Below are 57671 nucleotides of genomic sequence, written 5' to 3'. Positions count from 1 at the left end.
CCGCGAAGGCCGCTTCAAGAACATGGAAACGTCCATGCTCTACAGCGGCAATCTGACCGAGGAAACCCGCATTCAGCTGGACGCGCTCAACGCTCGCATCCGTGGATGAATGATGTGCCGCCGGCGTTGGCATCGTCGGCCGGCCTCACCGCGGCCAACCGAGACGCCGTGCTCTATTCCGAAGGCGAATGGGATTGCATCAGATATTCCCAGGTGTTGTTGCGCTGCATCGGAAACCCGATCCAGCGGGCCTGCGGGGCGCGTGCGTATTGTGGACTGGCCGGCGACGGCGACTCGCCCGGGCCGGCCAGGCCGACCAGCTCAGTGAACCAGGTTGCGACATTGGTCAGCTGGTCGGCGGCGGGACGGTCCAGCACGTTGGCCAAACCGGACGCCACATGTGTCTTGAGCACCACACGTCCGGCCTTCGGCGCGTACCAGAGCAGCTCTTGCGTGAAGCCCTTGACAGTGCCGTCGTCGTTTTTTTCGATTCGATCGAACCGGGCGCCTTCGCCGCTGGGACGATCCTTGAACCAGCTGATGCCACGCCTGATGCGCAATGCCTTGAAGGTGCCGGCGCCGACTCGGATCGTCTCGACGGCCGTCACACGGCTGACCACGTGCGTGCGATAACGATACTGCCACCGGGCGCCGTCATCGGCTGGTACGTGGATGACCCGCTCGGTTTCGTACTCCCATCGATCGCCGGGATGCAGCGGAAAACGCAGCATCGGGCCGCCGGCCGCATCCATCGGCTGGTAACGGGCCACGCTCTCCTCGCGCACGCTCTGGCCATCGGCGACGTCGTAACGGGCCACGCCGTTTTTGACCGTCTGCAACCGCAGACGGACCGGATGACGGTCGTTGAACTGGTAAAGCCATGTCGTGCCCGGAGCGGGCAGGGTTCGTCTGACCGTGGCCCATGCATCGGGCAGGCTTGGCTTGCCGTCGGCGTCATGGGTGATCAGGTCGGCCTCGACGTCATAGCGGCTCAGATATTTTCCGGTGTCGTCGTAGCGTGTGAACGTCACCTCGCCGCTTTCTGGGTCCACGTCGAATCCAAGCCCGACCGGATGATCGTTGCGATAACGGATTCGGTGCAGCCAGGTTCCGCCGCGTTTGCCGGTCTCGAGGCCGTGCTTCTTGCCCTGTCGGTAGTGGGATACGCGACGTACGCCGTCGCGGGTCGTAAAGATCTGCTCGCCGTCCTCGACGAAATCGGGCAGGAGACGCCGATCGCGCTTGATCAATCGGCCGTTTTCGTCGAAGCGTTCGGTTATCGACCAGGCCTCGGGCCGACTGAAGGTCTGGCGTTCCACGACATGGCCGTCCGTCAGCGTCTCGGTGAACTGGACGGTCTTGTGGATCTCCTGACGCTCGGTGAGCTCGCCTTGCCTGTCGTAGCGGCGCGCGACTTCCATCGGATCGCCGTTGTCATCCGGCTCGACGTGGGTCTGTCGCATCAGCGAACCGTCTTCGCGATAGCGTTTCTGCCGTTCGGTGCGTACGCCCTTGTCGGGCAGGCTTTCGAGGGCGACGCTGCCGTCGGCGTTAAAAGCCTTGATGAGGCGATAACCCGCAGGCGTGTAACGACGGACGTCCCGGAGACTGCCGTCGTTACGATACGTGCGGGCCTTGCCGATCAGTCGCCCGCCGTCGCCGTACTGGCCGGTCTGTCGGACCTGTCCGTTGTCGTAATAGAAGGTGACCGGCCCACGGCGATTGTCATCCGCCAGCATAGGCCGGGCGTTCGGATCGACGATCCGGCATCGCAAATAAGGCGTGCCATCCGGCCGATCGACGATCGCCTCCCAGCCTGAATCCGTTTTTTTCAGGGGCCAGTGAAGCCGGTAGGCCGGGGTTTCATCGGTGCGTTCGAGGTCCTTGTTCAGGGCGCGCGTCTCGGCGTGGGCCGCTGCGGTCAGCAGGAGACACAGCAGGCTGATCGGCATGGCCAGAGCGGTTTTCATGAATGTCCCCGAATGCGAGGCCCGGCACGGGCCGGTCGCTTGAATCGGCCGATATTATGCCGCAACCATTGCCCGGCCGGTGCCTGTATCGACACGGTCCGATACCGCCAGGCCGACCTCTCGGCAGAGCGGGGCAGGGATACCCGCACGGCGTCCTGGGTTACGGCGTGCGGGGGCGCCGTCTGCAATACGCATCGAGGGGAGTCGGCAGGCGATCTGCCGAGAGCGAAGACAGACACGACGGCCGCCTGATACAACGCCACGGATCTTGGTGGGCTGTTGTCGGTCGGTGCCACCGGCCTCGCGCGATCAGTCTGGCGAGTCGGTATGCGCCGAATGTGTCTCGGCTCGCGATCCCGCGCGCGCCGGGGCATACAGGCGCCCCTGGAAACGCTGAATACCGGCTTTGGAAAGCAGGGCAAATACGGCGTCGTCCTCGACGCCGTCGGCCACCACACTCAGCCGTTGGCGTTTGGCGACGTCCATGATGGCGCGAAGCACTGCGCGATTGATGGTCGTTGCGGTGAGCGATCGCGCGAAATCGGCGGCGATCTTCACGCCGTCGAAGACATAGCGCTTGAGCAGTTCGAAGCCGTCGTAACCGCTGCCGAACTCGACGAGCCACACGGCAGCTCCGCAGCCGCGTATGCGCGCGACCAGCGGCGGCAGGTCGCTGTCGAACAGCGCATTGTGTTCAGCCAGCTGGAAGATCAGGCGCGGCGCCAGATGCGGCCTGTCGCCCAGCCGCTTGAACAGCCGGTTCTGGAACGCCGGATCGGCCAGCTCGATTGCATTGAGGCTGATACACAGCGGGCCGCTGCCGAGCGCATCGGCTTCGCTGGCGTCTTCGAGCAGTTCGATGGCCATGTCCAGCGTGGATTGATCGATGCGTGTCGATGATGGCGTGACGGTCTCGCCGGCTGTGGCGACACCGCTCGACATCGGCCCGTGGCGCGCGACGTCCGGTGCCCGCAGGGTGAGTTCCTGAGCGACGACATGAGACCCCTGGTCGACGATCGGCGCCAGGTGCAGCGACAGACGGCGGCGTGGCGTGGTCGCGGCATTGGCCGGCTCGTGAAAGCGATAATCGTTGCGTCCGGCGGCCTTGGCCCGATACAACGCGTCGTCGGCGTGGGCGAGCGAGGCCTCCGGTCCTTCAAGGGTGGTGTCCAGCGCAGCGATGCCGAGGCTCAGACCGAGCCGGTATGTGCGCTCGCCGCGCACGAAGTGGAGGGCGCGTATCGAGCGAAGAAACTTTTCGGCGACCACCCGGGCGCCGTCGGCGTCGTTGGCATGGACAATGGCTGCGAATTCATCGCCGCCCAGCCGCGCGAGCACGTCGCTATCGCGCAACACGGCCCGCAGACGCTCGGCGACGAGGCGCAGCAGATCGTCGCCGGCGGCGTGTCCGCAGCTGTCGTTGACGGCCTTGAAATGATCCAGATCGAGATACATCACGAACGCCTGCAGCATACCGTTGCGGGCACGCCGCCAGGTCGCGGCAAGATCGCGCTGGAATCCTCGACGGTTGGCCAGGCCCGTCAGCGTGTCGTGGCTGGCCTGATGGGAGAGTTCCATGGTGCGCTGGCGCGCTTCGGTGATGTCCTGAAAGACGAACACCGCGCCACCGACCCGGCCGTCGTCGTGATAGATGGCCGATAGCGAGTCCGTGATGGCGATCATGCTGCCGTCGTGTCGCATGATGCGCGTGAACAGCGGGACCGCCGCGCGGCCGCCGTCGATGAGAACCGAAGACAAGGGATTGGGCAGGATCTGATCGAAATCCGCGTGGTAGAAGGTCACGCATTCGGTGAATGCGTGCTGGATAAGCGAGTCGGCGCTGCGATCGAGCAGGGCACAGGCCGCCGAATTGACCTGTGTGATCGTGCCGTACCGATCGAGCCGGATGACGCCCTCGCCGATGGCCTCGAAGGTGATCTCCGCAAGTTCGCGTGCTTCGAACAAGGCCCGGTGTTGGCGCTTGCGTTCCGTGATGTCCTGGATCTGGGCGATGAAATAAAGTGGTTCGCCGGCCTCGTCGCGCAGTAGCGATACATCGAGCTGTATATCGACGGTATGGCCGTCTTTATGGAAATAACGCTTTTCCAACCGATAGTTGAGTTTGCGGCCGGTCAGAAGATCGCTTACCAGGACCATATCCGCTTCAAGATCATCCGGATGGGTGATGTCCTGAAAAGTGAGCGCGCCGAGCTCGGCCTCGTCGTAGCCGATCATCTCGCACAGCGCGTGATTCACTGAAATCCAGCGGCCTTCCGGTGCGACCAGCGCGATGCCGATCGGGGCGTGGTGCAATGTCTGGCGCAAGCGCCGCTGGGACTGCTGAAGCGCGTGTTCGGTCCGTTTTCGCGCATCGATATCGGCCAGCGTGCCGACGATGCGCGTCGGCGCGTCGTCGGCGCGAACCGCCCGCCCGGTTTCACGAACCCAGATCGGCACCCGACCGTGTACACGCAGGCGGAACTCGCTCTCGAAGGCTTCGGTGCGCCCGGCCAAGTGATCGTTCAGACGCCGATTTCGGCCGGCGCGATCGCGTTCATCGATCAGATGTTGCCAATCGGTACCGGCCAGGGTGAGCTCGGCACAATCGCCGAGCCCGTTGCGTTGCACGAAGGCGCCGGAGATCCGATATCGATCGGCGGTGATATCGATTTCCATCAGTCCGAGACCGGCGTGCTCGCCGGCCGTCTGCCAGCGATGCGCCTGCTCGGCGAGTGCTCGCTCGATGGCTTGCTGTCGATCACGCGCCTCCGCGGCTTCGTGGATGTCGAAAAACGCCCCGGCCAACAGCGGCGGTCGGCCGGGGCGGGGGCGTACTTCGCCGATGCCCTGTGTCTGGCGCAGTACGCCATCGGCACGCCGGATCGTCAGCGTGAGATTCCAGCCTTCGCCGCTGGACTGGGCATGGGCAAGTGCCGCCTCGAGTCGTGCGCGAGAATCCGGCTCGTAGAATGACAGGGCTGACTCGATCGAGGCACGATCGGTTTCCGGATCGAGACCGTGGAGCCGATAAACGCCCGGAGACCACCAGAGCTCTTCGGTCTCCGGGTCAAACCGCCATGTACCGGCCTGCGCGTGCTGCTCAAGAATGTCGAGTGCGGTCGTCATCGATGCAGAATATCCATGACTGGACGAGATCGCGGGTGTGTCGCCGGATATGGTCCGGCGACACACCACTAAAAACATACTGCGCCTGGGTCCATCCTAACCAAACCGGCCCGGTTTGCGCTGCCGGCGATCGCTCTGCTCGGCCACGGTGGCGATCGGCACGTTCTGTTGCGATCGTCGTGTCGATGCACGGGGCCAAACGACGTCTTTTTCACGAACCCGCGGGCCAGAACACGATTGGGGGCATGTTCGAGCCCGGGCCATTTAGGATCGCTGGCGGGGCCGACGGATCAGGCCGGTTTCCTCGTCGCGCAATAACGCGAATGTCTCGGCCAGATGATCCAGCATGCCGCGCAGCCGGGCCGGCATGAGCGTGCGTTCGGGATAGACGGCGTTCAGGGATAGGTCGGGCGGACGATAATCGGTCAGCAACCTGATCAGTCTTTTGTCTTCGAGTGCTGGGCCGACGATGAAATCCGGCTGCATCGTGATACCGCCACCGGCGACGGCGATATCGCACAGGACGTTGCCGTTGTTCGCCCGCAAGCCGGGCCGTGTTCGCACGCGAAGCCATCGGTCGCCGTCCCAGAACGGCCATTCCAGGCCGTGACGGGGGTGGCTGTAGGTCAGGCAGTGGTGATCGGTCAGGTCGTGCGGATGGCGTGGCTCACCGTGCTGCGCGATGTAGTCGGGCGAGGCGACAACATGCATGCCAAGGCGCCCCAGTCGTCGCGCGACCAGGCTTGAATCCTCGAGTTCGCCGATGCGCAGCGCCAGATCGTAGCCTTCCTCGATGAGGCCGACGCGTCGGTCGGCGAGCACCACATCCAGTTCGACTGACGGATAACGCGCCCGATAGCCGGCGAGTACGGTGCCGAGATAGGCGGTGCCGAAGGCATAGGGCGCATTGAGACGAATACGGCCCTGAGGCCGCTGCTCGGCGTGATGAAAGACATGGTCGAGCTGATCGAACTGGTCGAGAAGGCTCTCGGCCCGCGTGTGCATGTCGCGCCCGGCCTCGGTCAGGCTCAGCCGCCGTGTGGTGCGCTGGAGCAGGCGCGTTGCGAAATGCTGCTCGAGAAAAGCCACGTGTTACTCACCGACGAGCGAGACATCCGCAGATGGTCCGCCGCGGCCGTGAAGCTCTGGCGCTGGGCGACTTCAACGAAGACCCGCATGGCCGACAACGTATCCATGATGTCCCGACTCCTATTGTTTCCAAATTGGAAACAGTGATTTCGATGATCGCACGTTTATCCCGCAGGGCGAACCAGTAGAAGCTGACGCCCATCGCTGCGCATATACCTTGCGGTTTGCTACAGGAGAATTGTCATGTCGGAAAAGGCACCCGTTATCGGTCATGTCCGGACTGGGGACGCGACGGCCGCGCCGGGCCTGCTGCTGCTACGGATCGGCCTGGGCGTCATGTTCGTCGCCCACGGGCTCACCAAGTTGCTGGTCTGGACGCTGCCCGACACCGCGCAGTTTTTCGCCTCGGCCGGGTTTGCCGGATGGCTGGCCTATCCGGTGATGTTCGTCGAACTGGTAGGCGGTCTATTGCTCGTTCTGGGCGTACAGACGCGCTGGGGCCTGTTGATGTTCACCAACAGTGGCGGCGGCTGGCAATACCCGGTGTTTCTGGCTGTCGCGGCGTTCGCGCTCGCCTTGTCCGGCGACGCACGTTTTGTGTTGATCCGTTCGACACGGCTCGGCACCACGAAGCGTGAGAGCCGCCCGTGACGCGTGCCTCTTTATTCCGCCTGTTTCGATAACGGGCGATCTTTCGGAGATTATCGTGACGAAACCGAATGATATTGTGCCGGCACCGCTGTCGGTGGCCGATGTCTCGCTCGTGGTCCGCGACCTGGCCAGGGTGAGCACGTTTTACCAGCGCATGATCGGTCTGCAGCCATTGGCCACCGATCGCACCGAACACGTGCTCGGTGCCGGCGGGCAGCCGCTGCTGCGCCTGCGGGCCGATCCGCAGGCCCGACTCGCCGACCGACATGCCGCCGGGCTATTCCATACCGCGTTCCTGATGCCGAACCGGGCCGATCTCGGTGCTTGGTTGCACCACGCACTGGCCGCGGATCGGGCTCGGCTGTCGGGCGCCTCCGACCACGCGGTCAGTGAGGCACTGTATCTGGCCGATCCGGAAGGCAATGGCATCGAAATCTATACCGACCGCCCCCGTGCGCAATGGCGATGGGTCGGGGCGGCGGTCGAGATGAGCACGATGCCGCTGGATGTTGACGATCTGCTCCGCGCCGCACGCCCGCGCTGGCAAGGCGTGCCGGAGGCGACTCGTATCGGGCACGTGCATCTTCAGGTCGGCGATATCGACACGGCCGAGGCGTTCTACCGGGACCGGCTTGGGCTGGCGACCACGCACCATCGGCCCGGTGCGCGTTTTTTCGCCAGCGGTGGCTACCACCATCACATCGCAACCAACACCTGGCACAGTGCAGGCGCCGGCGGGCGTACGAACGCAACCACCGGGCTGGCCGCGATGACGCTCGAAGCAACAAGCGACGGCGAGTACGCGCCCGTCGAGGACCGGACGCGGTATTTGGATCCGTGGGGCATCGTGGTCGACGTGGTTCCCCGAACGGCCTCGTCCCGGACGCTGGCGTCATAAGTCATCGGCCGGTGCGGCGGCGCGCGGACTTCCGTTGGCTGATTGCCGCCTCGGGCCGATCAATGACGGGTTTTCATGTCTCGAGTGTCGGAATTGTCCTCGTTTCGCCTATTCTTGTTTGTCGGCGTCGGTTGGAAACGGCGGCGAATCGATACAAATTGAGGAGGATGAACGCATGGGGACAAGAAATCGGCGGCTCGGCGCGGTGGTCGCCCTCGGATGGATGCTGAGTTTCGCGATGAGTGCGAACGCCGCGCCCGATTCGGACACACCATCGCGCTGGGCACCCGTGGTTGCCAAGAACGCGAAGCTCACCCGTATCTCGGATCGATTCGAGTTTACGGAAGGGCCGGCGGCCGATGCCGCGGGCAACGTGTATTTTACCGATCAACCGAACAACAAGATCTGGAAATACGGTACCGACGGCAATCTATCGATCTTCATGAAAGAGGCCGGCCGAGCGAACGGTCTGTATTTCGATGCGAAGCGCAATCTGATCGCGGCCGCGGATGCGCACGGGCAGCTGTGGTCGATTGCGCCGGATGGCCAGGTTCATGTCGTTCTTGATCACATGGAAGACCATCAGATGAACGGGCCGAACGATCTGTGGATTGCGCCCAATGGCGGCATCTATTTCACCGATCCGTACTATCAGCGCGACTACTGGCTGCGTCAGTCCAAGGATCAGCCGGGTGAGGATGTCTATTATCTCGGGCCGGAAACCGACAAGCCGATCAAGGTAGTCGACGATATGATCAAGCCGAACGGCATCATCGGGACGCCGGACGGCAAGACACTCTATGTTTCCGATTTCGGTGGCGAGAAGACATGGCGTTACACCATCGGTGCCGATGGTCGCCTGTCCGGGAAGCAGTTGTTCACGCCGATGCGCTCTGACGGCATGACGCTGGATGATCAGGGCAACGTCTATCTGACGGGCGATGGGGTGACGATCTTCAATCGAGACGGCAAGCGCATCGGCCATATCCCGATCGACGAGGAATGGACGGGTAACGTCACCTTCGCCGGGTCGGATCACCGCACGCTGTTCATCACGGCCAGCCATTCCGTGTTCACACTGCCCATGGCGGTGGCCGGTGCGCCGAGCGTGGTCATGCAGGGCGCGGCCGATACCGAAGACCGCAGCACATCGCCGGCATCGAGCGATACCGTCGAATGAGCCGATCAGGCGCCGGGGCGATCTCGCGACCCGGCGCCTGGCACCTGCCGCCATCCGGGCTGACGATCGTCGGGTGTCTCGCGGCAGCCCCGGCGGGAAACATATCAATCATTGATCGTCTCCCCGACCTTGGCCGGTCGGGAGCGGGAGAGCGGCGGTCGGATGCCAGCTTACGATGCCGTATCCAGGGTCTGGCGATTCGTATTCGGGGCCGTGGCTGCGCTGTCTCGCGTGACGCGCCAGACCGCGTTGGTCAGGTCGTCGGCGATGATCACGGCACCATCCGGAGCCACGCTCACGCCGACCGGGCGGCCACGGGTCTTGTTGTCGCCGGTGAGAAAGCCCGAGACGAAATCCACCGGGTCACCGGTCGGTCGGCCGTTCTCGAACGGGATGAAAACGACCTTGTAGCCGGCCGGGTCGGCGCGGTTCCAGCTGCCGTGTTCCCCGACGAAGACACCGTCTGTGAATCGCCCACCGACAGCCGGGTTGGAGAACGCCACGCCGAGCGGCGCGCGGTGTGAACCCAGGCTGTAATCTGGCGAGATCGCGGTCTGCACCTTGGCCGGATTCGCCGGTTTGACGCGCGAGTCCACATGCTGGCCCCAGTAGCTGTACGGCCAGCCGTAGAAGCCGCCGTCCTGCACGTGCGTGAGATAATCGGGCACCAGATTCGGACCGAGTTCGTCGCGTTCGTTGACGACCGCCCAGAGCCGATCGCTGTCCGGCTGAAAGGTCAGCGCGGTCGGGTTGCGCAGGCCGCTCGCATAGGTTCGATGGGCGCCGGTCGACGGATCGATCTGCCAGATCTCGGCGCGATCGACCTCGGCGTCCATGCCGCGCTCGGTGATGTTGCTGTTCGAGCCGATGCCGACATACAGATAATCGCCGTTGGGACCGGCCGTGAGCGACTTGGTCCAGTGATGGTTGATCTTGGACGGCAGGTCGGTCACCGGCTGCGGCGCGCCCGCGGCGCGCAACTGGCCAGGCTGGTAATCGAAGCGAACGAGCGCATCCTGATTGGCGACGTAGAGTTTGTTGCCGATCAGGGCCAGCCCATAGGGCGCGTTCAAGTGGTCGGCGAAGACCGTGCGGGTCTCGTAGCGCCCGTCGCCGTCGGCATCCCGTAGCAGGGTCAGTCGGTCTCCGCTCTTGACCGAGGTCGTGCCGCGCGACTTGATCACGCTCGCGATGAGATCCTTGGGCTTCATCTTCGGGGCATTGCCGCCGCCCTTGCCCTCGGCCACGAGAATATCGCCATTGGGCAGCACCAGCGTCTGGCGCGGCACCTGCAGATCGGTGGCGATCGCGGTGATGCGATAGCCGTCGGGGACGTTCGGTTTCTGATCGCCCCAGTCGGCCGGCTTGGGAATGGTCATGTTCGGCAGCAGGCCCCGCTGCGGCGCGGGCAGGTCGGGGGTCGGCCCGTACTGCTGCTGTACTGCGGCCACAGACGTGCCGGCGAGCAGCAGGGCCGAAAGCGTGGTGGCCCGAAACAGGATGCGTGTCTTCATAGCGCGCCTCCGGTGCGGCGACGAGAGAATCCGAACAACGTCGCGACAAGCGCGAGCACGGCCACGATGATCGAGAGGATGAGGCCGGTAGGCATCATCGCCCAGGCGTCCCGTGAATGGATCAGCGCATTGAGGAAACCGATCACGCCGGTCAGTACAAGCAGGCCGAAATAGAGAAATCCCGTACCGCGACGATCGGTGCGAAACAGACCGATGACCGCGCATAGCAGGGCGAAACCGTTGAACACGAGGGCGCCGGCGATCAGCCAGGAGGCGAAGGTGCCCCACTGGACGTGATACGACACGGCGTAGGCATAGTCGCTCAGTGCCGCGCCGAGAAACAGGGGGAAGACACCGGAAAGCAATAATCCGTGCAGCGGATTGATGCCACCGGGGCGTGGTCGGGTGGCTGTCGTAAGCACAGCGGGCTCCTTGATGGGCGAGCGAGATATCCGGGGATCGTGGGCGATGGACCGGTTCGTTACCGGTAATATCGCGTATCTGCGAAGCCTGATCAAAGCACAGTGCGTGGGGCCGCTCTCGCCATTTCGACCGCGCCGTCATGCTTGTCGCTTCAGGCATATTGCCTCAGAGATGTCGCCGATCCGATTGACCAGGCCATCGTGTCGGATTGAATCGCGGTCGCCAGGAAGATCCTCGGACCTGGCGGTCCGTGCCGCCGCCCGTACGTCGGCCATCGTGGTATTGATCGGGGCACGCGCTCGCCGTTCAGAGTCGGCAACGCTGGGGCTGGCGATGCGACGCCAGGGACTTGTCGCGCGTGTTCAGCGCGTACCGTCTGGCTTTTCGATCAACATGCCGGTGCTCGGCATCGGCGGGGCCATGACCGGTTGACGGGCCGCGACCCGGAACGATATGTCATATGGTGCGAGCTCGGCATCGGCAGCCTCTGCGGCCTGTATCCGACGTTGCCGCGCGGCAAGCGCGGTCTCCATGCATCGCATCCGACATCCCTGCCAATCGATAGAGCGCACGAGGATCTCCGCAGGCCGGGGCGGGGGCGCCCCAGCTATGTCGAAGCATAAGACGTGCCAGACCGGCCGATTGCGACCGGCATCGCCGGGCGCAATTGCGATCCGCGATGTCATATCCGGTCCGGCGGCGCTGACGGGGCCTCCGCGGCATCACCGGTGCCCAGACGGAACCCCGACAGCAACGCCTGAAGGCGATCGGTCTGTTCGTGAAGGGACTCGGCGGCCGCCGCGGCCTCTTCGACCAGCGCACTGTTCTGCTGGGTATTGGAATCCAGATCCGTAACTGCCTGGTTGACCTGTTCGATGCCGCGACGCTGCTCTTCGCTGGCATCACGAATCTCTTGCATGAGTTGGTGAGCCCGCTCGACTTCGCTGACGACATCATGCATGTGTTTACTCGCGCGGCCGGCCAGTTCGGTGCCGTGTTCGGCCTTGCCGTTGGAGCGCTCGATGAGATCGCGAATCTGCGTGGCGGCGTCGCCCGAGCGTTTGGCCAGGATCCGCACTTCCTCGGCCACGACGGAGAACCCGCGGCCGTGCTCGCCGGCCCGCGCGGCTTCGACCGAGGCATTGAGCGCCAGGATATTCGTCTGGAAGGCGATACCGTCGATGGTGGTGAGAATTTCGGCGACCTGGCGTGACGACTGGTTGATGTCGTCCATGGTGGTCACGACATCGCCGACCACGGCATTGGCGTCGTTGGCGCGGGCGGCGGTGCGATCGGCAGCGGCGTTGCCCTGATCGGCCCGCTCGGCGTTGTGGGCCACGGTCGTGGTCAGTTCTTCCATGGACGCCGCGGTTTCCTGAACGGCGCTGGCCTGGCTTTCGGTGCGTTGAGACAGATCCATGTTGCCGTCGGCGATCTGGCGCGCCGCACCGGTGATCTCACCGCTGGCACGGGCGATTTCCCGCAGCATCGATTGCAGGCGCTCGACGAAGCGATTGAAACTCTGCGAGACGGCCTCGAATTCCAGGCCGCCGTCGACCGGCAGGCGTCGTGTCAGATCGGCATCGCCCGAGGCGAGATCCTCGATGCCGCCGCGCAGTCGCGCCACGCGCGCCATGATCAGCCGCAGCCCGAGCACCACCAGGCCGAGAAAGAGCAGGGCCATCGGGATCTGTGTCCAGCCGAGCCGCGAGAGCACGGCGTCGCTGCTCGCCATGAGCTGGTCGGTGGGAATGGCGCTCGCGACCACCCACGGCGTGTTGTCGATCGGTTGCACTATGAGTGTCTGGTCGGCCCCGTCGGCGTCGAAATGGCGGGGGATCGTCTCGAGGCTCGGTTGTTTCAGGATCTCGCCAACGGCGCGTGCCATCGGCGAGTCGTCGGCGACGGCATCGACGTTCTTCAACAGGACCGGCCGGTCAAGGCGTGTGCTGTTGCTGACCAGCGTACCGTCGCGTTCGACGATGAATATTTCGCCGCCCGTCTGCTTCTCCATGCGGGCGACGAGCGTATTGAAGAAGCCGAGTGTGACGTCGATGGTCGCCACGCTCCAGCGTTGGTTGTCACGGAAGATGCTCATCGCGCAATTGGTGCGCGGTTCCGGACTGGCGTCGTCCTTGTAGGCCTTGGCCCAGGCGCATTCGCCGCGCGGTGCGGCGAGGCCGTGTTTGTACCAGGATTGTTCGAAGTATTTTTTCGAGTCCGGCGTGTTCCAGTAGGTGTTGCGCTGTAGTTCGTCGTTATTGTCGCGGTTGACGAACGTGCTGTCGCGCATGCGCGACGGGTCGCGCTTGTAGGGCAACGGCCATATCCCGCCCCCGGAAATGCTGGTATCCCCGTACTGATTGACCAGGAGAGGCAGCAGGGCGTCGATCCGATCGTTGTCTACCTGGCCGATCGTCTCCGTGATCGTGCGCATCTGCGCATTGACGCGTGTCAGGCGTCGTTCGATCGTCTCGCCGATGGTGGCCAGACGCTGTTCGACCAGTGCCTCGGACTGACTGCGCAGTGCCGGGGCAATGTACAGATTGATGACGACGACGGTTGCCGCGATCAGCACGGCGAAAAAAGCGACGGCAATGAGTGCGTATCGAACCTGCAATGATTTCAGCCGGTGCATGGCCCCGATCTCCCCGGATTTTCGTTATTGAATCCGGTATATCGGCGTCTCGCGTGGAAAGATGAGACTTATCGCGCAGAAAAATGATACCGCTCGCGACCAAGAGGTGATGCCTCGGCCAGTGGCGCGCGCCGGACAGGCAAGATTTGTGTTTTGGCGTGTCGTTATAGGGCCTGTTGATGTTTCGTGCGAGTCCGCGCCGAGTGCGCCCTGAAATTGACGATGGGCGGCAAGACGAGGCGTCGCAGGCATAGCGTGTCATTCTGCGCCAGCCTGCTAGAACGCTGTATTGCCGTCGTGTTCTTGATTTTGGGGCACTTGTCCCGAAGGGTTGGGCCGCCCATGAAAAATCGACGATGGGCGCCCGGCGGCTTTGCGATTCTGGATCGTGGCACGCCACGATCGGCAACGCGCGCCTTGCCGGACACACGGCGGTCTCTCGACGAAAAGGCGCTCGAACGAAACATCAACAGGCCCTGGAAGCGCTTGTCAGCTCTGACCGAGGTAGCGATCCGCTCGATGATTGATCGCGACGATCATATTCAGCACGACAGCGCCGACCACCGATAGCACGACCCGGTCCCAGGGGAGAACGAAAAACGCCACGACCATGATGGCCGCATCGACCACGAGCTGGACATGGCCGGCACGCAGGTCGTAACGATCCTGGATGTAGAGCGCCAGGATATTCACGCCGCCAAGGCTGGCGCGATGACGGAATAACAGCAGGATGCCGAGCCCGATCAGGGCGCCGCCGGCCAGTGCCGCATAGATCAGGTTGATGGTGTCGATATCGACCCAGTGTGGCATGCACCAGGTGAGTGCAGAGAGGCCGGCCACCGCGAGGAAGGTCTTGATCGTGAACGGCCAGCCCATGCGGCGATATGCCAGACCGTAGAACGGCAGATTAATGACGAAGAACACCGGGCCGAAGCTCCAGCCGGTGACGTAACAGATCAGAAGCGCCATGCCGGCGGTACTGCCGATCAGCAGCTGGGCCTGGGCATAGAAGAACAGGCCGAGCGAGGCCACGGCGACGCCAAGCAGCATGGCCAGTGCATCTTCCCAGCGGGCGTGACGCGGTACGGCGGTCCGTGAGGTATCGGGCATGGGCAAGAAACGCTCGGGTACGATGGATGCGCCATGCGGTGCATGAACCAGGCCATATCGTTTGCGCGCTGGCCGATATCGCCGACGTCGAGGTCGCGCCGGCACCGGAAGCCTTCGTCTGGGATCTGGCGGCGAGCTGGGTGACGATCCGGGTGCGCTGGTGGACCGACAGACGTCGCGCCGATGTCGTCCGAGTCCGGGCGCAGGTGCTGCGTGCGATCAAGTACGCCCTCGACGACGCCGGTATCGATATGCCCTATGAGACCCGTGTTGCGCTCTGGCACGATCAGACCGACAGCGTCGACGGCGATCGCAGCCGTCAGCGGGAAGGCTGGCCGGCCGATCCGGCCGATCCGAGCGAGCCGCGCTGGCAGGCACGCCAGCGCCGGCGCGCTGCCAAGGCGGCCTCGGCATCGGATACCGATGACGACGGGTTCGATATGTCGTGCTGAGCGGGGCGGTCGCGGCGTCTATGCGGAACGCGACAGGGCCTGGCCGGCGTCGCCACCGCACCCGCGGCAGCCGATTCGCAATGGCGCGCTGTGCTGTAGTCGCACGCGTCGGTGGCGTGCGCGTTGCCGGGCTGTCTCGGGCCGGGCGATCGGTTCAGATCACCACAGCGGCACAGTCGGCTGCCGCCATCGGCCGGGCGAGATGAAAACCCTGCGCCAGCGGGCAGCCGAGTGAGCGGACCGTATCCATCTGCACGGCGGTCTCGATGCCCTCGGCAATGATTTCCAGCCCGAGGCGCTGGCCGAGTGCGACGATCATTTCGATGATCGCCAGCGTACGGGGTGCCTCGCTCATGCGCTGGATGAAGCTGCGATCGATCTTGAGCGTGTCGAAGGCATACCGATCGAGATAGGCGAGGGACGAATAGCCGGTGCCGAAATCATCGAGCGCGATATGCACGCCGCGCGCCCTGAGTGCTTCGAGCAGCTCGCTGACCTGTTCCGGATTCTGCAGGAACAGCCGCTCCGTGATTTCCAGTTGCACGGCCGTTGGGGGCAGGCCGGTCTCGTCGAGTGCCTGGGTCAGGCGCTCGGAGAAATCGTGCTGGCGCAGTTCGTGGCTCGAGACATTGACGAACAGTTGCAGCGGATCGCGCCCGGTCGCGCGCCGGGCCCGGTTCCAGGCGGCGACCTGTCGACAGCCCGAATAGAGTACCCAGCGCCCGATCGACTCGATCACGCCGATGTCTTCGGCGATGCCGATGAACGTGCCCGGCAGGAGCATCCCCCGGGTCGGATGATGCCAGCGCAGCAGGGCTTCGACGCCGCGGACCTCGGCGCCGGCCAGGTCATAGACGGGCTGGTAATAGAGTTCGAATTCCTCTCGTGCCAGTGCCTGCTTCAACTCGGTCTGGATGGCCAGTTCCGCGACGACATCGGCCCGCATCGATTCGGTGAACAGGCTGTAGCGGCCCGGCCCCTGGGTCTTGGCTGCATACATGGCGGTGTCGGCATCGCGCATCAGGTCCTCGACGGTGTCATAGCCCAGGGCGATGTCGACGATGCCGATGCTGGTGGAAACGAACAGATCGTGGCCGTAAATCCGGAACGCGCGCTCCAGCTCGCGAACCACCCGGGCTGCCAGGGCCATTGCGCGGTCCACGGTCTCGCCGTCGGCATGCAGGATGACGAATTCATCGCCGCTGACCCGAGCCAGCGTGTCGTGTTCGCCCAGACAGTCTTCGAGACGTCGCGCGACATCCACGAGCAACAGATCGCCGGCGCGATGGCCGAGGCTGTCGTTGACGAGCTTGAATCGATCCAGATCCATGAACAACAGAAAACCCGACTGCGCCTCGGGTGGCCCGAGCCGGGCGGAGAGCAGTTGCATCACATGAGCCCGGTTGCGCAGGCCCGTCAGATCATCGTGATAGGCCGCATGCGCGAGCTGGCGCTCGATGCGCTTGCGCTCCTCGAGTTTGGCCTCGAGTGCGATCTTTTCCGCCTCCACGGCACGTGCCTGATCGGCAACCTGCTCGGTTTCCTTGCGTTGGGAAATGTCGCGCTGGACGGAAATCCAGTGCGTGAACCAGCCCGATTCGTTGGCCACCGGGACGATGCTCAACTCCACCCAGAACGGTGTGCCGTTCTTGTGCTGGTTGATCAGCTCGACTTCCACGGGTTTCCAGCGCGACAGGGCACGACGCAGCGTATCCAGCGCGGCCCGGTCCGTATCCTCGCGCTGTAGGATGCGAGGTGTCAGCCCCACGACTTCATCCAGGGCATAGCCGGTGGTCCGTGTGAATGCCGCATTGCAATAGACAATGCGTGGGCCGGGCATATCGATCGGCTCGGCTTCGGTGATCAGCACGGCATCGTTGGCGTGGATGACCACGGATTCGAGCAACCGAAGTCGCTCGCGCACGTTCGTTGTCAATTGCGTCGAGGCAGACACATGGCTCGAGAGCAGAGCGCCGATCTGAGCGGCATGGGTCTTGAGCACGTAGCGCTGGGCCGGCGTCAGTGTCTTTTTGTCGGGCTCGGCCCAATTGTCGGCGAGCAAAAGCGCGCCCTGCAGATCCCGGCCGTTGTCGGCTATGGGAACCAGCACGGCATATTCGACGTCGGCACGGGCGATCTGCGTTGGTAACGCCGGTAGCACCCAGTCATGATCCGTCCGCGTATTCAGCGCTTCAAGCAGATCGACGGGGTCGCGTGGTGCCTCGCGCTGCCACTGATCGGGCACCGCCATATCATCGCAACGGGCGGTCAAGCCCAGGGCGGCCTCGGCCTGCAGCCAGTGCCCGCAATCGGAGACGATGAACAACACCGCCAGCCGGCTCTCGATGGCATGGGCGGCGCTGTGCACGAGCGGTGCGAGCTGCCGGCGGCGCTGATCGCGGGCCAGCGCGCCAAACAGGACCACATCGGGTTCAACAGCGCTCATTGCTCCCCTCGTTCTTGTTCATCATTTCTGGTTGGTTGCCCGATCTAGGCGGGCTTGTTTGGTTATCTCGCCGCATCATCGCGATGTCGGGCCGCGTTGAGTTCTGCTGCGCAGCCCGGTCCTGTCAGCCACAAGGCCGGCGTATGTTCCTCTTGCGAGAAACGACGATGCACAAAAGGCGATTCATGATACGCAGATGACGTCTCACGGATGCACAAGACCAATCCACGATCGAGCATCATCCATCGTGGGCGCACGCCTGTGCCCGGGCCTTCTGATTGTCGTGCGAGCGCTTTCGTCGAGAGTCCGCCGGGCCTCCTGCAGGGCGCGAGTCGCCGATCGTGGCGTGCCACGATCCAGACTGGCAACGCCGCAGGGCGCGGACTTGCACGACAACACATCAACAGGCCCTGGATCGATCATCACCCGTGCAGCGACGGGGGGATGCGGCGGGGCAGCGCGGCGCTTGTGCATCTCGCGAAAACCGCGAACGGCGGCGCCGAACTGACGCGAATTGTCGAAAGTCGGCTATGGATTGTGACGACTCGTCGGCGCGTCGGCTGCGACCAAGCTCATCTCGATGATCCTGCCTGGAGGCAATGCGCGGCCGGCATAGGGGCGAGGAATGAGACGGCGGCCGGGCGAACATATGCGGTCGGTACGGGGCGACGCGCTTCATCACGCCCGCCGAGCCGTCTCGCTCGCGGGCATCGCCACGGTACGGCCCGCTGACGCACGTCGGGTATCCGGCGGGGAATGGGGCCGTGATGCAGGCGCAATGGATCAGCTCGCCCGGCCAGCCGTTCGTCGCGGCCGGCCGGGCGGCCGAACGCCCGCTTTGGCAACGGACACGGACCGGCGGCCGCTGGTCCTGCTTTCGCACGGCACGGGTGGATCGTCGCTGATGATGGCGTGGTGGGGTAGGCGACCAGCCGCGGCGAGCTTCTCTCTGGGGGGCCGGACCATGCGGACGATAGGCGGCGGGATCGCAACGCCGGCTCGCTTACAGATCTTCTGCCCAAACCCGCCGGCGCGATGCGATCGGTGCTGATCGGCCGGAGTTTTCGGGGTTGCACGACGCCGTGGTGGCCATGGACGAAGTGGATCAGGCCTTTGCCGAAGCGCTGGCACGGGCGGCGACGTCGCATCGGAGTGGGCGCGTCCGAGCCGCATTCGTGGTCGCGCCGGTGCTCGGCCGGGCCTTTCTGCCGTCAACCTTGCAAGCCATCACGATACCGGTCGAGATCGTGGCCGCAGCGTCGACGACGCCATGACTGCGGCAAGCAATGCCATGTTTCTGGCACATCACCGGCCACGCGCCGGATTGGTTCTGCTTTCGAACGTCGGGCACAACACTTTTCTGGCCACGTGTACCGATATCGGGGTACAGACACAGCCGGCCCTGGTCGGGCGCGCTGGTCCGTTGCGGTCGCCGGTCAGCCGACGTCGAAAGCCGGGGGCGGAGGCGGCCGCCGCAACATCAGGTTCGCCAGCTCGCTTGCCGGTGCCGGACGTGCGAAGAGAAACCCTTGGAACTCGTGACAGCCGATGCCACGCAAGTAGTCAGCCTGGCCGCTGGTCTCGATACCCTCGGCGGTCAGCGTCATGCCGAGACCCTTGGCAATGTCGAGCACGGCATGGACGATGACCTGGCTATCCTGTCGTGTTTCCAGATCCTGGATGAAGGCTCGATCGAGTTTGATCTTGTCGAACGGGAACAGACGCAGATAACTCAGCGAGGAGTAGCCGGTGCCGAAATCGTCCAGGGCAACCCGTACGCCGAGCGCGCGAATACGACGCAGGGTTTCGAGTGCGGCCTGTGGGTTGGTCACCAGTACCGTCTCGGTGACCTCGATTTCCAGCCGCCGCGGGGCGAGCCGTGTGGTCTTCAGAATCGAGCGGATACGCTCGTGCAGGCCCTGGTCGCGAAACTGCGCCGGTGAGACATTGACCGCGACACGGCGGTTGTTGTCCCACGTCGCGGCTTCGCGACAGGCCTGTTCGATCACCCAGCTGCCGATCGGCACGATCAGGCCGTTTTCCTCGGCCAGCGGGATGAATTCGGCGGGCGAGATCATCCCGCGTTCGGCGTGCTGCCAGCGGATGAGAGCTTCACAGCCCGTGATCGCCCCGCTGGCGGCATCGATGAACGGCTGGTAATGCAAAAATAGTTCATCGCGGTCGAGCGCCGAGCGCAGATCCTGGATCAGGCGCTGGCGCACCTGGAGCTTGCGATCCATCGTTGCGGAAAAGAAACGAAAGCTGCCGCGGCCCTCGGTCTTGGCGCGATACAGGGCGGAGTCGGCATTCTTGAGAATCTCGTCGGTTGTATCGCCGTCGGCCGGCGCAAAGGCCACGCCGATGCTCGCGCCGACCGTGAGCGAAATGCCGTCGATCGTGATCGGCCGGCTGGCGGCGGCGATCAGGTCACGACATAGCGACTCGATCGAATCGGTCGCCAGACGCCACGTCTGCACGACGAACTCGTCATCGCCCAGACGCGCGACGAATTCGTTGGCCTCGACGTTGTCCTGGAGTCGGCGCGCGATCTCCACGAGCAGTCGGTCGCCGGCGTGATGCCCGAAGCCCTCGTTGACGGCCTTGAAACCGTCGAGGTCGATGCTCAACAAAGTGAAAGCGCGCCCCCGAGTCAGCGCACGACGGATCAACGCATTGAATTGGGTGCGGTTGGGCAGGTCGGTCAAGGTGTCGTGATGCGTCAGATGCGCGGCACGTGCCTGGGCCCGGCGGGCGACGGTGATATCGGCCATCACGCCGCGATATCCGGAGAACGCGCCGGCCCGGTCGTAAATCGGGCGTCCGGATAGCGAGAACCAGCAGGTCTGTTCATTGATGCCAAGCGGTACGACGATATCGCGGAACGACTCGCGTGCCGCGAAATGATCGTCGATCTGGGCGAGTGTTTCGGTGTTGCCGTCCATACCGGCATCCGTGAGCGTCTCCGCGATGGGGCGACCGCTCAGTGTCTGTTTCGACACATCGAGCGCATCGGCAAAACGGATCGAGGGATCCACGATCCGCAGGGCGGTGTCGGTCTGCCAGAGCCAGTCGCTCGATTGGTCTTCGTGTTCCTTCAGGATGAGGCCGATCGTCTCGTTCTTCTGCTCCAGCTCGAGCTGCTGACGAATCGACTGCCGAAAGATTGCTGAATGCTGACGAATGATGTGTAACCCGGCTCCGACGCCGACTGTGTACAGCGCGGTGAGCGCCGCACGCTCCCAGTCGATACCGGCCAGGACAGCGGCTGCAACCGCCACGCCGAGCTGCGTGAACATGAAGGCAATGGCCGTCAACAATACCGGTGCATGAACGAAGGATGCCGCCCAGAAGGTGCCCAGAAACAATACGATCATGTAGGCGAATGGAAATCCGTCCGTCTCCATGGTGACCCAGACAGGAAAGCTGGTCAGAATCGCCGCGGTGAGGATGCTCCATGCGATGAACGGCACGACGGCTGTCATCGGTGCCGGAACCGGAGGCTGGCGCGTGTTGCGTCGCGCCACCACGACCCGTATCACGCAGACCGCGATGACCAGGACGTACCAGGTCAGGATGGTCGCGCCCCAGTCCGAATAGAAGAACAGGGTGGTCATGGTGGCCGCGAACATGAAACTGAACAGGCCACGCTCCACGTTGTGCTCGGCCGCGTGAATCTGGCGGCCACGAACGATATCGGCCTCGCCGGTTCGCCACGATGATGTCGTGCCGAGGTCAGGCTCTCTGTTGTCCGACATCGCGACCATGGCCGTCCCTGAGCAGCTGTTATTGCGCTTGTGCGTCGATCATCTATCGAAATTCGTGGACTGTTAAGAAATTCCTGTCAATCTTTTTCGTTTCCGTAAACGGGCTCGGAACGAATTGCAGGACCGTGACACGAGATGAAGCGTCGAATATCGCAATTGTTGTCGCCGGGCATTTCTCGCGTTGCGCCAGGGCGAATACACTTGAATTGCATGCGACCTGCGCTATACATCGTGTAATGTGTTGTATGCTGCATTATTCGAAATTTTCCGTGATATGCGGTTACCGTCGGGTGTCAGCGCGTCTGGTGTGAGCGATGGGATGGCTGCGGGACATCGCGTGTCGTGCCGCGGCATATCACGGTTGCGGCGTATTGGCCGGGGGGCGTGTTTGTGGTGTGGCAATCGATAGACGGGACAGGCCTGGGTATCGCGTCGTGATCGCTGATCCGCGCGGTTCGATCACGCTGACGGCTATCGTGCCCGGACAGCGAGGCACGCTGGCGAATCTGTATCAACTCTACCTGCACGACATGTCGGCCTTCGTTTCGTTGGAACTCGACACCTCAGGGCGGTTTGTCTTCGATGGCGACACGCTGGATCAATACTTCAGGGCGGCCGGTGGCACGGCTTATTTCATCCGGTATGGCCGCGCGATAGCCGGCTTCGTTCTGGTCAGGCGTTATCCACCATCTCCGTCGATCTTCGATATCGAACAGTTTTTCGTATTACGCGGATATCGTGGTCTGGGCGTGGGCAGGCAGGCACTCGCGGGGTGTCTGGCTCGTCATCCCGGGCGCTGGCAGATTCGGGTGATGCACGAAAACCGACCGGCGCAGGCGTTCTGGCAACGGGCGATCGCCGAACTCACGGGCGGGCGATACGTGCAGGCCGAGGCCTGCGACGGCGATCTGCCGATGTGTTTCTTCACCTTCGCCAGCCCCTGACCCGATCACGGATCGGCGGCGTTTTCGACCGACGTGGCGGCGTGGCGCGCGGCCATGATGCCGAATGCCGCGGGGGCGCCGTGCCTTTTACAGCAGGCCGCGGCGCGGTTTGATGAATGCCCCGGCAACGAAAAGCACGCTGCACAGGATCACGCCGTAGACGTTGATGCCGAGTGTCTGTGCATATGCGCCGGTGCCGATGGCCACGAATCCCGGAATCGTCGGTAATTGCACGATGTCCTGCAGTGCCAGCAGCACGCCGATGGCCACGCCCGGCCAGAGCGCGAGATGGAACGACAGCTTGCCGGCGGGCTTGAGCCAGCCGAGCAGGAAGATCGGCGCCAGCCCCATGATCGCCGTGCCGCTGATCGTGGTCGCGGCGATGACGGCTGGGCCGACGCCATTGATATAGATGGCCAGCAGGGGCAGGTTGCCGATGATCGCGATGACCCACATCGCCCGTCGGCCGGCGGCCTGCTGGTAGATCGTCGGTGCGCCCTCGGCCATCGGCCAGTCGCGGGCGCTGAATTTCGCCGTGGACGTCATCACCGAATCCAGCGTGGAACCGGCACTGGCCAGCATCACCGCATTGAAGAGCAACATCATGCCCAGACCGACGGCTGCTGGTACGGCCACGGCCACCGAGGGCGTCGGGGCGATCTGGTGCGCCAGCGCATAGAGTCCCGCGGTCGAGAAGCCGACGATGCACAGACCGCCGAGCAACGCCGCGATCACGAAGCTGATGAGCATCGCCGCCGGTCGATTGACGAAGGCACGATCGGTGAGCACCGGGTCGTGAAATCCGTACGACAGGGTTTGTACGAGTGCCAGGGCGAGAAATGTCAGGCCACCGGCGCGCATGGTGGATGAAACGGCGCCATTGGCCACGCTGGGTACCCCGATCTGCAGTACGTCGGGCGCGAGCACGGCCAGCGTGACCACGAGCAGGACGAGCAGCATGATCATCTGCAGCCCGTCGGTCACGATCGAGCTGCGCAGCCCGCCGCGCAGGCTGTAATAGAGCGTCAACAGAGTCAGGCCGACCGCGGCGATCCAGTAGCCCTCGCTGCCTTCCGCGCCGAAATACAGCGCCGCAACCTTGGTGTTGGACCACACCTCGTTGAACAGCCGGATCGCGATCACGATCAGGAACAGATGCGCGGCGCGTGCGCCGTATTTCGTTTTCAGAAACGAGGGCAGCGAACTGAAGCCGCCGCGCGTGCGCATGAAGTAGACGGCCATGCCGACCACCACGAATGCGAGCCAGTAGCTGGCGTAGGCTACGCCACCCAACCAACCGAAATCGGCTGTCAGGTTCATGGCGTTGTTGACGCTCTTGGCCATGACCCAGGAGATGGCCGCGGATGCGCCGAGCAGGATGATGCCCGGCGCTTCACCGCTGCGGGACTGGCCGACGAAGAAACCGGTCGGCCCGGCCCGTCGCCTCGTGACCAGGAGAATCACGACAGCATAGACAAGCAGCAGGGCCCATGGCAGCACGTGCAGCGTGAGGAACTTGGCGGTCACAGTCGACCCCGCTCGTTGATGTCATACCAGCCGTCGGGCCCTGGCTTGCCGAGCTGCGAAAGAACGCGCTTGAGCCGGTCGTCGGCGCCGGCGCGCGCCCGTAGACGCACGTCCAGTTGATATCGCTGATTGGCCGTCACGTCGGCGTGTCCGGTCAGCGCCAGGGGGCCGCGGCTGTCGGTGATGGTCGCCCGTATGCCGTTATCGTCCATGCTGGCCAGATCGACATCGAACCGGCCGAGCGCGAGCGCGGGATTGAGCAGCTCGTAACGGGTGTTGGTGATGTTCACGTGCCCGGCCAGTGTCGTGATGTCCAGGTCGTCGTCGAAGTCGAGTCGGTCGATATCGGCGGCGAGGCGGCCGGAGGTCGGCACGAAGGTATAACCGCCGAGCCGGGCGGCCCAGCCGAGCGTTGCCTCGCCCGATAGATCGGCGATTCGATTATAGCCGAGCAGCGTCCGTGTATAAGTGGCCGACAGGTTGCCCAGATCGGTGCTGAGTTTGATATCGGACGTGACGCGTCCGAGCAGCAGGCTGGCCGGCCGTATACGCCAGCTCACGTTATCGATGCCGCCGTCGGGCAACGAGACATAGGCGGCCTCACCGTTGAATACGGTACCGGTCACGCCGTTGAAGCGCAGTGGCGTGGCGCCGGCCAGCCAGCCGGTGACCACGGCTGCCGGCAGATAGGCGACGATGCCGATCAGAAAGAAGACGAGCCCAATGACGCCGTAGAGAATGCGTCTGTCTTTCATGCTGCCCCCCGAACCAGCGTCAGGCGGGCTTCGACCTGGCCCGGCGTGTCACTCTCTCGCGAGATGGTGGCTTGCGAAACGGTGATGCCGTACTGGGTCTGCAGCGACTGCAGCCAGAAGACCATCTGGTCGAATCCGGCCTGCTGCAGGCTGACCACGGCCTTGTCGTCATTCTGCGGCTGGATATGCGTGACGGCGGTGCCGAGCTGGTTGGCACGGCTGCTGGCATCGATGATCGACAACAGCGAGTCGTTCGCGCCGGCCGGCCGGGTGTTGGCGCCGGACGAGCGCAGCAGTTCGGCCTCATTGCGAATCCCGAGCATCCACCGTGCCTGGTTGGCCTCGGCGGTCACGCCGGTGCGAGCGTTTTCGAGGGCGGTATTCAGCGGCGACCACAGCGCGTAGTAGAACAGGGCCAGAAGCACCACGACAGCCGCCGCCGACACCATCACGCGCTCGCGCGGGGCGAGCCCGTTGAACCAGTCTCTGAACGCGTTCATGAGTTCTGTCCCTGGGTGAGCGAGGCCCGGATCTGCACGCCGGATGCGCTGGCATCGGCGCTCTGTACCGAGAGCTGGATATCCTGTTGCTGGGCGAAACCGGCCCGCAGCGTTTCGACCGACTGCACGTTATCGCCGTTGATCGACAGATCGAGCTCGCCATTGCGGTACTGCATGGCCTGGACCTGCAGGGCATCGGTGGCGCCTGTTACGGACGCCGTGGCCTGCAGCATGGCGAACAGCCCGCCACCCCCACCGGCGCCGCGCAGGCTGCGTATGCCCTGTTCGGCCTGAACACGCAGATCGTTGATGTTCTGTACGTCCGGGAACGCACCGTGAAAGGCCGCCAGCGTCTGTTGGTGCAGGGCCTCGATACGGTTGTCGAGTTGCCAGGTCTCGATGGCCCGGCCGGCGATCGCCACGACCAGCCATGTCGCGGCCAGCGCGCCAGTGAGCACGAAGGGCCGCCAACGCGACTCGAACTGCGACTGTCGTGCGAAATCCCCCTGGCGCAGGTTGATGGGATGTCGATGAGCCTCGCCATTGTCGAGTAGAACCCCGATCAGTGCGTCGGCACCGGCATGGGCATGCGGCGTCAGTTCCGGCTTCGGCTCGATGGCGTCGAAGCCCTGCAGGGCGTTGATGGCATCGGCCGAACGGGCATGGATATGGATGGTCGCCGGCGGGGCGAGCGCACCGGCGAGCATCGGCCAGAGATCGCGCTCGCAGGCGAATGCATCCGCCGGACCGGTCCGCACGAGCACGCGATCGTCGAACAGCGCGAGTTGCCACGCCTCGGGTCCGGGCGCTGGCAGGGTCAGGGCATCCGGTAGCACGCGTACGACATCGAGCCCGGCCGTTTCAAACGCGTCGCACCAGGCCTGCATGCGTGTCGCGTCCACGACCGCCACCGGCGTTTCCTGACCGCTGGCGGCGGTGCCCGGGGCAAAATGAAGCGCCTCGATGCGGCCGGCCAACCGGTCCTCCAGGGCGAAGCGCGCTGCGGCCAGCCGTCGTTTGGGCTGTCGGATCGGGGGCAGGGCGACGCGGGTGAGCAGGGTTTCTTCGCCCGGGACGAGCACCACGGCTTCGTTGTCGACGAACGCTGTCCCGGCCTCTTCGAGCGTGCCGCGCACGATGCCGTGCATCGGATCGCGCCAGATCGCGGTTTCGCCGTCGTAATAGAGTGTCCGCCGTTGGGCCACGCGTCATCTCTCCCTGTTCGAGCGGTTGGGCGCCATGCGTTTGGGTATGGCGTCGAGTCTATCGCAACTGATCGTCCGGGCCATGCGACGGGCCGGATCTGTTTGCAGGCGTCGGCGGGCCGCGCCGTGATCGGGGCACGCACCGGTGTGACCGGTTGCCGGATCGCCCGGCTCAGTACGCATCGGTGGCATGACGAACGACGTGCACGGCCCCGTTGTCGGCGCGGTTGAGCACGCTGTAGAACCGGGTCTGGCTGTTGCCGACCGTGATTCGTCCGGCGACCAGAAAATAGTGCGTGCGAATGTCCAGATTGATGCCTTCCGGCTGCTGACCGGCCATCGGCCCGGCCTGGTCGAATTCGTCGACCGTCTTCCAGGGGCGCTTTGCGCGTTCGTCGACGAGATCCGCGCCGGCGTTCTGTGGCATGTTTTCGGTCAGGGCCTGCAGGACGGGCGCCGGTGCGGTGTTGACGTTGATCGCGGTCTGCGTGGGCAGCGTGGCGATATAGGGCAGCAGGGCACGATAGATTGCCGGCGTGACCCCGCGCACGGCACTGAGCTCGCTCGGCGAGGTCATCAGCGTGTTGCCGGTGCGATAGGCCGGATCGAGGCCGAGATAATAATTGTCTTCGGCACCGTAGGGACGCGTCGCCTGGATATCCGAGTCGATCCAGTCCCGGGTCGACTGGGCGATCGTCTGGGCCGTGACCGGGTCGGTATCGGTCACGGTGACGATCAAGCGCTTGAAATAGGCCATCGTGGCCTCGGCATCGCCAAGGACCAGATCGTTGAGATTGAATCGTCCCTGCAGATCGATGATGCGTCCCGAGATCGACCCGCCATCGATCGGAAGATAGTCGACGGGCTGGGCCCATTGCTCGTTCAACGAATCGATTTCCGTATGCAGGGCGTCCTCGCGGAGCTTGGCGCCGAGCCAGTTCTCGATGCCGATGCCGTACCACCAGTCCTGCTGAGCGTTCCAGATGTTACCCGAACGCTGGAGCGCCAGATTCATGTCGGCAATCATGCGGGTCGTGATGATGGCGGTCAGGGCCATGATCAGCATGGCCGTCAGCAGGGCGACGCCGTATTGTCGTTGTCGGGCGCCGTTCACGGTCGGGACCCGGCGATCATGTAGCGCATGCGCAGCCGCCCCCACTGGGCAGTATCCAGCGTCAGCTCGATGGCAACCGGTGGTTTCAGCGCCCGGGCATTGGCGGCCGGAGCGCTGTTTCCGTCATCGCTTGCCGCATCGAGCGATGGATTTCTCTGGCGGTCGTCCGGCGGCCAGCGATCCTGCCACTGGCCGTTGTCGTCCAGGTAGCGCCATTCCAGCTGATTGACGCCGTCCAGCAGGTTGTTCGACACGGGCACGCTGTCCTGGGACTGGTCGAGCACCCGAAAATATTGGCGTACCAGATGGCCGCCTGCGTCGAGCTGGTAGTGCACGCGTTGCAGCGTACTGCGGGCTTCGCCTAGCGGGTTCGGCCAGCCGGCGCGCGTCACGTAAAGCCCGGTTTGCGGGCTGCCGAGCACGGCGGGTTGCACATCGCCGTAGCGGTCTCGTACGGGCCGGTCGACCGTCTGTTCGATATCCTGCTGCAGCCGCCAGAGCGCCATCTGCAGATGCTTGGACCGATCCAGCGCTGCATCGACGGATTCTCGACTGGCAATGACCGAGGACAGCCCGCCGTAGGCGATCGCTGCCATGACGGCGAAGACCGCGATCGCGATCAGCAGTTCGATCAGCGTGAACCCGCGCTGCGATGCAGACGATGCGCTCAATTCCTGCTCCCCGCGACGCCGCCGTTGTTATCGGCGCGGCCGGCACGATCCTCATTGGACGCGGCCTTCGGATGTTGCGTGAGGAAGCCGCTCAACAACATGACGGCATCGTCGGCGGGCTGGCCGGTTTCGGGATCGACCGTGTAGACACGGATGTCCACGCGGCGCACCTGCGGGTCCGGTGAGGCCTGGATCGTGGCGACCCAGTGCCAGGTCTGGTCGGCCATGCGGACATCGTCGGCCTGGGTCCCGACGCGTGGCCAGTCCGCGGCGATCTGGTAGGTCACGAGCTGGTTGCGGGCGACCCATTGGGCGATCGTGCGATCGCGGATATACGTGGCGTAGTCGGCGTTCTGGGCGCCAGCGGACACGAAAGCCACGAGCGCAATCGCCAGCACGGCCAGCGCGATCAGCACCTCGATCAGCGTGAACCCGCGTGCCGCCGATTTCATCGCTCGATCCGCTGCATGGTGATGTCGCCGTTCGGCGCGCCGTCGATATCGAAACGATGGTCGACGTCATCGGCCGAGAGTTCGAGCCGGAATGGCAACAGTTCGCCGCTGGACAAGAACAGGGCCGCTGGCAACGGCGGGTGGTCGTCCTGACGTGCCTCGGCGCGTTGTTCTGCCTGTTCCCGCGCCTCGCCCGGCGTCGGCGGCACGGGCGAGGGCGGTAGCGTCAGCGTCCCGCTCTGGCGATTGGCCTGCCGGCCTGATTCGTTCTGGCCGTCCAGGCTCAACCGGTCCAGATGGATACCGTCGCCCAGACGTCGCGGGCGTAGCGGTGAATCCGGTCCGGTAATGGTTTTCCAGCCGGCCTCGTTGAGCTCGACGAAGCGATACCCGTCGCGCCCGATTTCCAGGCCGATGGTATGGCCTGACAGAATCGCTTCATCGGCGGCGGTCTGCACGAGCGCGCTCAGGCGCTGGGATTCGTCGTTCAGACGGTCGTCGGCGCCGGTCGGGTTGATCGAGAGCGTGGCGAAGGAGAGCGCGACGCCGACGATCACCAGAACCACCAGGATCTCGATCAGCGTGAAGCCTGCCGTCGATCGAGACGATGCCCGGGATGAACCGCTCCGCACGAAACCGACGCGGCCTACTGCGAGTCGCTGTCGATTGTCCAGTTGCCGATATCGGCATCCGGACCGCTGCCGCCTTCCTGATTGTCGCGGCCGAGCGTATAGATATCGATCGGGCCGTGCTGGCCGGGATTGCGGTAATGATAGACATTACCCCACGGATCCGTCGGGATCTGGTCCAGATAGCCGCCGGATTTCCAGTTGCGGGGCTCTGGCTGGCTCGTCGGTTTGTTGACCAGGGCAGCCAGGCCCTGCTCGGTCGTGGGATAGCGATAGTTGTCCAGCCGGTAGAGCTTGAGCGCAGAGTCCACGGCCTTGATGTCCTGGCGCGCCTTGGCTTCGCGTGCAGCGTCCGGGCGGTCGATGATGTTGGGCACCACGATGGCCGCCAGAATGCCCAGGATCACCACCACGACCATGATCTCGATGAGCGTGAAGCCGCGCTGGGCCGGGCGGGAAATCGATTGTTGTCTGCGGGCCATGAGGCAGCCTCCGGATCGGGTCACTGGACCAACTGGTTGAGATTGAAAACAGGCAGGAGAATGGCGAGGACGATCATCAGTACGACGCCGCCCATCGCCAGAATGACGGCCGGGCCGAGTATGCCCATCACGCCTTCGCGCAGGGTTTCGACTTCGCGATCCTGGTGGTCAGCCGCCCGGCCGAGCATCATATCGAGTGCGCCGGACAGCTCACCGTTGGCGATCATGTGCAGGGTGATCGGTGGGAACAGATCCTCACGCCCGAGCGCGCGGTGAATGGCATCGCCTTCGCGAACGCGCGTGGCTGCCCGCGAGATGGCCTCGCGCATCGGGATGTTGGTCACGACCTCGGCGCCGATCGTCATGGCATCCAGGGCCGGTACGCCGCTTCGCGTGAGGATGGCCAGCGTCCGGGTGAAGCGGGCGGTATTGACCCCCCGGGCGAAGCGGCCGATCAGAGGCAGTCGCAGGACCAGATGATGAAACCGACGCTTGAAGCCCGGTCGACGCATGCCGTATGCGAAGGCCGCTATGGCGGCAGCCAGTCCGATCGCGAGTAGCCAGCCCCAGTCCCGTAGAAAATCGCTCATCGAGATCAGCGCGACCGTGAGCGTCGGGAGCTTGGCGTGAACGCTGTTGAAGGTATGGACCAGCTTCGGCACCACCGTCGACAACAGCGCGATCACGATGCCGATCGAGACGACCACGAGAAACGCCGGATAGATCAGTGCGGCCAGAATCTTCTGGCGCAGCGCCTGTTGTTCCTCGACGTAGTCGGCCAGGCCGTTGAGGACTTCATCGAGATGGCCGGACTGTTCGCCGGCCGCTGCGGTGGCGCGATAGAGCTGATCGAAGCTGTTGGGAAAGTCGGCGAGCGCATCGGCGAAGGTATTGCCTTCGACGACCTGCGATCGCACTCCGGCGATGATGCGACGCACCCGATCGTTTTCGGTCTGTTCGGCGACCGCCTTGAGCGCTTCCTCCATCGGCATGCCTGCGTGTGCCAGCGTGGCGAGCTGCCGGGTGAAAAGGGCGAGCTCGATGACCTTCATGCCGCGATTGAAGGCGAACGGCGATTTCTTGACGCCCGGCGTACGACGATCCGAGACCTCGACAACCTCGATCGGCGTCAGCCCGCGTTCGCGCAGCTGCGCACGAACGACGCGCGGGGCATCGCCTTCCAGCACGCCTTTCTTCTGACGGCCCCGGGCATCGAGTGCGGTGTATTCGAATGCGGCCATGAATCAGGGCCCGAGCGACGCGATGCAAGACGAGACAGGCCAATGATGCGCAGGCGGTATCAGCATCGTGGCTAACCCTCGCGCGTGACGCGCAGAACTTCCTCGAGCGTCGTCTTGCCGGCAAGCACGTTGGCGCGGCCGTCGGCACGGATGCTGGGCGTCGACTTGCGGGCCTGGGCCTCCAGGGCGTGTTCGGCGGCCTGTTCGTGGATCATGTTGCGCAGTTCGTCATCGACGACGACCAGCTCATAGATGCCTGTACGCCCGCGGAAGCCGCTGTGATTGCAGCCCTCGCAGCCGCCCGGCCGATGCAGGGTCGGCGGATTGTCCGGGTCGGCCTTGAGCAGCTCGCATTCGCGACGATCCGCGGTATAGGGCATCTTGCACTCGGGACACAGGGTGCGCACCAGGCGCTGGGCCATGATGCCGATCACCGAGGACGACAACAGAAACGGCTCCACGCCCATGTCGCGCAGCCGGGCGATCGCGCCCACGGCCGTGTTGGTGTGCAGGGTAGAGAGTACGAGATGCCCGGTCAGCGATGCCTGGACCGCGATCTCGGCGGTTTCCAGATCACGGATCTCGCCGATCATGACCACGTCAGGATCCTGGCGCAGGATCGCACGCAGGCCACGCGCGAAACTCATGTCGACCTTCGAATTGACTTGCGTCTGGCCGATCCCGTCCAGATAGTACTCGATCGGGTCTTCGACGGTCATGATGTTGCGCGTGCGATCGTTGATGCGCGTGATGCCGGCATAGAGCGTGGTCGTCTTGCCCGAGCCGGTCGGCCCGGTGACAAGGATGATGCCGTGTGGCTTGTGCACGAGCTCGTCTATGGCCTGCAGCGTGTCGCCCGGCATGCCGAGCTGCGGCAGATCCAGCCGGCCGGCCTGCTTGTCCAGCAGACGCATCACGACGCGCTCGCCGGTGCCCGAGGGAATGGTCGAGACACGTACGTCCACCGGGCGGCCGGCGATCCGGACCGAGATGCGACCGTCCTGCGGGATGCGTTTTTCCGCGATGTCCAGCTTGGCCATGACCTTGACGCGGGAGATCAGGCGCGGGGCGAGCTGGCGCGGCGGGCTGAGCACTTCGCGCAGTACGCCGTCGACGCGAAACCGCACGGTCAGGCGTGACTCGAACGGCTCGATGTGGATGTCCGAGGCGTTTTCCTTGATGGCCTCGGTCAGCAGGGCGTTGATCAGCCGGATGATCGGCGCATCGTCCGAGGATTCGAGCAGATCGGCCGGCTCGGCGAGAGCACGGGCGGCATCCGACAGGTCCAGATCGTCGTCCATGCCCTCGACGATCTGGCTCGATTCGTTGTCGCGATTCTCGTAGTCGTTCTGGAGTATCGCCTCGAACGCCGCGGCCGAGACCGTTTCCACCTGAAGCTGGCGGCGGGTGTGGCGTCGCACCTCGAGCAGGGCAGAGGCGTTGACCGGCTCGCGAGCGATCACACGCACCGAGGCGTCGTCCCAGTCGCCGAGCATCACGCCGTAGCGCTTGGCGAAGGCAAAGGACAGGCGTTCCAGTCGCGTCGGGGACTCTTCGGCAGCGTGCGCCGGCGGCGTTTCGAGCGGCGCCGCCGGTTGCGCGATCGGCTCGAGCGTCAGCTCTTCGGCATTCTCACTCATGCTCGACTCTCCTGCGATCGGCCTCGATCGCCGTGCTCAGTATTGATCGCCCCGACGCTTGTCGCTGGATGCATCCGAACCCGCCGGCAGTGACTGCTGGGGCTGGCCGAGGTCGTTGTCGCCGCTGTTATTGAAGCGGGCGGAGGCGTTGGCCCCGCTGTCGAAGTTCTCCATGGGGGGCAGTTGCGGCCGTTTCTCATTACTCATGAGCGGCAGTCGTTTTCGGGACTGCTCCATCTGCAACGCGCGCAGGTACTTGTACTTTTCGGCGCTGTAGCGGCTCGATTCGCCGTCGCCGCGCAGGATGGTCGGCCGTATGAAATTCAACAGGTTGCGTTTCGTGCGATCGACGCCGTTATAGCGGAAGAGTGCACCGAGGATCGGGATATCGCCCAGCACCGGCACCTGGTTGTGGGTAACCTGCAGGTTGTTGTCGATCAGCCCGCCCAACACCAGGATCTGGCCGTTCTGGACCTCGACCGCGGTCTGAAGCGAGCGGCTGTTGGTGATCAGGCCGGCATTGCTCGTCTGCTGGGCACTCGGTGCGATCGAGGAGACTTCTTCATCGATGGTCAGCTGGATCGTATCGCCGGCGCTGATCTGCGGGATGAAGGCCAGTTGCAGGCCCACATCCTCGCGGTCGATGGTCTGGAACGGGTTGGTGCCGTCGCCGCCACTGGTGCCGGTGGTATAGCTGCCGGTCACGAACGGCACCTTCTGGCCGACCTTGATCTGGGCTTCTTCGTTGTCGCGCGTGATCAGCGACGGCGTCGACAGCACGTTGGTATCCACGTTGTTCGACAGGGCGTTGATCAGCAGCGCGAAATTGACCTCGCCGTTGGTGCTGCCGAGCGCCACGTTCAGCCCCTGCTGGATGAGGTTGAGCGGCGTGCCGTCGGCGGCGGCCTGACCGATCGAACTCAGGGTCTCGGAGTTGAGAATACTGGCGGCAGCCGGCCCGCCATCCTTGAGCGCGGCGATGTTCACGCCCAGCTGTTTGGACTGCTGGATGCCGATTTCGGCGATGATGCCCTCGACCAGCACCTGACCGCGCCGGATATCCAGCTTGGAAATGATGTGCTTGATCTTGCCCATCTTGTCCGCTGGGGCATGGATGATCAGCGCATTGGCGCCGGCCTCGGCGATGACGGCGACATCGCTGTCGCTGCCGCCGCCGCTGGAGATGCCCTGCACACTGCCGCCGGCGTTGGACGAGCCGCGGTTGATGCGGCCACTGTTGCCGAAGGAGCTGCTGCCGCCGTTGCCGAAACCGCTGTTGTTGTCGCTATTGCCGAAGCCGCCGCCCGTGCTGCTCAGGCCGCGGTTGCGCGAACTGCCCGACGAATAGCTCTGGCCGGTGGCATAGGCCTGTAGCACCGGGGCCAGCGTTTCGGCATCGGCATAGTTGAGATAGATGACCGCGGTATCGCCGGCATCCTGCGATTTGGTGTCCATGTTCTGGATCACTCGGCGCAGCTTGGCGCGTTCGCGGGCGCTGCCGGAGATGAGCACGCTGTTCGTGCGGTTCAGCGCGACCACGCTGCTGGCGCCGTTCTTCTGGTCGCCACCGGAAAGCTTGCCGATGGCTTCGGCGACATCGTCGGCGTTGGCATTGTCGAGATGAACCTGATCGACGCTGGACGTGCCGTTGGCGTCGATCCGGTGCACGATCTGGGTCAGGCGGCTGACGTTGGCCTCGCGATCGGAGATGACCAGTGAGTTCGAGGCCGAGTACGCCGCCAGATGCCCGTACTGCGGCACCAGGGGGCGCAGAATCGGCACCAGTTGATCGGCCGGCACGTTGTCGACGTGGATGACCTTGGTGACCACATTCTCATTGGTGATCGGGCTGGCCCCGCCAAAGCCGCCGTCCTGCTTGGCATTGATCTGCGGAATGATCTTGGTGACTTCGCCCGAGGGCACGGCCGCAAAGCCGTGAACGTCGAGTACCGACAGGAACGTCTGGTAGAGCTCGGCCGGCGTCATCGGCTGGTTGGACAGTACGGTCACATCGCCCTTGACCCGCGGGTCGACGACGAAATTGCGCCCGGTGACCTCGCTGACCGTGGCGATCAGCGTCGTGATGTCCGCGTTCTTGAGGTTGAGTGTGAACGTATCGTCGCCGGCGCTGCTGACGCCGGTCGGCGTATTCGATATACCGGTCTGCGCCAGAAGGAGCGGGGAGGACACGGCCAATACGGCTGCAACACCGAATGGCGCGATATGACGGCTCAGTCGTCTCATTGGAAATCCACGCGAACCGTGCGGGACTGTCCGCCGTCCTGGACAGTGATGGTGGCACTGCTGGCGTGCGCCAGGTTGCCGAGCATCTTGAGCGACGCCGCCGGGTTGTCCAGCGACTGGCCGTTGATCGCGGTCACGAGTTCCCCACTTTTTAACCCTGCCTTGTCAAACAAGGACTTATCTTGTCCCGGAAAGATCCGGTAACCCACGAGATTGCCGTCTTGCCGTTCCGGCTGCAAGCGGATGTAACGCTGTGCGCTGGACGGGTCGGCCATGATCTTGCGTCGCACGTCCGATAACTGCGAGCCCAGATCGCCGTTCGAGGACGGCGAGCCACCGGCCGACGCGGTGTCTGCCTGGCCCCGGGAAGACCGGGCGGTCGCGCTCGGACTGGCCTGGCGCTGCAGTCCCGTCAGCGACTGGGCTTTTTTCACGCTTTCCAGCGTCAATGTCTCGAAGCGGCCGTTCCGGTCGAGGATCACCTTGGCCGGATAGATGGCATGCAGTTCCACTCCGGAGACGATGGATTGACCGACCCGGTACCCGTCCTGCTCGTTCTGCGGATTCTTGATCAACGCGCGCGACTGGTTTCCCTGACTGTCGGCGATGATGCCGGTGAGCGTCAGATTCAGATGGGTTTCCGGGGCGTTGCGTTCCTTCTGTTTTTCCAGATCCACGTCGACGATCTTCTGTTCGCCGAAGATATGAGCGCTCGCGATCGCCTCGACATCGATCTTGTTTTCGTTGGCTGCCCGCGAATTGCTGCTGGCATCCGCCGGTGCGATGGCTTCCGGCACGCTTTGCGGCCACACCAGCCAGAACAGGTGCGCGAGTGACAACGCCAGCAATGCGATCAGCACTACGTTGGCGATATCGGGCAAGCGCGCGAGCCAGCGCTGGGCTTGCGGAGACAATTCGATCGACATGGGGGGGAGTCTACCTAACCTCATGCTTCATTAGGATGTATCCGAAAGTGGCAAGCCGCATCGATGGTCGTGTTTGCCGCGCTCCAAGGGGCGCGTAGACTACGCGCGAATATCGGCGCCAATCTAGACCGGATGTATCTGCGGTATTTCGGCTTCGAAAGTCATCCCTTCGCTGTCACGCCCGATCCGGCGTTCCTGTATCTGAGCGCGAGCCATCGCGAGGCGCTTGCGCATCTGCTCTACGGCGCGGGGGAGGACGGCGGTTTCGTCTCGCTGATCGGCGAAGTCGGCACCGGCAAGACGACGCTCATCCGGGCGGTGGCCGACAGCGATCCGGCCGATCTCGACATTGCGCTGTGCTGGAATCCACAGCTCGAGGTCCGCGAGTTCGTGGCCACGATCTGTGACGAGCTGGGTGTCGAGCCCAAACGGGATGTCGATACCAGTCTGAAATCGCTGGTCGACCGACTCAACGCGCATCTGCTGGCCACGCATGCCAACAACCGACGCACGGTGCTCATCGTCGACGAGGCACAAAATCTGTCGCGCGACGTGCTTGAGCAGCTGCGCCTGCTGACCAACCTGGAGACGCACAAACACAAGTTACTGCGGATCATCCTTGTCGGCCAGCCGGAACTGGGGACGCTGCTCGCGCGACACGACCTGCGTCAGCTCGCCCAGCGCATTACCGCGCGATTCGTGCTGCGTCCGCTGGGGCAGGCCGAGACGCGGGCCTATGTCCAGCACCGCCTGGAGTGTGCCAACGGACCGCAGCATCTGTTCTCCCGTGGGGCGACCACTGCGTTGCGGCTGGTGACTGGCGGCGTGCCGCGGCTGATCAACATGGTCTGCGAGCGCGCGCTCATGGGGGCGTATGCCTATGGTCGTTCGCACGTCGGCACCTGGACGGTGCTGCGCGCTGCCGCGGAGAGCCTGCCGCGATATGCCATGCCCCGTCCGTGGCGCTGGTGGCGGCTGGCACTGCCGACCGGGGCGATGGCAGCTGCCGCAGTCGTCGTCGCACTCGCCTGGCTGCCGGACATCCCGTTGACGAACGCGGCTGAAGGCACGCCCAGCGGCGAGCAAAGCGAACAAACGGGAGCGGCCGAAAAGACCCCGGAGGCCTCGGCGCCGGAAAGGAAAACCGATTCGGACAAGCCGATTGTCGAGTCGAGCCGCGATCTGCTGGCCGGATTGCTCGGCGGTCATGAGCGTACTGCAACCGCTGGTGATTTCGACACGCCGAAGATCCAGACCGCCGCCGGAGACAGTGGCGGCGCCGATGATGGTGACAAGAACGCCACTGACGCACAGGCGCCGACCGAAGTCGATCGCGACGGGAATACGGCAAGGAATGCGACCGATATCACGCGCAGCCGCAATGGCAGCCAGACGGCGCTGAGCGCGACGCTGCCCGGCGGCAATGCCGACATGAACCAGATGCTGCGTCTGTGGGGCGTGTTCGGTTCTCAGGTGCACGCCGGCTGTCAGGTCTTGCGGGTGGGCGATCTGCGCTGTCTTGCCGACAAGGACACCCTGGACGTGGTGCGGCGCTACAATCGCCCGGCCCTGCTCGAATTCGAGACCGACGGGGAAAAACGCTCGTTGCTGCTGACCGCGCTCGATGATCGGAAAGCCACGCTCGTCGGCGCCAACGGCACGCGTGACGTGTCGCTCGCCACGCTGGAGCAACAATGGGATGGCCGGTTCCGCGTGATCTGGCGTGCGGATGCCGGCGTTCGGCTCATCCAACCGGGATCCGTCGGCCAGGCCGTGGTATGGCTGCGGCAGCGTCTCGATGCGATCGACGGTGAGAATTCGGACAATCGCGCCGGCAAGCCATCGCCAATCTATGACGCCGCGCTCGGCGATCGGCTCAAGGCGTTCCAGCGGACGCGTGGTCTCGATCCCGACGGTATCGCCGGGCCACGGACCCAGATGATGCTCAACGGCGCAATGCGCTCGCCTGGAACACCGCAGCTCGGGGTTCCGCGCGCTGCGAATGATCGATGAAACATCAAGGCGTGTCGGACGCTGTGTTGTTGCCGCGCCGCGTTTCGCCGATGATGCATGCCCGTCCGGCGAGTCGGGGCCACCGGCGCGGATACCGAAGCCCGGCGGCCCGGTCGAGGCGTGTCGCGCCGCGGTCGCCGGGCGTCCGCCCGGGGCAGAACGGCACAGGCCGGAGGACCGGGATCGATTCTTGCTGCGTGCCGATGGCGTGGCGTTGCGAGCACAGGGGGTTCGGTGTCCTACCTCGTTGATGCACTGAAAAAAGCCGAGCGCGAGCGTCATGCCGGTCAGGCCGGCGATCTGCATCGGGCCGCGACCGCGGCGACATACGGACGGCGCGGCACGAGCGGGGCATGGCGCTGGCTGATCGCGGCCCTCGTGGCCAGCAACGTCGGGCTGGTGGTCTATGCACTGCGGCCGCAACCGGCCGGTGAAGCGGCGTCCTCTGCGACGGCCGCGCCGGCTCAGGCACAGGCCAGGCACAATGATGCAGACACCATGGCCCTGGCACAGGCAGCGTTGCAGCCACGCGACCGCGTGGCACCCGAGTCGCACGATGCGCCGGACGCCGCTGCCATGTCGGTGACACGATCGGCGCCGCTATCCGGACGGAACAGCACCTCGACGTCGGGCGCCACGTCGGCCCAGCCCGCGTCAGATGGTGACGGGTCGGTGCGCTACTCACGTGTTCCATTGACCGGTGATGCGGCCCCGCCCGCCGAGACGGCCGCTGCCGCGACGGCGGCGCCCGACGCGGATTACTCGGCTGCCTCGGACGATGATTCCGTGCCGATGCAGGCCGATGTCTCCGTGCCGGCCGTCCGGATCAACGGTCAGCTCTACAGTTCGGTGCCCGGACGCAGTTTCATTCTCGTCGACGGTCGCCGTTATCACGAGGGAGAGCGATTGAAGGCCGGCCCGGCGGTCGAACAGATCGAACCGAGTGGGGCCATTCTCAATTTTCAGGGACAGCGTTATCGGGTTGCGGGCCCGGGTTGAACCATGCGATGCATCGTCGTTATCGGCGTCGGCTTGTTGATTGCGGTCGCAAGCATGTCGGCGACGAGCCAGACCTTGCGCTGTGGCCGTCAGCTCGTGACGTTAGGCGACAGCACGGCGCGCGTCGCGCATATCTGCGGTGCGCCGGATTTTCGCGATCCGTGGATCGGCAACGGCGCACTCGGGCCACCGCTCATGGAGTGGACCTACAACAGTGGGCCGCAGCAGCTCATCCAGGTCATCCTGTTTCGCGGCGATCGAGTCGTCGACATCGGTACGGGTGGCTACGGTTTCAATACAGACGGGCGGTTTCCGCCCAGCGGTTCCTGCGAGCCGGGGCTGATCCACCCGGGGTTGAGCAAGTATCGACTGCTCAATGCCTGCGGGCCGCCGATCTCGAATACCGGATGGTATGTCCTCTCATCGCGTCTGGACGGCCTGGGGTATCGCATTCATCGATCCGGGCGCCGCGGTCCGCTGGTCTTCCGCGAGCGCTGGACTTACAACTTCGGTGACAACCGATTCATCCGGTATGTGACGATGGACAATGCCCGGGTGACGGATGTGGCGCGCGGCAAGCGTGGCTTCGATCGCTAGGGCCTGTTGAGATTTCGTTCGAGCGCCTTTTCGTCGAGAGGCCGCCGTGTGTCCGGCAAGGCGCGAGTCGCCGATCGTGGTGTGCCGCGATCCAGGCTCGCAACGCCGCCGGGCGCCCATCGTCGATTTTTCATGGGCGACCCAACCCTTCGGGACAAGCGCCCCAAAATCAAGAACACGACGGCAATACAGCGTTGTCGCCCGCGGGTGCAGAATGACTGCACGGCGCGCACTACGCCTCGTCTTGCCGCCCATCGTCAATGTCAGGGCGCGCTTGGCGCGGACTCGCACGAAACATCAACCGGCCCTAGAGCGCATCGTCACGAGATAGACCGTGGCAACCGCGGCCAGGCGGCGACAAGACAGGGCATGGTGAGCATGGCTGGCCCGACCGCGTAAGCGCGCGGCAACGTCGGATTGCAGGACGACCCCGGGCTCTTCAGATGGCGCAATTTGGCCCTGGCATGACCAAGGCCGGCGCGATGCGCCTTGCCGGATCACCATTTGGGGCAGCAAGACGACCCGCGCGAACAGCGTTGACAGGCCGTGGGGGCGCTACATCGATCGGGCACAAAAAAACCGGCGCGCGGCCGGTCATTGAGTCTTCGACGCAAACAGTTGTCATAAAAAGAGCCTTTGGATGGCTCCCCGGGACGGGCTCGAACCGCCGACCTAGTGATTAACAGTCACCCGCTCTACCAACTGAGCTACCGGGGAACTGTTTGTGTCGTCTTCGTCGTTTCCCTAACGAAGGCCGCGTATCCTAGGGCAAGGATTCGGACTTGGCAACCCTTGATTTGAAAGCGACTTGTCGACGGTGCGTCGGGTCGCCCGGGTTGGGCGTAGTCGGAAGGGATTCCAGTGCTGGACGGATCCCGGGCTTGTATTCGGCGCGCGCGCGCCAAGGTTGAACGGTATGGATAAGACACTGCAGCTCAAAGCCGACTGGTCGCCGGCCGGCGACCAGCCCACCGCGATCGAGGGGCTGGTCGAAGGGCTCGGCGACGGCCTGGCGCATCAGGTACTTCTCGGTGTGACCGGTTCCGGCAAGACGTTCACGATGGCCAATGTGGCCATGAAAGCCAATCGGCCCATGCTGATCATGGCGCCGAACAAGACATTGGCTGCCCAGCTCTACGGCGAGATGAAGGAATTTTTCCCGGATAACGCGGTGGAATATTTCGTCTCCTATTACGACTATTATCAGCCGGAGGCCTACGTGCCGTCGTCGGATACCTTCATCGAGAAGGATTCGTCGATGAACGAACACATCGAGCAGATGCGGCTGTCGGCGACCAAGGCGCTGATCGAACGTCGGGACACGATCGTCGTGGCCTCGGTCTCGGCGATCTACGGTCTCGGTGATCCGAGTTCGTATTTCGCGATGATGCTGCACCTGGACCAGGGTGAGCAGATCGGCCAGCGCGATATCGTCAAACGTCTGACCGAGTTGCAGTACACCCGTAACGACATGACGCTGGAGCGCGGGACCTATCGTGTGCGTGGCGAGATCATCGATGTGTTCCCGGCCGAATCCGATGAGGAGGCCGTGCGCATCGAGCTGTTCGACGACGAGATCGAGCGGCTGTCCTATTTCGATCCGTTGACCGGCACGGTCAGCCAGAAGGTGCCGCGGCTGACGATCTACCCCAAGACGCACTATGTGACGCCGCGTAATCGCATTCTCGATGCGATGGATCAGATCAAGGAGGAGATGCGTGAACGGGTCAAGTATTTCGAATCGCAGAACAAGCTGATCGAGGCCCAGCGCATCGAGCAGCGCACCATGTTCGATCTCGAGATGATCAACGAGATCGGGTTCTGTTCCGGTATCGAGAACTATTCACGCTACCTGTCGGGCCGGGCCCCGGGTGAGCCGCCGCCGTGTCTACTCGATTATCTGCCCGATGATGCGCTGATGGTGCTCGACGAGTCGCACGTCACCGTTCCGCAGATCGGCGGGATGTACAAGGGCGACCGGGCACGCAAGGAGACGCTGGTCGAATACGGTTTCCGTCTGCCGTCGGCCTTGGACAACCGGCCCCTGAAGTTCGAGGAGTTCGAGAACATCGCGCCACAGCGGATCTATGTCTCGGCCACACCAGGGGCATACGAGATCGAGCGCGCCGACAACACGGTCGAACAGGTGGTGCGACCGACCGGTCTGGTCGATCCCGCGGTCGAGGTGCGCGGGGCCGATACCCAGGTCGACGATGTGTTGTCGGAGATCCGCGAGGTCATCGCCAAGGGCCAGCGCACGCTCGTGACCACGCTGACCAAGCGCATGGCGGAGGATCTGACCGAGTATCTGCACGAGGCCGGTGTGGCGGTGCGGTATCTGCATTCGGATATCGATACCGTCGAGCGCAGCGAGATCATTCGTGATCTGCGGCTCGGGGAATTCGATGTGCTGGTCGGGATCAATCTGCTGCGGGAGGGGCTGGATATCCCCGAGGTGGGGCTGGTCGCCATTCTGGATGCCGACAAGGAGGGTTTTCTGCGTGGCGAGCGCTCGTTGATCCAGACCATCGGGCGCGCGGCGCGCAACGTCGAGGGTCGGGCGATCCTGTATGCCAACCAGACGACCGGCTCGATGCGCAAGGCGCTCGACGAAACCGAGCGGCGCCGGGCCAAGCAGCTGGCCCACAACGAGACGCACGGCATCACGCCGCAGACCATTCAGAAGAAGGTCGCGGATGTGATGCGCCACGGGTACGAGGACTACAGCGAGGTCAAGGAGAAGAAGAAGGTCGCCGAGGTCGGCGCCGACTACGCGAAGATGTCGGCGACGCAGCTGGCCAAGGAGATCGAAAAGCTCGAGAAACAGATGTTCAAGCACGCCGAGAATCTCGAGTTCGAGGAGGCGGGCAAGATTCGCGATCAGATCGGCAAGATTCGCGAGCACGCCCTTGAGCTGCCGGCGAAGGCCGGCTGAACCGGATTGTCACCGGCACGTTGTCGCAGCACAGTCAGCCGGCGCCAGCGGCGCCATGACGCGACGCGCAAGTGAAGATGCGATTCGTGCAGGGTAGTCCGTTCGCCGCGGGAACGAAATTTTTTTCGTCCGAGGGTTGCCTAAACCGGGGGGTGCCGTTATTGTTTCGCACCTCGGAAGGCGCGTAGCTCAGTTGGTTAGAGCGCTACCTTGACATGGTAGAGGTCGGTGGTTCGAATCCACTCGCGCCTACCAAAGCCTTCGAGAAAGCCGCTGCGGTTCGCCCGGGCGGCTTTTTCTTTGTCGGTCGTATGTATCGCGGCCGATGATATCGTCAATACACACGCGGCCCCTGGTATCGGCCGCCACTGAAAAGGAAAGCAGCATGCCTGCCATTACGCTTCCCGACGGCTCCATCAAGTCCTTCGATCATCCCGTGACGGGCATGCAGGTCGCCGAATCGATCGGCGCCGGCCTCGCCAAGGCGACGCTGGCCGCGCGCATCGATGGTGAGCTAGCCGATGCCTGTGTACCGATCGAGCAGGATGCCCAGGTCGCCCTGATCACCGCGCGCGACGCGGAAGGGCTCGACATCATCCGGCATTCCTGCGCGCACCTGCTGGGCCAGGCGCTCAAGACGTTGTATCCGGATGTCCAGATGGCGATCGGCCCGGTCATCGACGACGGTTTCTATTACGACATCAACATCGGGCGCACGCTGACGCCCGAGGATCTCGAGACGATCGAGGCCCGGATGCACGAGTTGGCCAAGCGCGACCACGAGGTGATCCGCGAGGTCGTCACGCCGGAAAAGGCACGAGCCACGTTCGAGGCGCGCAACGAGCCCTACAAGCAGGCGATCGTACGGGATATTCCGGCCGGCGAGACCATTGCCCTGTACCACCACGAAGACTACGTGGACATGTGCAAGGGCCCGCATGTGCCCAATTCTCGTCACCTGCGCCATTTCAAGCTGATGAGTCTGGCCGGCGCCTACTGGCGCGGGGATTCGGACAACGAGATGCTCACGCGCATCTACGGCACGGCCTGGGCGAGCGAGAAGGATCTCAAGGCCCATCTGGCCTTCCTCGAGGAAGCCAAGAAGCGGGATCATCGTCTGATCGCGCGCAAGCAGGATCTCTTCCATATCCAGGAAGAGTCGCCGGGCATGATCTTCTGGCACGATCGCGGCTGGCAGATCTATCTGCAGATCACCGATCACATCCGTGGCCGTCTGGACCGCGAGGGCTATCAGGAAGTCCATACCCCGTCGCTGATCGATCTGTCGCTCTGGGAGAAATCCGGCCATGCGGCCAAGTTCTCCGACGACATGTTCATGACCGGCTCGGAGGATCGTCAGTTCGCGGTCAAGCCGATGAACTGTCCGGCCCACGTGCAGATCTACAATCGCGGCCTGAAGAGTTATCGTGATCTGCCGCTGCGCATGGCCGAATTCGGCTCCTGTCATCGCAACGAGGCCTCCGGCACGCTGCATGGCCTGATGCGGGTACGCGGTTTCACCCAGGACGATGCACATATCTTCTGTACCGAGCGCCAGATCGGTGCGGAGGTCGCCAAGTTCATCGACCTGCTCTATGAGGTCTACGCGGACTTCGGCTTCACCGATGTGCTCATCAAGCTCTCGACGCGACCCGAGCAGCGGGTCGGCTCCGACGAGATCTGGGACAAGTCGGAAGCGGCGTTGCAGGCCTGTCTCGAGGATAAGAATCTCGCCTTCGACCTGCAGCCGGGCGAGGGGGCCTTCTATGGGCCGAAGATCGAATTCTCGCTGCGGGATTGCCTGAACCGGGTCTGGCAGCTCGGCACCATGCAGCTCGATTTCTCGATGCCCGAGCGTCTGGGCGCGGAATACGTCGATGAGAACGGCGATCGGCGCGTGCCCGTGATGCTGCATCGGGCGATTCTTGGCTCGCTCGAGCGTTTCATCGGCATCCTGATCGAGCACTACGCGGGTTCGATGCCGCTGTGGCTGTCGCCGCTGCAGGTGATGGTGCTCAATATCACCGATGCACAGGCCGACTACGCGCGTGAAGTCGTCGAAAAACTCCGGAACGCTGGAATTCGCGTCGACACGGACTTGAGAAACGAAAAGATCGGCTACAAGATCAGGGAGCACACGATGCTTCGCGTGCCATATCTGCTTGTGGTCGGGGATCGCGAGCGGGAGGCAGGTGCTGTCGCCGTCCGAACGCGAGAAGGCGAGGATCTGGGCAGTTTGACGCTGCCCGAATTCATCGAACGGGCAAAACAGCAGATCGCGGAGCGAAATTGACCACAGGTCGGTGGCCCGGCGCGCGTCGTTCGTATATAATCGCGCGCTCGCTGATGAGTCAGCGCTGACTCATCAGCCGCCGGCTGAGCAAGGAGGATACCGAAATCGCTGCACAAAAGGATCGCCGCAACGACGCGATCACGGCCCGGGAAGTGCGAGTCATCGATCCCGAGGGTGAACAAGTCGGCATCATGTCGATTGATGACGCGCTCGCCAAGGCGGGTGAATTCGGCCTTGATCTCGTCGAGGTCTCACCGAACGCCACGCCGCCGGTCACGCGCATCATGGATTACGGCAAGCATGTCTTCGAGAAGAAGAAGACACAGCAGGCCGGCAAGCAGAAACAGAAGCAGACGCAGCTCAAGGAAGTGAAGTTCCGCCCGGGTACCGACAAGGGCGACTACAACATCAAGCTGCGCAAGCTCAAGGAATTCCTGGAAGACGGCGACAAGATCAAGATCACGCTGCGCTTCCGTGGTCGCGAAATGGCACACCAGGAGCTCGGCATGGAGCTCATGGAACATGTCCAGGGCGACCTAGAGGAGTGGGCACAGGTCGAACAGCGCCCGGAAATGCAGGGGCGCTTGATGACCATGGTGATGTCGCCGCTCCGCGGTGTGTCGAAGCACAGCAAGAAGTAGCGACACGGTACGAGTCAACCAAGTCGAGAAGGTTATGCCGAAGATCAAGACCAACCGAGGTGCTGCGAAGCGCCTGAAGCGCACCGGCAGCGGCAAGCTCAAGCGGGCCCGTGCGTTCAAGAACCACATCCTGACCAAGAAGTCGCCGGATCGTAAGCAGCGTCTGGCCAAGGGCACGCTTGTCGCCAAGGCCGACCAGCCGGCGATGGATCGACTGATCCCCTACAAGTAGACAGGCGGATCACGACACCGGCCTGCGGATGCGCGTCCTGGCGTATCAGCGGCCCATGAGCCGGCCCCGATGAGCGGCTCGATCATTCAACTTTAAACAGGGACGCCCAAGATGGCACGAGTCAGTCGCGGCGTGACGGCCAAGGCCCGTCACAAGAAAGTACTCAAGCAGGCGAAGGGTTACTACGGCGCGCGGAGCCGGACGTACCGAGTGGCACGCCAGGCCGTATTCAAGGCCGGGCAGTATGCCTATCGAGACCGTCGCAACCGCAAGCGCGATTTCCGTTCGCTCTGGATTACGCGCATCAGTGCCGGCGCGAAGGCGCAGGGCCTGTCGTACAGCAAGCTGATGAACGGTCTCAAGGTGGCCGGCGTCGAACTGGATCGCAAGATCCTCGCCGACCTGGCCGTTCGCGACAAGGCAGCCTTTGCCAGCGTCGTTTCCACGGCCAAGTCGGCCCTGGGCTGAATCGCTGCGCGGCCGGTGCCACACAAACCGGCGCGATAATGAGCGATCGATGAAGGGAAAGGCTGCGGTCTTTCCCTTTTGTGTGTCTGGCGCGCGCACCAGGCGGCACGGGCCGAACAAGGAAAAAAGGCATGAGCACGGATCTGCAAACGCTTCAGACCCAGTCGCTTGCCGAAATTGCGGCAGCCGACGATTTGAAGACTCTGGAGGCCCGGCGCGTCGCGCTACTGGGCAAGAAGGGCGAAATCACTGCCCGGCTCAAATCCCTCGGTCAGCTGGCGCCGGAAGAGCGCAAGGCCGCCGGTGCGGCCATCAATCAGGTCAAGCAGGCGATCGTCGAAGCGATCGAGTCGCGACGCCATCAGCTTGAGCAGGCCGCGTTCGAGGCCCAGTTGGCTGAAGAGACCGTCGATGTGACGTTGCCGGGCCGGGGCGAGACGCCCGGCGCGCTCCATCCGATCACGCGGACCCGTCGACGCATCGAGGCGCTGTTCGGTCAGCGCGGTTTCGAGGTCGTGACCGGGCCGGAGATCGAGGACGATTATCACAACTTCGAGGCGTTGAACGTGCCGCCGGACCATCCGGCGCGCGCGATGCAGGATACGTTCTATCTCGACGGCGGCCGGCTCCTGCTGCGCACGCAGACCTCTCCGGTCCAGATCCGGACGATGGAGACACGACAGCCACCGATCCGCATCATCTCGCCGGGGCGGGTCTACCGGCACGACTCGGATCGAACCCACAGCCCGATGTTCCATCAGGTCGAAGGGCTCTATGTCGCCGAGAGCGTGAGCTTTGCCGAGCTGCGTGCCGATCTGCACGCGTTTCTGGAAGCGTTTTTCGATACCGATCTGAGATTGCGTTTCCGGCCGTCCTATTTTCCGTTCACCGAGCCGTCGGCCGAAGTTGACATCGACGGCCGCGCGCTGGGCACGGGTTCCGGCTGGATGGAGGTACTGGGCTGCGGCATGGTGCATCCCAACGTGCTCGAGGCCGCCGGGGTCGATTCGACGCGTTACACCGGCTATGCCTTTGGCATGGGCATCGAGCGTCTGGCCATGCTGCGCTACGGCGTGACCGATCTGCGCCCTTTCTACGACAACGATCTGCGCATGCTCGCGCAGTTCGGCTAAGGAGCATTCATGAAAGTCAGCGAGCAGTGGCTGCGTGAATGGGTCGATACCACGGCCGATCTCGAAACGATCGCCGATCGATTGACCATGCTGGGTCTGGAAGTCGATTCCATCGATGCCGTACCCGGCGCCACGGCAGGCGTCGTGATCGGGCGTGTGGCGACATGCGAGCCGCATCCGGACGCCGACAAGCTCTCGGTCTGCACGGTGGATACCGGCGACGAGACCGCACAGATCGTCTGCGGCGCGCCCAATGTGGCCGCCGGCATTCATGTGCCCGTGGCCACCGTCGGGACACACATGCCAGGCGGTATGAAGATCAAGAAAGCCAAGCTGCGTGGCGTCGAGTCCCGCGGCATGCTGTGCAGCGCGGCAGAGCTCGGCATATCCGGCGAGGGCGACGGGCTCTGGCTGTTGCCGGCAACGGCGCCGGTCGGTACGCCGCTGGTCGATTACCTGGGCCTGCCGGATACCGTGCTCGATGTCGATCTCACGCCGAACCGCGGAGACTGTCTGTCGATGCGCGGCATCGCGCGCGAAGTCGCGATCGGGCTGGACGGCGTCTTCGACGAACGCGCGCCGGTCGCGCCGCGTGCCACGGCGGCGAGCACCATGAAGGCCGTGATCGAGGCGCCGGATCATTGCGCGGCGTATGGCGCTCAGTACATCGAGGACATCGATCGCCAGGCTTCGACGCCGCTCTGGATGGCCGAGCGTCTACGTCGGGCCGGCGTGCGCGTGATCAGTCTGCCGGTGGATATCGGCAACTACGTCATGCTCGAGTATGGCCAGCCGATGCATGCCTTCGATGCCGACAAGCTTGTCGGCACGATCCGCGTTCGGCTATCCCGCGCGGGCGAGCAGATCGAGACGCTCGACAACGAGACCGTGACCCTCGACGACGATACGCTGGTGATCGCCGACGACCATGGCCCCGTGGCCATGGCCGGCATGATCGGCGGGGCGCGCACGGCCGTGGGTGATGACACGCGTCGTGTATTGTTCGAGTCGGCCTGTTTCGTGCCGGCGGCGGTGGTCGGCCGTGGGCGTCGATACAAGATACACACGGATTCCCTGCATCGGTTCGAGCGCGGCGTCGATCCGGCATTGCCGGCGCGTGCGCTAGCGCGTGCCAGCGGGCTGCTCATGGATCTGGCCGGCGGCGCCTGTGGACCGGCCACGATCGCCGAGGGCGTGCCGGTAGGCATCACGGATCGTCGCATCGATCTGGCCGGGGCGCGGGTGACGCGTCTGCTCGGTCAGGCCATCGACAACGACACCATCGCGCGCGTGCTCGACGGCATCGGCTGTCGTGTCGAGACCGAAGGGGCGGGTCAATGGCGTGTCACCCCGCCCAGCTGGCGCTACGATCTGGCCATCGAGGCCGATCTCGTCGAGGAGATTGCGCGCGTCTACGGTTACGACAGATTGGAAACCGAGCGAGCCGGCGTGCGCATGCCGCCCATCTCCGCAGCCGATGCCCGCCAGGCCGGTTTCGATGCCGGCCAGGTTCTGCGGCAACGCGGTTACAGCGAGGCGATCACCTACAGCTTCGTGGCGCCGGGGCTGCATGACGAGCTGACCGGCAGCGCGCCGGCCGGTCGGCTGGACAATCCCATCTCCGACCAGATGGTGACCATGCGTCGCACGCTCTGGGCCGGGCTGCTGGAAGCCTGGGCCTACAACACGCGGCGCCAGCAGACGCGCGTGCGGCTCTACGAGGAAGGACTGTCCTTCGTGCCGGATGCAACCCAGCCGATCGGCTACGACCAGCAGGCCATGATCGCCGGTCTGCTGGCCGGCAGTGCGGCGCCCACGCACTGGGGTGAGATCGAACGCCCGGTCGATTTCTTCGATATCCGCGGCGACGTCGAAGCCCTGTTCGGGCGGCTCGCGCCGCGGCTGACATTCACCGCCGCACGCCATCCGGCGCTGCATCCCGGCCGCTGTGCCCGCATCCATCTGGACGAAACACCAGTCGGCTGGGTCGGGCAGCTTGCGCCCACGTTCGCCCGGCGCTACAAGAACCAGACGCTGCCGTATCTTTTCGAGATTTTCGTTTCGGCGTTGCCGCAGGATGTGGCCATCCGCTTTGATACGCCCTCGGATCAGCCCCAGGTCAGACGTGATCTGGCTTTGGTGGTTCCGGAGTCGGTGACCGTGGGACAACTCAGGACGATCATCTCCGGGGTCGAAGCACCGGTTCTGCGCTCCGTGGAAGTATTTGATGTCTTTCGCGGTCAAGGGCTCGAAGAAGATCACAAGAGCATCGCCTTGAGCTTGATTTTCCAAGATAAAGAGAGCACGCTCAGTGATGAATCGGTTGAAGAAATGACAACGGCGATCGTCGCGGCATTACGCTGTGACGCAGGGGCGCGTCTCAGGGGGGAGTGAATCAGTGGCGCTGACCAAAGCGGATATCACGGAAGGGCTGGCCGAGCAGCTGGGCTTCAACAAGCGCGAGTCGAAGGAATTCGTCGACTTGTTCTTCGAGGAGCTACGTACAACGCTCGAAGACGGTGATTACGTCAAACTGTCCGGCTTCGGCAACTTCGAGTTGCGTGACAAGAACGAGCGACCGGGCCGGAACCCGAAGACCGGCGAGGAAATACCCATTTCCGCGCGTCGAGTCGTGAGTTTCAAGCCGGGGCAGAAGATGCGTGCGCGTGTCGAGTTGCAGGTTGTCGACGACGAGTGACGCCTCGCTGCCGCCGATACCCGACAAGCGCTACTTCGCCATCGGCGAAGCCAGCGCGCTTTGTGGGGTCAAGCCGCATGTACTGCGTTACTGGGAACAGGAGTTTCCACAACTCGACCCGCCGAAACGGCGCGGCAACCGCCGGTATTATCGCGTAGCCGATATCGAGACGGCACGAGCGATTCGCGGGCTGCTCTACGACGAGGGCTTCACGATCGCCGGCGCGAAAGCACGCCTGAACGGCGATACGCCGTCATCGTCCGTACCGGCGCCGGGCCTCGGTGAACAGCTCGTCGCCATCCGATGCGATCTGGAAAGAATTCGTGATCTGATGGACGAATAATCGAGTGACAACGCGCCGGGGTTTGATAGAATAACGCGCTCAGTCGGGGTATGGCGCAGTTTGGTAGCGCGTCTGCATGGGGTGCAGAAGGTCGTAGGTTCAAATCCTGCTACCCCGACCATTTCCTTAGCGTCAAACAGCGCCACCGGCAATCCGTGAAGTCACCGGATTGCAACGCCGGTCGGCCGCGCGCTTTCTCCAGGCATAGGACATCACCCGGGTGAGCCGCGGTGTCAGCCGTTTGATGTGACGACAAAACCGGGCGTTGCCGATCAATGTCAGATACGGTCGTGATGGCCGGGCCTGGCCAGGTCGTTCATGAGAGGCGATAAGACAACGGGCCGTGACAAGACTGGACTAAGGCCTGTTGATGTTTCGTTCGAGCGCCTTTTCGTCGAGAGACCGCCGTGTGTCCGGCAAGGCGCGAGTCGCCGATCGTGGCGTGCCACGATCCAGACTCGCAACGCCGCCGGGCGCCCATCGTCGATTTTTCATGGGCGACCCAACCCTTCGGGACAAGCGCCCCGAAATCAAGAACACGACGGCAATACAGCGTTCTAGCACCCTGGCGCAGAATGACACGCTATGCGTGCTAGGCCTCGTCTTGCCGCCCATCGTCAATTTCAGGGCGCACTTGGCGCGGACTCGCACGAAACATCAACCGGCCCTAGCGCGGAAACGTGTTGGTGCTGCGCGAGGGGGCCCAAGACTTCTTCTGGAAAGCCGGCATTCAGGAGCTCGATGCCCAGGAGATCGCGCTGGACATACACCACATCTTCCCCAGTTACTGGTGCGAAACGCAGGGTATTCCGGTCAAGCAATACGACAACATAATAATCAACAAGACGCCGATTTCGTACAAGGCGAATCGCAAGATCGGTGGCGATGCACCGTCGCACTATCTGCAAAAGATACAAAACGATCCGCAGGTGCAGATGGGCGATGCCGAGATGGACACGATTCTGGCCAGCCATTGTGTCCCGGCGGCGCGTTTGCGGGAAAACGACTTCCACGGTTTTATCGACGCGCGGCGGCGGCTTCTGCTCGGTCTGATCCAGGAAGTCATGGGTAAGCGCATTGCTGAAAACGATGTGGCCGCTTGAAAGGCGATATCTGTTGCTGGAGTGCGTTTTGACACGCTTGTACTTTGTCGCGCGCACGACAAACGAAGCGTGGGGCTGATTGGCTCGGGTCAAGCGATCGGCTAAACTGCAGACAGTCAAGAGGAATACCGAGATGGCTAGCACCGGGGACAACATAACCGAGCGCCTGCACGCGGAAATCGACCGTGTCCCGCCGGATCGCCGCGAGGCGTTGCTGACTATTATCCATGCTTATCGAGAGGCCGTGGACGACGCGATTGATCCGGCCGAGTCGATTCGTCGCGGATTGGCGGATATTCGGGATGGCCGCGTGCATGCCATCGAATCGCTGTGGGATGGGATTGAACAGGCTTGATGCGGGTCGAGTATTCAACCGAGTTCAAGAAAAATCTGCTCAAGCTATCGCGCCGTTATCGTCGTATTCGCGCTGATGTAGAGCCGATCATTCAGGCACTCATGACTGGCGAAACACTTGGCGATCGGGTTTCGGGCGTTGGTTATCCCACCTACAAGGTTCGCATCAAGAACCGTGACGCCGGTCGCGGCAAAAGCGGCGGCTATAGATGTCTGTACTACCTGTGTCCGCCGGATCGGATACTTCTGGTCACGATATATTCCAAGTCCGATGCCGACGATGTGCCGACGCATTTATTACGGCGTTTGATTGAGGAACATCTAACGGAACAGGGCCCGTGATGCCCATACAGGCGCGTATCGAGGCGCATACCGGTAAAGAAACGTCGCAACTGAACCAGGCCGGGTTCATGATTTGGTCGCGATGCTTCCGGCCGTAGTAGCCAACGACTTGCAGGAGGCGGTGCGCAAATTTCTGCGCACCGCCTTTCCAATAGCGACGCCATATTTCCAGCGCGCTGACGGCGCCGCCCCCGATAGCCATGCATTGATTGACGATCTGATCACGCGGCCGCGGCCCATTCAGCGGCGCGTTGGCGGCCAATTGGCGAAGTGTTTCGGACGTGGCGGGGCATACGTCCGGATCTTGGACGTGGAGAGCCCCTGAGCCACGAGGCCCTCGGCGAGTTTGACGGCCGCGGAGACGCCATCGATGACAGGCACGCCCGTCCGTTCGATGACACGGGCGGTCAGGCCGGACATGCCGCCGCAGCCCAGACAGATCGCCTCGGCGCGGTCATGGTCGACCGCATGGCCGGCCTTGGCCACGATCGCCTCGATGGCCGCCTCGGGGTCGCGCTCGAGGTCGAGCACGGCCAGACCGCTGGCATGCACCGACGCCAGTCGATCCGAGAGCCCGGCCAGTTTGAGCCGGTCCTCGATCATCGGCACCGCGCGATCCAGGGTCGTCACGACCGAATAACGGTGCCCCACGAACATGGCGGTGGCGGCCGCAGCTTCGGTGATGTCCACCACGGGCACGTCGAACAATTCCTGCAGGCCCTCGCGCCCGTGCTCGCCGTAGCCGGCCTGAATGATGGCGTCGTACAGGCCGGTGTACGAGCGGATCGTTTCCATCACCGCCACGGCCGCGACGTAGCTTTCGTAGTTGCCTTCGACCGATTCCGCGCCGAAATCCGGCGTGATGGGGACGATTTCGGTGTCGGGCAGGGCCACGCGGCGAGCCTGTGCCGCGATGTTGTGCGTCATCGACGCGGTGGTATTGACGTTGGCGACCAGAATACGCATGGAAAAATCTCGTATCGAATTCAGACGGCCGGACGAGAGATACGCTCGCCGGAGACGTCGGATGCGTGTGGCTGACGCGGCGTGATCAGCAGATAGATCGCGGCCGCCATGATCGCGCCGATGAACCAGGAAAAACCGGCCAGTGCTTGGAACCACGGGACGAGGCTCACCACGACGGCCGCGATGGCTGCGGGAAAGACCGCGGCCAGAGCGCGGCGGTTCACCCCGTGGGTGTAGTGATAGCTGCCGGTAGGCGCGTCGCTGTATAGATCCGGTATGTGAACACGTTGACGGCGCACGATCCAGAAGTCGGCCATGATCAAGCCGAAGAAGGGGCCGAGCACAGCGCCCAGGCCGCTGAGGAAATATTCGATGACCAGCGGGCTGTTGTAGAGATTCCACGGCAGGATGGCCACGCCAATGATCGCGCTCAGCAGACCGGCTCGTTTGAAGTCGAGGTATCTGGGTGCGAGATCGGCGAGCATGTAGATGGGCGCGACGAAATTCGCGACGAGATTGACCGCGATGGTCAGGACGATCAGGGCGAGCGAGGCGACGATCCGCCAGCCGGCCTCCGGAATCGTGCGCACGATATCCGCGGGACTGGTGATGATCTGACCGTTGATATGAAACTGTGCGCCGGCGAGCACGATGACGATGCCGGCGAAGACGAGCATGTTCAGCGGAATGCCGAGCAGATTGCCGAGTACGATGGCACGTCGATCGCGGGCACAGCGCGTGAAGTCACAGACATTGAGCGCGAACGTGCCGTAGATGACCACCCACAGGCCGGCCCCGCCCAGAATCTTGAGCCACATCGCCATGCCGGACAGCGGCGTGGCGATCGACCAGGCGACGTTGAAGTCGGCGCGCATCAGTACCCAGCCGGCCAGCCCGAGCATGGTCACGAGAATGACGGGGCCGGCGAAATCGACGTAGCGTCGTACCATTGCCATGCCGTAGCTCACGATGATGACCTGAGCGACCCATAGCAGCATGAACGACAGCCAGCCGAGCAGCGACAGGCCCAGCAACATGCGTGAATCCAGGGCCGCCAGTGCCGGGAAGAGCGTGGTCAGCAACACGCTGAGTACCGAAGCCGCGAGATAGGTCTGGATGCCGAACCAGACGATCGCGACGACGCCGCGTGCGATCGCCGGCAGCCGGCCGCCGCGGATACCGAAGGCGATCCGACTGATGACGGGAAAGGGCACCCCGGTGCGTTCACCAACGAAGCCGGACAGGGTGAGCATGCCGAACAGCACGAGTGCGCCGATCAGAAATGTCAGCAGGATCTGCCAGGCCCCGAGGCCCAGCGCGAACAGGCCGATCGCGAACGTGTAGTTGCCCAGGCTGTGGACATCATTGGCCCACAGCGTGAATACGCTGTAGGTACCCCAGGGTCGATTGCCTGCCGAAACCGGGGCCAGATCCCGGTTATAGAGGTGCGGGCTTGGAAATACCGGCTCGGCCGTGGCGGTACGCGGGCCGCCGTCGGCGGGGCGTTCGATTGCCGCACTCATGACGACACCGGGTGCGGGGCCGGCACATCGACCGTGATCGGAACAGGCACGGGGATCTCGTCACAGTTTGCCCCCGGACCGCTGCGGTGCACCTCGAGGAACTCGCAATCCGTGTCGAGCGCGATCATCGGGTGGTGCCAGACGCCCCGGTGATAGTTGATGCCCTGATGACCGGCCGCGATGAACGCCCGAAACGCATCCGCGGCCGGTGCCTCACCGGCCGGTGCCACGACCACGAGATAATGCTGGCCGTCGAGCGGTACGAAGACCTGCGTGCCGAGCGGGTGACGCTCCATCACCCGAAGCGGAACCGGAGCGGTCTCGGCTCGGCAGGCCACGCGACTGATCGCCGGGCGGCCGTCTTCGGTATCGAGATCCAGACAGGCCAGATCCGCAAAACGGCGCCCCTTGCCCTGATTGATCTCAACGGCTGGACCGCTCGAGGCGATGACGTCCCCGAACGGCGCAAAACCGCGGGCTGTCAACGGTTCGGCGACGAGTCGTCGGACGGGGGCGGAACGCTGTGCTGCTCTGGCCATAGGTGGCTCCTGAGGGCGGGGGACGTGTGCCGTTGCGTCGGGCTATGCGTTGTCGTTCGGCGCCCCGTGCGGATGTTCGGCGCGCCAGTGCCGGGCGATCGCCTCGCGCGTGCACACCCAGGCATCCTCGTGGCGTTGAACGTAATCGAGAAAACGGGCGACGGCGGCCGCCCGGGCGGGTCGCCCGGCCACACGGCAGTGCAGGCCCACGGACAACATCTTCGGCCGATCTCTGCCTTCGGCATGGAGCACGTCGAAAGCATCCTTGAGATAGGTGAAGAACTGATCGCCGGCATTGAAGCCCTGCGGCGCGACGAAGCGCATGTCGTTGGTATCGAGCGTGTAGGGCACGATGAGCTGTGGTTCGGCCACGCCGGGCACCGACTCCCAGTAGGGCAGATCGTCGGCGTAGGAATCGGCGTCGTAGAGGAACCCGCCGTGCTCGGCGACCAGACGGCGTGTGTTCGGCCCACAACGCCCGGTGTACCAGCCGACCGGCGCACGTCCGGTCATTTGCTCGATCGTCTTGACGGCAAGCCGGATATGCTCGCGCTCGGTGGCTTCGTCGACATACTGATAATCGATCCAGCGCCAGCCGTGGCTGGCGATCTCGAAGCCCGCGTCCATCATGGCCTGCACGGCGTCCGGATTGCGCTGCAGCGCCATGCCGACACCGAACACCGTGGCGGACAGGCCGCGCTCGGTAAACAGACGGTGCAGCCGCCAGAAACCGGCACGACTGCCGTATTCATAGAGCCATTCCATGCTCATGTGGCGCACGCCTTCGCGGGCGTCCGTACCGACCATTTCCGACAGAAAGGCCTCAGAGGCGGCATCGCCGTGCAGGACGTTGTTCTCTGCGCCTTCCTCGTAATTGATCACGAACTGGACGGCGATCCGGGCATCGCCCGGCCAGCGGGCGTGCGGCGGCCGGGCGCCGTAGCCGACCATGTCGCGGGGATAGGGGGCGTTGGCTGTTTCAGCGGGCATTTCGAGTATCCGTGAAGGCGGGGGCGGCCGTATCCGTGGCATGGGCATCGAGCATGCCGGCCAGGTCGTCGGTTTCGGTGTCGTCGTCCTGCAGATGCAGCTGGGCTTCGCAATCAAGCAGGTGGCGGATCATGGCCTGCTGCGCGGCGGCGACGTCGCCGCTGGCGATCGTCTCGACCAGTGCCTCGTGGACATGCTCGGCGCAGTGCGGCAGCACATAGGTCTGGTAGGTCGCGATGATCAGCGACGTGCGACCGATCAACTGCTCGAGGAATTCGAACAGCACGTCGTTGCCGGCCATACGTGCCAGACCGCGATGAAAATCGCCCGAGGCACGGATCATCGCCTGACGATCACGGGCCTCATGCGCGCGTCGATCCGCGACCACCAGCGCATCCAGCGTACGGCGATCGGCCGCGGCCAGGTGCGGCACGCTGTCGGCCAGCAGGGCCGGTTCGATCACACGGCGCGCGGCGAATACGTTGCGCGCCTCGGTCACGTCGGGGCGCGGCACGATCGCACCGCGATTCGGACGAATCTCCACGAGACGATCGCTGGCCAGGCGGAACAGTGCCTTGCGAACCACGGTTCGGCTCACCTCGTAGAGCTGGCCCAAACGGGCCTCGGACAGGCGCGTGCCCGGTGGCATGCGTTGCTCGAAGATGGCCGCTGCGATGTCCTGTTCGATGCGGATATCGACTGATGCTGGCCGATCCTCGGCGGCAGTCTCGTCGGCCGGCGCGCCGGTGGTCGTGGCCTGGGCCGTCATCAGCGTGCCTCCGGCAGGGCCGTTGCATCGAGTCCCGGGTGACGATTGACGTCCTTGTAGAGCAGATAGCGAAACGGTCCCGGCCCGGCGGCATAACAGGCCTGCGGGCAGAATGCGCGCAGCCACATGAAGTCGCCGGCTTCGACTTCCACCCAGTCCTCGTTGAGCTGATAGACCGCCTTGCCCTCGAGCACGTAGAGCCCGTGTTCCATGACATGAGTTTCGGAAAACGGAATCACGCCGCCGGGCTGAAAGGTCACGATCGTCACGTGCATGTCGTGTGACAGATCGTCCGGATCGACGAATCGGCTGGTCGCCCAGACGCCGTTGCAGTCGGGCATCGTCGTTGGCGTGATCGCATCGTCGTGCGTGACGAAACTGGCGGGCGCAGACACACCATCGACGTATGCGTAGCGCTTGCGGATCCACTGGAAGCGCGTCGGTGTCTGTGCCGGGTTGTCCAGACGCCATGTGCTTTCCGGGCCAATGAAGACATAACTGCCCGGAAGCAAGTCATGGGCCAGGCCGTCGAGGATCAGGCGTGGGCTGCCTTCGAGCACGAACAGGACCGCCTCGGCATCGGCCACGGGTTCGGGCATATCACTGCCGCCGCCCGGGGCGACCTCGACGATGTACTGGGCGAATGTCTCGGCGAAACCGGATAAGGGGCGCGCCAGGATCCAGGCGCGGGTGTCGCGCCAGTGCGGCAATCGGCTGGTCACGATGTCCCGCATGACGCCGCGTGGGATGACCGCGTAGGCCGTCTTGAACACGGCGCGATCGACGGTGCGTTGACTCTGGTCGGGCAGCCCGGTGACAGGGGCGGCATAAGTGTGTTGGCTCATGAGTCCGGAAACTCTCGTGTCATGTGAAGGACACTAGGTTCCGCGTCAATTGGATACGATTCAACTTTGGTTGAGTATCCAATGCACTGTTATGGGGTATTCAATCAGTGCAGGCTGTCCATGAGCGGTCGATGATGGACCGCGATCGAACCACTGCACGGAGCAATTTCATGACGGATCGAATCGACAAGGCCGGGCTGGCGATCGGCCGGCCGCTTTACGAGCTGATGGAGACAGCGCTGTCGGGCACCGGGGTGAGCTCGGAAGTGTTCTGGGCGGAGCTGGCCGAACTGGTCG

The 57671-nt window shown here is 63.8% G+C and carries 51 protein-coding genes, 3 tRNA genes and 1 pseudogene (1 of these 55 running past the window's edge); 25 read left to right on the top strand and 30 right to left on the bottom strand.

From position 1 onward, the window contains the following. Positions 1–109, top strand: partial view of an AAA domain-containing protein gene (locus D3260_RS14385; RefSeq protein ID WP_158583553.1) — the end only. Its footprint begins 3413 nt before the window's first position; 109 of the gene's 3522 nt are visible here — the last part of the coding sequence; its start codon lies beyond the left edge, outside the window; its stop codon occupies positions 107–109. Positions 110–173: 64 nt separating this feature from the next. Here D3260_RS14385 and D3260_RS14380 read toward each other — a convergent pair whose 3' ends face one another. The 4 genes from D3260_RS14380 to D3260_RS18180 all read right to left on the bottom strand — a co-directional run bounded on the left by D3260_RS14380 (position 174) and on the right by D3260_RS18180 (position 6274). Then, positions 174–1970: a toxin-antitoxin system YwqK family antitoxin gene (locus D3260_RS14380; RefSeq protein WP_147418211.1), complete on the bottom strand. Its 1797-nt coding sequence runs from the start codon at positions 1968–1970 to the stop codon at positions 174–176. A gap of 309 nt (positions 1971–2279) precedes the next feature. After that, positions 2280–5096, bottom strand: coding sequence for a bifunctional diguanylate cyclase/phosphodiesterase (locus D3260_RS14375; protein WP_158583552.1), 2817 nt, complete (start codon positions 5094–5096; stop codon positions 2280–2282). Positions 5097–5360: 264 nt separating this feature from the next. After that, the gene (locus D3260_RS14370; protein WP_147418210.1) at positions 5361–6185 is read right to left on the bottom strand and encodes a LysR family transcriptional regulator; all 825 of its coding nucleotides are present in this window, start codon (positions 6183–6185) and stop codon (positions 5361–5363) included. Further along, positions 6125–6274 carry a LysR family transcriptional regulator gene (locus tag D3260_RS18180; protein WP_370456315.1) on the bottom strand — a complete coding sequence of 50 codons (150 nt, stop codon included), beginning with the start codon at positions 6272–6274 and terminating at the stop codon, positions 6125–6127. Before D3260_RS18180 ends, D3260_RS14370 begins: the two co-directional genes overlap by 61 nt. A 154-nt stretch (positions 6275–6428) precedes the next feature. On the opposite strand from D3260_RS18180, the gene D3260_RS14360 reads away from it, so the two are divergent. From D3260_RS14360 to D3260_RS14350, 3 genes are all read left to right on the top strand, one after another. Further along, positions 6429–6836 carry a DoxX family protein gene (locus D3260_RS14360; RefSeq protein WP_120099301.1) on the top strand — a complete coding sequence of 136 codons (408 nt, stop codon included), beginning with the start codon at positions 6429–6431 and terminating at the stop codon, positions 6834–6836. Between the two features lie 55 nt (positions 6837–6891). Next, positions 6892–7734 (top strand): VOC family protein, encoded by an 843-nt coding sequence (locus tag D3260_RS14355; protein WP_233544093.1) that lies wholly within the window; start codon positions 6892–6894, stop codon positions 7732–7734. A gap of 175 nt (positions 7735–7909) precedes the next feature. Continuing rightward, positions 7910–8914 (top strand): SMP-30/gluconolactonase/LRE family protein, encoded by a 1005-nt coding sequence (locus tag D3260_RS14350; RefSeq protein ID WP_120099300.1) that lies wholly within the window; start codon positions 7910–7912, stop codon positions 8912–8914. Positions 8915–9084: 170 nt separating this feature from the next. Here the strand turns inward: D3260_RS14350 and D3260_RS14345 are convergent, their stop codons facing one another. The 4 genes from D3260_RS14345 to D3260_RS14330 all read right to left on the bottom strand — a co-directional run bounded on the left by D3260_RS14345 (position 9085) and on the right by D3260_RS14330 (position 14599). Continuing rightward, positions 9085–10428, bottom strand: coding sequence for a sorbosone dehydrogenase family protein (locus tag D3260_RS14345; protein WP_120099299.1), 1344 nt, complete (start codon positions 10426–10428; stop codon positions 9085–9087). Beyond that, positions 10425–10850, bottom strand: a complete 426-nt coding sequence (locus tag D3260_RS14340; protein WP_120099298.1) for a DUF2231 domain-containing protein — start codon at positions 10848–10850, stop codon at positions 10425–10427. Before D3260_RS14340 ends, D3260_RS14345 begins: the two co-directional genes overlap by 4 nt. Positions 10851–11533: 683 nt before the next feature. Further along, positions 11534–13489 (bottom strand): methyl-accepting chemotaxis protein, encoded by a 1956-nt coding sequence (locus D3260_RS14335; RefSeq protein WP_120099297.1) that lies wholly within the window; start codon positions 13487–13489, stop codon positions 11534–11536. A 489-nt stretch (positions 13490–13978) separates the two neighbouring features. Continuing rightward, complete coding sequence (locus D3260_RS14330; protein WP_120099296.1) at positions 13979–14599, bottom strand: YitT family protein; 621 nt, start codon at positions 14597–14599, stop codon at positions 13979–13981. A 38-nt stretch (positions 14600–14637) separates the two neighbouring features. On the opposite strand from D3260_RS14330, the gene D3260_RS14325 reads away from it, so the two are divergent. Beyond that, positions 14638–15051, top strand: a complete 414-nt coding sequence (locus D3260_RS14325; RefSeq protein ID WP_147418209.1) for a mechanosensitive ion channel family protein — start codon at positions 14638–14640, stop codon at positions 15049–15051. A gap of 154 nt (positions 15052–15205) precedes the next feature. Here D3260_RS14325 and D3260_RS14320 read toward each other — a convergent pair whose 3' ends face one another. After that, complete coding sequence (locus D3260_RS14320; protein ID WP_120099294.1) at positions 15206–17497, bottom strand: bifunctional diguanylate cyclase/phosphodiesterase; 2292 nt, start codon at positions 17495–17497, stop codon at positions 15206–15208. Between the two features lie 1070 nt (positions 17498–18567). Between D3260_RS14320 and D3260_RS14315 the strand changes: the two genes are divergently transcribed. Both D3260_RS14315 and D3260_RS18175 read left to right on the top strand, forming a co-directional pair. After that, positions 18568–18771 (top strand): hypothetical protein, encoded by a 204-nt coding sequence (locus D3260_RS14315; protein ID WP_120099293.1) that lies wholly within the window; start codon positions 18568–18570, stop codon positions 18769–18771. Between the two features lie 12 nt (positions 18772–18783). Further along, positions 18784–19029, top strand: a pseudogene (locus tag D3260_RS18175) (hypothetical protein); the annotation flags it as partial. Here D3260_RS18175 and D3260_RS14310 read toward each other — a convergent pair. Further along, entirely contained in the window at positions 18934–20793 is a 1860-nt protein-coding gene (locus D3260_RS14310; RefSeq protein WP_370456314.1) for a putative bifunctional diguanylate cyclase/phosphodiesterase, read from the bottom strand. The pseudogene D3260_RS18175 and the gene D3260_RS14310 overlap by 96 nt on opposite strands. Positions 20794–21695: 902 nt before the next feature. Here D3260_RS14310 and D3260_RS14305 point away from each other — a divergent pair. After that, the gene (locus D3260_RS14305) at positions 21696–22205 is read left to right on the top strand and encodes a GNAT family N-acetyltransferase (RefSeq protein ID WP_158583551.1); all 510 of its coding nucleotides are present in this window, start codon (positions 21696–21698) and stop codon (positions 22203–22205) included. Positions 22206–22292: 87 nt separating this feature from the next. Here D3260_RS14305 and D3260_RS14300 read toward each other — a convergent pair whose 3' ends face one another. From D3260_RS14300 to gspC, 13 genes are all read right to left on the bottom strand, one after another. Next, positions 22293–23732: a Na+/proline symporter gene (locus D3260_RS14300; protein WP_120099291.1), complete on the bottom strand. Its 1440-nt coding sequence runs from the start codon at positions 23730–23732 to the stop codon at positions 22293–22295. Beyond that, positions 23729–24487: a type II secretion system protein N gene (locus D3260_RS14295; RefSeq protein ID WP_120099290.1), complete on the bottom strand. Its 759-nt coding sequence runs from the start codon at positions 24485–24487 to the stop codon at positions 23729–23731. Before D3260_RS14295 ends, D3260_RS14300 begins: the two co-directional genes overlap by 4 nt. Beyond that, positions 24484–24987 (bottom strand): type II secretion system protein GspM, encoded by a 504-nt coding sequence (gene gspM / locus D3260_RS14290; RefSeq protein WP_120099289.1) that lies wholly within the window; start codon positions 24985–24987, stop codon positions 24484–24486. The genes D3260_RS14295 and gspM overlap by 4 nt, the downstream gene beginning before the upstream one ends. Beyond that, positions 24984–26192, bottom strand: coding sequence for a type II secretion system protein GspL (gene gspL, locus D3260_RS14285; protein WP_233544092.1), 1209 nt, complete (start codon positions 26190–26192; stop codon positions 24984–24986). The genes gspM and gspL overlap by 4 nt, the downstream gene beginning before the upstream one ends. A gap of 172 nt (positions 26193–26364) precedes the next feature. Further along, positions 26365–27306, bottom strand: coding sequence for a type II secretion system minor pseudopilin GspK (gene gspK, locus D3260_RS14280; protein ID WP_233544091.1), 942 nt, complete (start codon positions 27304–27306; stop codon positions 26365–26367). Next, the gene (gene gspJ, locus D3260_RS14275; protein WP_120099288.1) at positions 27303–27977 is read right to left on the bottom strand and encodes a type II secretion system minor pseudopilin GspJ; all 675 of its coding nucleotides are present in this window, start codon (positions 27975–27977) and stop codon (positions 27303–27305) included. The genes gspK and gspJ overlap by 4 nt, the downstream gene beginning before the upstream one ends. After that, positions 27974–28429 carry a type II secretion system minor pseudopilin GspI gene (gene gspI, locus D3260_RS14270; protein WP_120099287.1) on the bottom strand — a complete coding sequence of 152 codons (456 nt, stop codon included), beginning with the start codon at positions 28427–28429 and terminating at the stop codon, positions 27974–27976. The genes gspJ and gspI overlap by 4 nt, the downstream gene beginning before the upstream one ends. Then, complete coding sequence (gene gspH / locus D3260_RS14265) at positions 28426–29061, bottom strand: type II secretion system minor pseudopilin GspH (RefSeq protein ID WP_158583550.1); 636 nt, start codon at positions 29059–29061, stop codon at positions 28426–28428. The genes gspI and gspH overlap by 4 nt, the downstream gene beginning before the upstream one ends. Before the next feature lie 14 nt (positions 29062–29075). After that, positions 29076–29540 carry a type II secretion system major pseudopilin GspG gene (gene gspG, locus D3260_RS14260; protein ID WP_120099321.1) on the bottom strand — a complete coding sequence of 155 codons (465 nt, stop codon included), beginning with the start codon at positions 29538–29540 and terminating at the stop codon, positions 29076–29078. Between the two features lie 20 nt (positions 29541–29560). Then, positions 29561–30781 carry a type II secretion system inner membrane protein GspF gene (gene gspF, locus D3260_RS14255; RefSeq protein ID WP_120099285.1) on the bottom strand — a complete coding sequence of 407 codons (1221 nt, stop codon included), beginning with the start codon at positions 30779–30781 and terminating at the stop codon, positions 29561–29563. Positions 30782–30852: 71 nt separating this feature from the next. Next, complete coding sequence (gene gspE / locus D3260_RS14250; protein WP_120099284.1) at positions 30853–32421, bottom strand: type II secretion system ATPase GspE; 1569 nt, start codon at positions 32419–32421, stop codon at positions 30853–30855. Positions 32422–32457: 36 nt separating this feature from the next. Next, entirely contained in the window at positions 32458–34665 is a 2208-nt protein-coding gene (gene gspD / locus D3260_RS14245) for a type II secretion system secretin GspD (protein ID WP_120099283.1), read from the bottom strand. Beyond that, entirely contained in the window at positions 34662–35591 is a 930-nt protein-coding gene (gspC, locus tag D3260_RS14240; RefSeq protein WP_120099282.1) for a type II secretion system protein GspC, read from the bottom strand. Before gspC ends, gspD begins: the two co-directional genes overlap by 4 nt. 63 nt (positions 35592–35654) lie before the next feature. Between gspC and D3260_RS14235 the strand changes: the two genes are divergently transcribed. The 3 genes from D3260_RS14235 (at position 35655) to D3260_RS14225 (ending at position 39200) form a co-directional block, all read left to right on the top strand. Continuing rightward, positions 35655–37604: an ExeA family protein gene (locus tag D3260_RS14235; RefSeq protein ID WP_233544090.1), complete on the top strand. Its 1950-nt coding sequence runs from the start codon at positions 35655–35657 to the stop codon at positions 37602–37604. A gap of 234 nt (positions 37605–37838) precedes the next feature. Further along, positions 37839–38603, top strand: coding sequence for a general secretion pathway protein GspB (locus D3260_RS14230; protein WP_158583549.1), 765 nt, complete (start codon positions 37839–37841; stop codon positions 38601–38603). A 54-nt stretch (positions 38604–38657) separates the two neighbouring features. After that, positions 38658–39200 (top strand): DUF2845 domain-containing protein, encoded by a 543-nt coding sequence (locus D3260_RS14225; protein WP_233544089.1) that lies wholly within the window; start codon positions 38658–38660, stop codon positions 39198–39200. Positions 39201–39841: 641 nt separating this feature from the next. On the opposite strand, the gene D3260_RS14220 is transcribed toward D3260_RS14225, so the two are convergent. Next, a tRNA-Asn gene (locus tag D3260_RS14220) sits at positions 39842–39917 on the bottom strand. 199 nt (positions 39918–40116) lie between these two features. Between D3260_RS14220 and uvrB the strand changes: the two genes are divergently transcribed. From uvrB to D3260_RS14150, 14 genes are all read left to right on the top strand, one after another. Beyond that, the gene (uvrB, locus tag D3260_RS14215) at positions 40117–42135 is read left to right on the top strand and encodes an excinuclease ABC subunit UvrB (protein ID WP_120099278.1); all 2019 of its coding nucleotides are present in this window, start codon (positions 40117–40119) and stop codon (positions 42133–42135) included. 178 nt (positions 42136–42313) lie between these two features. Next, positions 42314–42390, top strand: a tRNA-Val gene (locus tag D3260_RS14210). A gap of 130 nt (positions 42391–42520) precedes the next feature. Next, a complete protein-coding gene (thrS, locus tag D3260_RS14205) occupies positions 42521–44428 on the top strand; it encodes a threonine--tRNA ligase (RefSeq protein WP_120099277.1) in 1908 nt (635 codons plus the stop codon). 104 nt (positions 44429–44532) lie between these two features. Further along, a complete protein-coding gene (gene infC / locus D3260_RS14200; RefSeq protein ID WP_199671528.1) occupies positions 44533–45069 on the top strand; it encodes a translation initiation factor IF-3 in 537 nt (178 codons plus the stop codon). Between the two features lie 34 nt (positions 45070–45103). Beyond that, a complete protein-coding gene (rpmI, locus tag D3260_RS14195) occupies positions 45104–45301 on the top strand; it encodes a 50S ribosomal protein L35 (protein ID WP_120099275.1) in 198 nt (65 codons plus the stop codon). A 111-nt stretch (positions 45302–45412) separates the two neighbouring features. Next, positions 45413–45769 carry a 50S ribosomal protein L20 gene (gene rplT, locus D3260_RS14190; RefSeq protein ID WP_120099274.1) on the top strand — a complete coding sequence of 119 codons (357 nt, stop codon included), beginning with the start codon at positions 45413–45415 and terminating at the stop codon, positions 45767–45769. 131 nt (positions 45770–45900) lie between these two features. Continuing rightward, a complete protein-coding gene (pheS, locus tag D3260_RS14185) occupies positions 45901–46902 on the top strand; it encodes a phenylalanine--tRNA ligase subunit alpha (protein ID WP_120099273.1) in 1002 nt (333 codons plus the stop codon). Positions 46903–46911: 9 nt separating this feature from the next. Beyond that, on the top strand, positions 46912–49296 hold the full coding sequence (gene pheT, locus D3260_RS14180) for a phenylalanine--tRNA ligase subunit beta (protein WP_120099272.1): 2385 nt from the start codon (positions 46912–46914) through the stop codon (positions 49294–49296). A 4-nt stretch (positions 49297–49300) separates the two neighbouring features. Then, positions 49301–49600, top strand: coding sequence for an integration host factor subunit alpha (locus D3260_RS14175; protein WP_120099271.1), 300 nt, complete (start codon positions 49301–49303; stop codon positions 49598–49600). Next, positions 49584–49943: a MerR family transcriptional regulator gene (locus D3260_RS14170; RefSeq protein ID WP_120099270.1), complete on the top strand. Its 360-nt coding sequence runs from the start codon at positions 49584–49586 to the stop codon at positions 49941–49943. The genes D3260_RS14175 and D3260_RS14170 overlap by 17 nt, the downstream gene beginning before the upstream one ends. A gap of 44 nt (positions 49944–49987) precedes the next feature. Continuing rightward, positions 49988–50064 (top strand) — tRNA-Pro (locus tag D3260_RS14165). A gap of 562 nt (positions 50065–50626) precedes the next feature. Next, entirely contained in the window at positions 50627–51046 is a 420-nt protein-coding gene (locus D3260_RS14160; protein ID WP_120099269.1) for a hypothetical protein, read from the top strand. 79 nt (positions 51047–51125) lie between these two features. Continuing rightward, the gene (locus tag D3260_RS14155; protein WP_158583547.1) at positions 51126–51401 is read left to right on the top strand and encodes a hypothetical protein; all 276 of its coding nucleotides are present in this window, start codon (positions 51126–51128) and stop codon (positions 51399–51401) included. Beyond that, positions 51401–51742, top strand: a complete 342-nt coding sequence (locus D3260_RS14150) for a type II toxin-antitoxin system RelE/ParE family toxin (protein ID WP_120099267.1) — start codon at positions 51401–51403, stop codon at positions 51740–51742. The genes D3260_RS14155 and D3260_RS14150 overlap by 1 nt, the downstream gene beginning before the upstream one ends. A 240-nt stretch (positions 51743–51982) precedes the next feature. Here the strand turns inward: D3260_RS14150 and D3260_RS14145 are convergent, their stop codons facing one another. Genes D3260_RS14145 through D3260_RS14120 form a run of 6 tightly spaced genes read right to left on the bottom strand, consistent with a single transcriptional unit; the run spans position 51983 to position 57374 of the window. After that, positions 51983–52708: an aspartate/glutamate racemase family protein gene (locus D3260_RS14145; protein ID WP_120099266.1), complete on the bottom strand. Its 726-nt coding sequence runs from the start codon at positions 52706–52708 to the stop codon at positions 51983–51985. Between the two features lie 20 nt (positions 52709–52728). Then, complete coding sequence (locus D3260_RS14140) at positions 52729–54231, bottom strand: NCS1 family nucleobase:cation symporter-1 (RefSeq protein ID WP_120099265.1); 1503 nt, start codon at positions 54229–54231, stop codon at positions 52729–52731. Then, positions 54228–54770 carry an ureidoglycolate lyase gene (locus D3260_RS14135; protein WP_120099264.1) on the bottom strand — a complete coding sequence of 181 codons (543 nt, stop codon included), beginning with the start codon at positions 54768–54770 and terminating at the stop codon, positions 54228–54230. The genes D3260_RS14140 and D3260_RS14135 overlap by 4 nt, the downstream gene beginning before the upstream one ends. Before the next feature lie 42 nt (positions 54771–54812). Continuing rightward, entirely contained in the window at positions 54813–55760 is a 948-nt protein-coding gene (gene puuE, locus D3260_RS14130) for an allantoinase PuuE (RefSeq protein ID WP_120099263.1), read from the bottom strand. Continuing rightward, positions 55750–56529 (bottom strand): GntR family transcriptional regulator, encoded by a 780-nt coding sequence (locus tag D3260_RS14125; protein WP_120099262.1) that lies wholly within the window; start codon positions 56527–56529, stop codon positions 55750–55752. Before D3260_RS14125 ends, puuE begins: the two co-directional genes overlap by 11 nt. Next, a complete protein-coding gene (locus tag D3260_RS14120; RefSeq protein WP_120099261.1) occupies positions 56529–57374 on the bottom strand; it encodes a bifunctional allantoicase/(S)-ureidoglycine aminohydrolase in 846 nt (281 codons plus the stop codon). The genes D3260_RS14125 and D3260_RS14120 overlap by 1 nt, the downstream gene beginning before the upstream one ends. Between the last annotated feature and the right edge of the window lie 297 nt (positions 57375–57671).

It is taken from the genome of Salinisphaera sp. Q1T1-3, from assembly GCF_003602005.1.
GTDB lineage: Bacteria > Pseudomonadota > Gammaproteobacteria > Nevskiales > Salinisphaeraceae > Salinisphaera.
Note: the sequence above shows the minus strand (reverse complement) of the source record. Positions and strands in the feature narration are given on the sequence as shown.

Bases quoted from the DNA above. Each gene is read 5' to 3' on its own strand.
- D3260_RS14380 (WP_147418211.1), bottom strand. From the start codon at position 1,970: ATGAAAACCGCTCTGGCCATGCCGATCAGCCTGCTGTGTCTCCTGCTG.
- D3260_RS14375 (WP_158583552.1), bottom strand. From the start codon at position 5,096: ATGACGACCGCACTCGACATTCTTGAGCAGCACGCGCAGGCCGGTACA.
- D3260_RS18180 (WP_370456315.1), bottom strand. From the start codon at position 6,274: ATGCGGGTCTTCGTTGAAGTCGCCCAGCGCCAGAGCTTCACGGCCGCG.
- D3260_RS14360 (WP_120099301.1), top strand. From the start codon at position 6,429: ATGTCGGAAAAGGCACCCGTTATCGGTCATGTCCGGACTGGGGACGCG.
- D3260_RS14350 (WP_120099300.1), top strand. From the start codon at position 7,910: ATGGGGACAAGAAATCGGCGGCTCGGCGCGGTGGTCGCCCTCGGATGG.
- D3260_RS14345 (WP_120099299.1), bottom strand. From the start codon at position 10,428: ATGAAGACACGCATCCTGTTTCGGGCCACCACGCTTTCGGCCCTGCTG.
- D3260_RS14335 (WP_120099297.1), bottom strand. From the start codon at position 13,489: ATGCACCGGCTGAAATCATTGCAGGTTCGATACGCACTCATTGCCGTC.
- D3260_RS14330 (WP_120099296.1), bottom strand. From the start codon at position 14,599: ATGCCCGATACCTCACGGACCGCCGTACCGCGTCACGCCCGCTGGGAA.
- D3260_RS14320 (WP_120099294.1), bottom strand. From the start codon at position 17,497: ATGAGCGCTGTTGAACCCGATGTGGTCCTGTTTGGCGCGCTGGCCCGC.
- D3260_RS14310 (WP_370456314.1), bottom strand. From the start codon at position 20,793: ATGTTCACGCAGCTCGGCGTGGCGGTTGCAGCCGCTGTCCTGGCCGGT.
- D3260_RS14295 (WP_120099290.1), bottom strand. From the start codon at position 24,487: ATGAAAGACAGACGCATTCTCTACGGCGTCATTGGGCTCGTCTTCTTT.
- gspM (WP_120099289.1), bottom strand. From the start codon at position 24,987: ATGAACGCGTTCAGAGACTGGTTCAACGGGCTCGCCCCGCGCGAGCGC.
- gspI (WP_120099287.1), bottom strand. From the start codon at position 28,429: ATGAAATCGGCGGCACGCGGGTTCACGCTGATCGAGGTGCTGATCGCG.
- gspG (WP_120099321.1), bottom strand. From the start codon at position 29,540: ATGGCCCGCAGACAACAATCGATTTCCCGCCCGGCCCAGCGCGGCTTC.
- gspF (WP_120099285.1), bottom strand. From the start codon at position 30,781: ATGGCCGCATTCGAATACACCGCACTCGATGCCCGGGGCCGTCAGAAG.
- gspE (WP_120099284.1), bottom strand. From the start codon at position 32,421: ATGAGTGAGAATGCCGAAGAGCTGACGCTCGAGCCGATCGCGCAACCG.
- gspD (WP_120099283.1), bottom strand. From the start codon at position 34,665: ATGAGACGACTGAGCCGTCATATCGCGCCATTCGGTGTTGCAGCCGTA.
- gspC (WP_120099282.1), bottom strand. From the start codon at position 35,591: ATGTCGATCGAATTGTCTCCGCAAGCCCAGCGCTGGCTCGCGCGCTTG.
- D3260_RS14235 (WP_233544090.1), top strand. From the start codon at position 35,655: ATGGTCGTGTTTGCCGCGCTCCAAGGGGCGCGTAGACTACGCGCGAAT.
- D3260_RS14225 (WP_233544089.1), top strand. From the start codon at position 38,658: ATGTCGGCGACGAGCCAGACCTTGCGCTGTGGCCGTCAGCTCGTGACG.
- uvrB (WP_120099278.1), top strand. From the start codon at position 40,117: ATGGATAAGACACTGCAGCTCAAAGCCGACTGGTCGCCGGCCGGCGAC.
- thrS (WP_120099277.1), top strand. From the start codon at position 42,521: ATGCCTGCCATTACGCTTCCCGACGGCTCCATCAAGTCCTTCGATCAT.
- rpmI (WP_120099275.1), top strand. From the start codon at position 45,104: ATGCCGAAGATCAAGACCAACCGAGGTGCTGCGAAGCGCCTGAAGCGC.
- rplT (WP_120099274.1), top strand. From the start codon at position 45,413: ATGGCACGAGTCAGTCGCGGCGTGACGGCCAAGGCCCGTCACAAGAAA.
- pheS (WP_120099273.1), top strand. From the start codon at position 45,901: ATGAGCACGGATCTGCAAACGCTTCAGACCCAGTCGCTTGCCGAAATT.
- pheT (WP_120099272.1), top strand. From the start codon at position 46,912: ATGAAAGTCAGCGAGCAGTGGCTGCGTGAATGGGTCGATACCACGGCC.
- D3260_RS14150 (WP_120099267.1), top strand. From the start codon at position 51,401: ATGCGGGTCGAGTATTCAACCGAGTTCAAGAAAAATCTGCTCAAGCTA.
- D3260_RS14145 (WP_120099266.1), bottom strand. From the start codon at position 52,708: ATGCGTATTCTGGTCGCCAACGTCAATACCACCGCGTCGATGACGCAC.
- D3260_RS14140 (WP_120099265.1), bottom strand. From the start codon at position 54,231: ATGAGTGCGGCAATCGAACGCCCCGCCGACGGCGGCCCGCGTACCGCC.
- D3260_RS14135 (WP_120099264.1), bottom strand. From the start codon at position 54,770: ATGGCCAGAGCAGCACAGCGTTCCGCCCCCGTCCGACGACTCGTCGCC.
- puuE (WP_120099263.1), bottom strand. From the start codon at position 55,760: ATGCCCGCTGAAACAGCCAACGCCCCCTATCCCCGCGACATGGTCGGC.
- D3260_RS14125 (WP_120099262.1), bottom strand. From the start codon at position 56,529: ATGACGGCCCAGGCCACGACCACCGGCGCGCCGGCCGACGAGACTGCC.
- D3260_RS14120 (WP_120099261.1), bottom strand. From the start codon at position 57,374: ATGAGCCAACACACTTATGCCGCCCCTGTCACCGGGCTGCCCGACCAG.